Source organism: Kitasatospora sp. NPDC001175, from assembly GCF_053598215.1.
This window is the reverse complement of record NZ_JBSFJU010000016.1, coordinates 1-56,720: the sequence shown is the minus strand read 5'-3', so window position 1 is coordinate 56,720 and position 56,720 is coordinate 1. Positions and strand designations below refer to the sequence as shown.

General features: G+C 69.0%; 51 protein-coding genes (1 of these 51 running past the window's edge). 34 read left to right on the top strand and 17 right to left on the bottom strand.

The features are described from left to right. Positions 1-2,667, bottom strand: partial view of an AfsR/SARP family transcriptional regulator gene (locus ACWDAK_RS14570; RefSeq protein WP_449806466.1) — the 5' portion only. 303 nt of this gene lie to the left of the window's left edge; only the first 2,667 of its 2,970 coding nucleotides appear in the window; it begins with the start codon at positions 2,665-2,667; the stop codon falls past the left edge of the window. 214 nt (positions 2,668-2,881) lie between these two features. On the opposite strand from ACWDAK_RS14570, the gene ACWDAK_RS14565 reads away from it, so the two are divergent. Then, complete coding sequence (locus ACWDAK_RS14565) at positions 2,882-3,112, top strand: hypothetical protein (RefSeq protein WP_427393570.1); 231 nt, start codon at positions 2,882-2,884, stop codon at positions 3,110-3,112. Between the two features lie 146 nt (positions 3,113-3,258). On the opposite strand, the gene ACWDAK_RS14560 is transcribed toward ACWDAK_RS14565, so the two are convergent. Next, complete coding sequence (locus ACWDAK_RS14560) at positions 3,259-4,926, bottom strand: fumarate hydratase (RefSeq protein WP_344638673.1); 1,668 nt, start codon at positions 4,924-4,926, stop codon at positions 3,259-3,261. Positions 4,927-5,188: 262 nt separating this feature from the next. Between ACWDAK_RS14560 and ACWDAK_RS14555 the strand changes: the two genes are divergently transcribed. Beyond that, complete coding sequence (locus tag ACWDAK_RS14555; protein ID WP_425557758.1) at positions 5,189-5,908, top strand: DUF1707 SHOCT-like domain-containing protein; 720 nt, start codon at positions 5,189-5,191, stop codon at positions 5,906-5,908. A 432-nt stretch (positions 5,909-6,340) separates the two neighbouring features. After that, on the top strand, positions 6,341-6,706 hold the full coding sequence (locus ACWDAK_RS14550; RefSeq protein ID WP_344638736.1) for a WhiB family transcriptional regulator: 366 nt from the start codon (positions 6,341-6,343) through the stop codon (positions 6,704-6,706). A gap of 109 nt (positions 6,707-6,815) precedes the next feature. On the opposite strand, the gene glpX is transcribed toward ACWDAK_RS14550, so the two are convergent. After that, positions 6,816-7,853: a class II fructose-bisphosphatase gene (gene glpX / locus ACWDAK_RS14545; RefSeq protein WP_344638671.1), complete on the bottom strand. Its 1,038-nt coding sequence runs from the start codon at positions 7,851-7,853 to the stop codon at positions 6,816-6,818. Between the two features lie 215 nt (positions 7,854-8,068). Between glpX and ACWDAK_RS14540 the strand changes: the two genes are divergently transcribed. Next, positions 8,069-8,590 carry a DUF4245 domain-containing protein gene (locus ACWDAK_RS14540; protein ID WP_344638670.1) on the top strand — a complete coding sequence of 174 codons (522 nt, stop codon included), beginning with the start codon at positions 8,069-8,071 and terminating at the stop codon, positions 8,588-8,590. 66 nt (positions 8,591-8,656) lie between these two features. On the opposite strand, the gene ACWDAK_RS14535 is transcribed toward ACWDAK_RS14540, so the two are convergent. The 3 genes from ACWDAK_RS14535 to xseA form a co-directional block, all read right to left on the bottom strand. Beyond that, positions 8,657-9,268, bottom strand: a complete 612-nt coding sequence (locus tag ACWDAK_RS14535) for a malonic semialdehyde reductase (protein WP_344638669.1) — start codon at positions 9,266-9,268, stop codon at positions 8,657-8,659. A 141-nt stretch (positions 9,269-9,409) separates the two neighbouring features. Next, the gene (locus tag ACWDAK_RS14530) at positions 9,410-9,661 is read right to left on the bottom strand and encodes an exodeoxyribonuclease VII small subunit (RefSeq protein ID WP_344638668.1); all 252 of its coding nucleotides are present in this window, start codon (positions 9,659-9,661) and stop codon (positions 9,410-9,412) included. Between the two features lie 99 nt (positions 9,662-9,760). Next, positions 9,761-10,978, bottom strand: a complete 1,218-nt coding sequence (gene xseA, locus ACWDAK_RS14525) for an exodeoxyribonuclease VII large subunit (protein ID WP_344638667.1) — start codon at positions 10,976-10,978, stop codon at positions 9,761-9,763. Positions 10,979-11,145: 167 nt separating this feature from the next. On the opposite strand from xseA, the gene ACWDAK_RS14520 reads away from it, so the two are divergent. Then, positions 11,146-12,129, top strand: coding sequence for a 4-hydroxy-3-methylbut-2-enyl diphosphate reductase (locus ACWDAK_RS14520; protein WP_344638666.1), 984 nt, complete (start codon positions 11,146-11,148; stop codon positions 12,127-12,129). Between the two features lie 130 nt (positions 12,130-12,259). Further along, entirely contained in the window at positions 12,260-13,003 is a 744-nt protein-coding gene (gene ppgK, locus ACWDAK_RS14515; RefSeq protein WP_427393571.1) for a polyphosphate--glucose phosphotransferase, read from the top strand. Between the two features lie 69 nt (positions 13,004-13,072). Here ppgK and ACWDAK_RS14510 read toward each other — a convergent pair whose 3' ends face one another. Next, positions 13,073-13,696, bottom strand: coding sequence for a DUF6542 domain-containing protein (locus ACWDAK_RS14510; protein ID WP_344638664.1), 624 nt, complete (start codon positions 13,694-13,696; stop codon positions 13,073-13,075). Positions 13,697-13,817: 121 nt separating this feature from the next. Between ACWDAK_RS14510 and ACWDAK_RS14505 the strand changes: the two genes are divergently transcribed. Continuing rightward, positions 13,818-14,240, top strand: coding sequence for a VOC family protein (locus ACWDAK_RS14505; protein WP_344638663.1), 423 nt, complete (start codon positions 13,818-13,820; stop codon positions 14,238-14,240). 119 nt (positions 14,241-14,359) lie between these two features. After that, on the top strand, positions 14,360-15,433 hold the full coding sequence (gene ychF / locus ACWDAK_RS14500) for a redox-regulated ATPase YchF (protein WP_344638662.1): 1,074 nt from the start codon (positions 14,360-14,362) through the stop codon (positions 15,431-15,433). 107 nt (positions 15,434-15,540) lie between these two features. Here the strand turns inward: ychF and ACWDAK_RS14495 are convergent, their stop codons facing one another. Continuing rightward, on the bottom strand, positions 15,541-16,662 hold the full coding sequence (locus tag ACWDAK_RS14495; RefSeq protein ID WP_427393572.1) for a tyrosine-type recombinase/integrase: 1,122 nt from the start codon (positions 16,660-16,662) through the stop codon (positions 15,541-15,543). 17 nt (positions 16,663-16,679) lie between these two features. Beyond that, positions 16,680-17,177 (bottom strand): helix-turn-helix domain-containing protein, encoded by a 498-nt coding sequence (locus tag ACWDAK_RS14490; RefSeq protein ID WP_427393573.1) that lies wholly within the window; start codon positions 17,175-17,177, stop codon positions 16,680-16,682. Between the two features lie 123 nt (positions 17,178-17,300). On the opposite strand from ACWDAK_RS14490, the gene ACWDAK_RS14485 reads away from it, so the two are divergent. The 6 genes from ACWDAK_RS14485 to ACWDAK_RS14460 all read left to right on the top strand — a co-directional run bounded on the left by ACWDAK_RS14485 (position 17,301) and on the right by ACWDAK_RS14460 (position 23,764). Next, positions 17,301-17,498 (top strand): helix-turn-helix transcriptional regulator, encoded by a 198-nt coding sequence (locus ACWDAK_RS14485; protein WP_427393574.1) that lies wholly within the window; start codon positions 17,301-17,303, stop codon positions 17,496-17,498. A gap of 141 nt (positions 17,499-17,639) precedes the next feature. Next, positions 17,640-18,932: a DUF3631 domain-containing protein gene (locus ACWDAK_RS14480; RefSeq protein ID WP_427393575.1), complete on the top strand. Its 1,293-nt coding sequence runs from the start codon at positions 17,640-17,642 to the stop codon at positions 18,930-18,932. Between the two features lie 430 nt (positions 18,933-19,362). Further along, positions 19,363-20,196 (top strand): DUF2637 domain-containing protein, encoded by an 834-nt coding sequence (locus ACWDAK_RS14475; RefSeq protein ID WP_427393576.1) that lies wholly within the window; start codon positions 19,363-19,365, stop codon positions 20,194-20,196. 374 nt (positions 20,197-20,570) lie between these two features. Next, positions 20,571-21,137: a MobC family plasmid mobilization relaxosome protein gene (locus tag ACWDAK_RS14470; protein WP_427393577.1), complete on the top strand. Its 567-nt coding sequence runs from the start codon at positions 20,571-20,573 to the stop codon at positions 21,135-21,137. Between the two features lie 6 nt (positions 21,138-21,143). Continuing rightward, the gene (locus ACWDAK_RS14465) at positions 21,144-22,856 is read left to right on the top strand and encodes a relaxase/mobilization nuclease domain-containing protein (protein ID WP_427393578.1); all 1,713 of its coding nucleotides are present in this window, start codon (positions 21,144-21,146) and stop codon (positions 22,854-22,856) included. Positions 22,857-23,122: 266 nt separating this feature from the next. Further along, positions 23,123-23,764 carry a hypothetical protein gene (locus ACWDAK_RS14460; protein ID WP_427393579.1) on the top strand — a complete coding sequence of 214 codons (642 nt, stop codon included), beginning with the start codon at positions 23,123-23,125 and terminating at the stop codon, positions 23,762-23,764. Between the two features lie 147 nt (positions 23,765-23,911). Here the strand turns inward: ACWDAK_RS14460 and ACWDAK_RS14455 are convergent, their stop codons facing one another. Next, positions 23,912-25,258 (bottom strand): transcriptional regulator, encoded by a 1,347-nt coding sequence (locus ACWDAK_RS14455; protein ID WP_427393580.1) that lies wholly within the window; start codon positions 25,256-25,258, stop codon positions 23,912-23,914. Positions 25,259-25,525: 267 nt separating this feature from the next. Between ACWDAK_RS14455 and ACWDAK_RS14450 the strand changes: the two genes are divergently transcribed. The 9 genes from ACWDAK_RS14450 (at position 25,526) to ACWDAK_RS14410 (ending at position 34,751) form a co-directional block, all read left to right on the top strand. Continuing rightward, on the top strand, positions 25,526-26,053 hold the full coding sequence (locus ACWDAK_RS14450; RefSeq protein WP_427393581.1) for an ATP-binding protein: 528 nt from the start codon (positions 25,526-25,528) through the stop codon (positions 26,051-26,053). Positions 26,054-26,064: 11 nt separating this feature from the next. After that, entirely contained in the window at positions 26,065-27,207 is a 1,143-nt protein-coding gene (gene amcB, locus ACWDAK_RS14445; protein WP_427393582.1) for a cyclophane-forming radical SAM peptide maturase AmcB, read from the top strand. Further along, entirely contained in the window at positions 27,204-27,374 is a 171-nt protein-coding gene (gene amcA / locus ACWDAK_RS14440) for a multiple cyclophane-containing RiPP AmcA (protein WP_427393583.1), read from the top strand. The genes amcB and amcA overlap by 4 nt, the downstream gene beginning before the upstream one ends. A 69-nt stretch (positions 27,375-27,443) precedes the next feature. Next, entirely contained in the window at positions 27,444-28,133 is a 690-nt protein-coding gene (locus ACWDAK_RS14435) for a pentapeptide repeat-containing protein (protein WP_427393584.1), read from the top strand. Between the two features lie 23 nt (positions 28,134-28,156). Then, on the top strand, positions 28,157-28,873 hold the full coding sequence (locus ACWDAK_RS14430; protein ID WP_427393585.1) for a hypothetical protein: 717 nt from the start codon (positions 28,157-28,159) through the stop codon (positions 28,871-28,873). A gap of 357 nt (positions 28,874-29,230) precedes the next feature. Then, complete coding sequence (locus tag ACWDAK_RS14425) at positions 29,231-31,360, top strand: ATP-dependent nuclease (protein ID WP_427393586.1); 2,130 nt, start codon at positions 29,231-29,233, stop codon at positions 31,358-31,360. A 41-nt stretch (positions 31,361-31,401) separates the two neighbouring features. After that, a complete protein-coding gene (locus ACWDAK_RS14420) occupies positions 31,402-33,135 on the top strand; it encodes a UvrD-helicase domain-containing protein (protein ID WP_427393587.1) in 1,734 nt (577 codons plus the stop codon). A gap of 345 nt (positions 33,136-33,480) precedes the next feature. Beyond that, positions 33,481-34,161 (top strand): DUF4241 domain-containing protein, encoded by a 681-nt coding sequence (locus ACWDAK_RS14415; RefSeq protein ID WP_427393588.1) that lies wholly within the window; start codon positions 33,481-33,483, stop codon positions 34,159-34,161. 71 nt (positions 34,162-34,232) lie between these two features. Next, on the top strand, positions 34,233-34,751 hold the full coding sequence (locus tag ACWDAK_RS14410; protein ID WP_427393589.1) for a hypothetical protein: 519 nt from the start codon (positions 34,233-34,235) through the stop codon (positions 34,749-34,751). A gap of 274 nt (positions 34,752-35,025) precedes the next feature. Here ACWDAK_RS14410 and ACWDAK_RS14405 read toward each other — a convergent pair whose 3' ends face one another. The 7 genes from ACWDAK_RS14405 to ACWDAK_RS14375 all read right to left on the bottom strand — a co-directional run bounded on the left by ACWDAK_RS14405 (position 35,026) and on the right by ACWDAK_RS14375 (position 39,830). Then, positions 35,026-35,445, bottom strand: a complete 420-nt coding sequence (locus ACWDAK_RS14405; protein WP_344638639.1) for a hypothetical protein — start codon at positions 35,443-35,445, stop codon at positions 35,026-35,028. Positions 35,446-35,521: 76 nt separating this feature from the next. Continuing rightward, complete coding sequence (gene melC2 / locus ACWDAK_RS14400) at positions 35,522-36,349, bottom strand: tyrosinase MelC2 (protein ID WP_344638638.1); 828 nt, start codon at positions 36,347-36,349, stop codon at positions 35,522-35,524. 52 nt (positions 36,350-36,401) lie between these two features. Beyond that, positions 36,402-36,845, bottom strand: coding sequence for an apotyrosinase chaperone MelC1 (gene melC1 / locus ACWDAK_RS14395; RefSeq protein ID WP_344638637.1), 444 nt, complete (start codon positions 36,843-36,845; stop codon positions 36,402-36,404). Between the two features lie 311 nt (positions 36,846-37,156). Then, the gene (locus ACWDAK_RS14390; protein ID WP_427393590.1) at positions 37,157-37,843 is read right to left on the bottom strand and encodes an ArsR/SmtB family transcription factor; all 687 of its coding nucleotides are present in this window, start codon (positions 37,841-37,843) and stop codon (positions 37,157-37,159) included. A gap of 185 nt (positions 37,844-38,028) precedes the next feature. After that, positions 38,029-38,481 (bottom strand): deaminase, encoded by a 453-nt coding sequence (locus tag ACWDAK_RS14385; RefSeq protein WP_344638635.1) that lies wholly within the window; start codon positions 38,479-38,481, stop codon positions 38,029-38,031. Continuing rightward, on the bottom strand, positions 38,478-39,164 hold the full coding sequence (locus ACWDAK_RS14380; protein WP_344638634.1) for a RibD family protein: 687 nt from the start codon (positions 39,162-39,164) through the stop codon (positions 38,478-38,480). The genes ACWDAK_RS14385 and ACWDAK_RS14380 overlap by 4 nt, the downstream gene beginning before the upstream one ends. An 81-nt stretch (positions 39,165-39,245) precedes the next feature. Then, positions 39,246-39,830, bottom strand: a complete 585-nt coding sequence (locus ACWDAK_RS14375) for a pyridoxamine 5'-phosphate oxidase family protein (protein ID WP_344638633.1) — start codon at positions 39,828-39,830, stop codon at positions 39,246-39,248. A gap of 469 nt (positions 39,831-40,299) precedes the next feature. Between ACWDAK_RS14375 and ACWDAK_RS14370 the strand changes: the two genes are divergently transcribed. The 11 genes from ACWDAK_RS14370 to ACWDAK_RS14320 form a co-directional block, all read left to right on the top strand. Further along, the gene (locus ACWDAK_RS14370) at positions 40,300-40,452 is read left to right on the top strand and encodes a hypothetical protein (protein WP_427393591.1); all 153 of its coding nucleotides are present in this window, start codon (positions 40,300-40,302) and stop codon (positions 40,450-40,452) included. Positions 40,453-40,462: 10 nt separating this feature from the next. Next, positions 40,463-40,858, top strand: coding sequence for a (deoxy)nucleoside triphosphate pyrophosphohydrolase (locus tag ACWDAK_RS14365; protein ID WP_344638631.1), 396 nt, complete (start codon positions 40,463-40,465; stop codon positions 40,856-40,858). A 336-nt stretch (positions 40,859-41,194) separates the two neighbouring features. Further along, positions 41,195-43,813, top strand: a complete 2,619-nt coding sequence (locus ACWDAK_RS14360) for a SpoIIE family protein phosphatase (protein ID WP_344638630.1) — start codon at positions 41,195-41,197, stop codon at positions 43,811-43,813. A gap of 297 nt (positions 43,814-44,110) precedes the next feature. Further along, positions 44,111-46,684 carry a SpoIIE family protein phosphatase gene (locus ACWDAK_RS14355; protein ID WP_425557755.1) on the top strand — a complete coding sequence of 858 codons (2,574 nt, stop codon included), beginning with the start codon at positions 44,111-44,113 and terminating at the stop codon, positions 46,682-46,684. A 133-nt stretch (positions 46,685-46,817) separates the two neighbouring features. Continuing rightward, positions 46,818-48,755: an ABC transporter family substrate-binding protein gene (locus tag ACWDAK_RS14350; protein WP_344638629.1), complete on the top strand. Its 1,938-nt coding sequence runs from the start codon at positions 46,818-46,820 to the stop codon at positions 48,753-48,755. A gap of 323 nt (positions 48,756-49,078) precedes the next feature. Then, positions 49,079-50,983, top strand: a complete 1,905-nt coding sequence (gene typA / locus ACWDAK_RS14345; protein WP_344638628.1) for a translational GTPase TypA — start codon at positions 49,079-49,081, stop codon at positions 50,981-50,983. Between the two features lie 428 nt (positions 50,984-51,411). Further along, on the top strand, positions 51,412-53,040 hold the full coding sequence (locus ACWDAK_RS14340) for a peptide ABC transporter substrate-binding protein (protein ID WP_344638627.1): 1,629 nt from the start codon (positions 51,412-51,414) through the stop codon (positions 53,038-53,040). A gap of 148 nt (positions 53,041-53,188) precedes the next feature. Next, on the top strand, positions 53,189-54,115 hold the full coding sequence (locus ACWDAK_RS14335) for an ABC transporter permease (RefSeq protein ID WP_344638626.1): 927 nt from the start codon (positions 53,189-53,191) through the stop codon (positions 54,113-54,115). Further along, on the top strand, positions 54,108-55,049 hold the full coding sequence (locus tag ACWDAK_RS14330) for an ABC transporter permease (protein WP_344638625.1): 942 nt from the start codon (positions 54,108-54,110) through the stop codon (positions 55,047-55,049). The genes ACWDAK_RS14335 and ACWDAK_RS14330 overlap by 8 nt, the downstream gene beginning before the upstream one ends. A 17-nt stretch (positions 55,050-55,066) precedes the next feature. Beyond that, positions 55,067-56,116 (top strand): ABC transporter ATP-binding protein, encoded by a 1,050-nt coding sequence (locus tag ACWDAK_RS14325; RefSeq protein ID WP_344638624.1) that lies wholly within the window; start codon positions 55,067-55,069, stop codon positions 56,114-56,116. Continuing rightward, positions 56,109-56,720, top strand: a 612-nt coding sequence (locus ACWDAK_RS14320) for an ATP-binding cassette domain-containing protein (RefSeq protein WP_449806465.1), incomplete at its 3' end; no start/stop codon positions are given. The genes ACWDAK_RS14325 and ACWDAK_RS14320, both read left to right, overlap by 8 nt.

Here is a 56,720-nt window from a genome sequence, read left to right as displayed (position 1 = left end):
CCAGATCCGCCGCTGATCGGACTGGTACAGCCGGTGCGCCTCCCGCAACTGCGCCGCGGCCTCCCCGGGCGACCCGGTGGACCGCAGCACCACGCCGAGCTGGTACAGCGTGTCCGCCAGGCACGGCGTGTTCCCCGACGAGCGCGCCGCCTCCACGGCGGCCTGCGCGGAGCTGACGGCTTCGTCGTGCTGACCGAGCCCGATGTGCGCCCGCGCTACGTTGCCCAGCAGCCGGGCTTCGCTGATCCTGGCGCCGAGGCTGCGGCTGATCAGCCCGGCCTCCTGGAAGAACGGGAGGGCCTCGGCCGGCTTGTCGGCAAGGTTCAGGACGACGCCGAGCAGGTTGGCGGCATTGATGCGCAGCTGGGTCTCGTCGTCGTCACCCTGGAACTCCAGGCTGCGCCGGAAGGAGATCTCCGCGTCGTGGTACTCACCGGCGACATGCTGAAGGAACCCGAGCGCAAGCTGGATTCGCGCGAGGACGGGGGCGTCCGGCTGGGACCGTGCGCTGGCCTCAGCCGTGTCCAGCGCCAGCCGGATGCGCTGTCCGTGGGTCGGGTCCTCGACCAGGCCGTTCAGCACGATGAGTATGTCGACGGCAGGCCGCAGCAGTTCCAGGGGCTCCAGAACCGCCGCTTCGACACTGCTCAGCACCAGGGCGAGTTCCGACCGGAGCCAGCTGCGCGCGTCGTCGCTGTCCGCGAGGGACAGTCCGGATGAGACCGTCTGGTGGAGCGACTCGGTCAGTATGTCGTCAGGCTCGATCGCCTGCGCCGCATTCCGCATGGTGGCAAGGAGCGCGTCCAGCAGCCGCAGCAGGGCGGCACGTTGGTCGGAGGTGTCCTCGATCTTCTCGTTCTGCCGCTGGGCGAAGAGCCGGAGCAGGTCGTGATACCGGTACCGGCCGGGTGTGAAGCACTCCAGCATGTTCGCCTCGACCAGCGCCTCTGCCAGGGCTTCCGCCTCTTCCTCGCTCGTACCGAGCAGGAATGCGGCCGCTGCGAGCGGAAGATCAGGTGAATCGACAAGGGAGAGCAGACGGAAGGCTCGAGCCTCGTCCGACTTCAGCTGCCCGTAGCCCAGACCGATGGTGGTCTCCACGGCCAGGTTCCCGAGCTGGAGCTCGCTCAGCCGCCTCCGCTGGTCCGCTAACCGACGGGCCAGATCGGAGACGCTCCATCGCGGTCTGCTGGCCAGCCGGGCAGCGGCGATTCGGACTGCCAGCGGCAGGAAGCCACAGGCCCTGACGACCGCCAGGGAGGCTTCGGGCTCGGCCATTACACGCTGTTCGCCGACAATGGCCGAGAACAGGGCCAGCGCCTCCTTCGGAGTCAGCTCCTCGACATCCACCAGGTGGGCACCGGGCAATTCGGCCAGGCGGGACCTGCTGGTCACCAGGACCGCACTACTGGACACCCCCGGGATCAGCGGCTGTAGTTGTTGGGCATCTTTGGCGTTGTCGAGCAGGATGAGCATTCGGCGGTCGGCAAGCAGTGATCGATACAGCGCCGCGCGCTGCTCGAGTGTGTCCGGGGTCTCCGAAGCCCCCAACGCATAGAGGAAGTCGCCGAGGACCACCGCGGGATCGGCAGGGGAGGCACCCGCACCGCGCAGGTCGGTGTACAACTGACCGTCCGGAAACTCGGAACGAAGCCGATGGGCTACGTGGACGGCCAGCGTGGTCTTGCCGACTCCGCCGATCCCTGCCAGCGACGTGACAACCACGGCCTGTCCGGAACCGCTGCCCAGGACGTTCTGGAGTTCATCGACCAGTTCCGCACGGCCGCTGAAGTCGGACACATCGGCGGGCAGTTGCGCAGGCGGGACGAACGTTGCTGCCTCGTCAGCGGTGCTCGCCCGGACAAAGGACAAGGGCGTGGGCATGAGACTGGGGTCGCCAGCCAGGATTCTGGCGTGTACCGACCCGAGTCCGGCTCCTGGTTCGACGCCCAGTTCCTCGATCAACAGCTTGCGCGTATCCGTGTAGACGCCGAGCGCCTCCGCTTGGCGGCCACATCGGTACAGCGCCAACATCAGGAGCTCACGGAGTCGTTCGCGCAATGGGTGCTCGGCGGCGAGCGAACTCAGTTCGGCAACCGTCTCCGAGTGGAGCCCGATCTCCAGCGCTGCCGCACAACGCTCCTCAGCTGCGGTGATCTGACGTTCTGCCAGGCGCATCCGCTGTGTTTCGGCGTACGGCCCGGGGATTCCGGCTAGCGGACGGCCACTCCACAACGACAGGGCGGAGGCGAGAAGGCGATGTGACTCACGGAAGTCGCCTTCGGCCTTCGCGGTGGCCGCCGCCGCGAATTCGCTTTCGAATGCCGCCAGATCGAGGGCCTCGGGGGGGATGCGCAGCGCATAGCCGTCACTCACCGAGACCAGCAGCTCGGCAGGGGCACGCACTTCACGATGGGGCTCGATCACTGTTCGCAGGCGTGATACATACGTGCGCAGCGCGGCCACTGCCTGCGGCGGAGGACGGTCACCCCAGAGGCCGTCTACCAGGTCCTGAGTCGTCACGGGCCGTCCGTGATTGAGCAGAAGGGCGACCAGGACGGCTTGTTGTTGCGGTGACCCGAGGGAGAGAGGCTGGTCCCCGAGCCATGCTTGGACGGGACCGAGCACCTGGAAGCACAGCGCGTGCGGCTTCCCCTGAAGCTCCATGAGATCCCCCGATGGCATTGATGTGCTTCCCGAGCATCACGCTCCACGGTCTCGCGTGAGGCGCCAGCTTATGAGGAAGCGGGCAAACGTTGGAGAAGAAGACACGCCTCGGGGTGTTTATAAGACATTTAACGAACACTACGATACTTGGCTCGCGCCTTGACTCTCCGGTCGGGCCGAAGAGACCTGATGACCCGAAAGGCGGCTTTGATCCATGGCCGACACCAACACCACCACCGCTGCTCCGGGTGAGAGCCCGGTCGTGCCCCAGCAGCCCGCGCCCGTTGAGCACACGCTCCCGGCCGCCGATGCCCAGCCGATTCTCGACGTCCTCGGCGGCCTTGCCGACGAGAACGAGGCCCAGGCCACTCCCGGAGCGGATGCGCCGCGGCCCAAGAAGGACGGTGGTTTCGAGCCGCTCGGTACGGTCATCAACCACCCGTAACGAGAAAGGTCCTTGTGCCCTGCTCCGCCCTTCGTGGTGGCGCAGGGCATTTGTGTGCGGCCGGACAGGTGCCGCCCGACCGGCAGAGCCGCCCCGCCCGCGCCGCGAACGGCCGCAGGCAGGGCGGCTCAAAAGCCGCTACACCGCTACTGCGCCGAGCGGACCCGCAGGTTGGTGATCAGCGGACCGTCCGTCACCTCGGCGAAGAAGTCGTTGCCCTTGTCGTCGACGACGATGAAGGCCGGGAAGTCCTCGACCTCGATGCGCCAGACGGCCTCCATGCCGAGCTCGGGGTACTCCAGGACCTCGACCTTCTTGATGCAGTCCTGGGCGAGGCGGGCCGCGGGTCCGCCGATCGAGCCGAGGTAGAAGCCGCCGTGCTTGGCGCAGGCCTGGGTGACCTGCTTCGAGCGGTTGCCCTTGGCGAGCATGACCATCGAGCCGCCGGCCGCCTGGAACTGGTCGACGTAGGAGTCCATCCGGCCGGCCGTGGTCGGGCCGAAGGAGCCGGAGGCGTAGCCCTCGGGGGTCTTGGCGGGGCCGGCGTAGTAGACCGGGTGGTCCTGCATGTACTGCGGCATGCCCTCGCCTCGGTCCAGGCGCTCCTTGATCTTGGCGTGCGCGATGTCGCGGGCCACGACCAGGGTGCCGCTGAGCGAAAGCCGGGTCTTGACGGGGTACTTGGACAGCTGCGACCGGATCTCGGACATCGGCCGGTTCAGGTCCACCCGCACGACCTCGTCGTCCAGGTGCTCGTCGGTGGTGTCCGGCAGGTACTTGGCCGGGTCGGTCTCCAGCTGCTCCAGGAAGACGCCCTCGGCGGTGATCTTGCCCAGCGCCTGGCGGTCGGCCGAGCAGGAGACGGCCATCGCGACGGGCAGCGAGGCGCCGTGCCTGGGCAGGCGGATCACCCGGACGTCGTGGCAGAAGTACTTGCCGCCGAACTGCGCACCGATACCGATCTTCTGGGTCAGCTCGAAGACCTTCTGCTCCAGCTCCAGGTCGCGGAAGCCGTGACCGGTCTTCGCGTCCCCACCGGTCGGCAGGTTGTCCAGGTAGTGCGCCGAGGCGTACTTGGCGGTCTTCAGCGCGAACTCGGCGCTGGTGCCGCCGACCACGATCGCCAGGTGGTACGGGGGGCACGCGGCCGTGCCCAGCGAGCGGATCTTCTGCTCCAGGAAGGAGAGCATCGACGACTCGTTGAGGATCGCCTTGGTCTCCTGGTACAGGTACGACTTGTTGGCGCTGCCGCCGCCCTTGGCCATGAAGAGGAACTTGTACGCGTCGCCGTCGGTGGCGTACAGCTCGATCTGGGCCGGCAGGTTGTTGCCGGTGTTCCTCTCGTCCCACATGGTGACCGGGGCCATCTGCGAGTAGCGCAGGTTCAGCTTGGTGTACGCGTCGTACACACCGCGCGCGATGGCGGACTCGTCCGAGCCCGCGGTCAGCACGTTCTGGCCGCGCTTGCCCATGACGATCGCGGTACCGGTGTCCTGGCACATCGGCAGGATGCCGCCGGCCGAGATGTTGACGTTCTTCAGCAGGTCCAGCGCGACGAAGCGGTCGTTGGGGCTGGCCTCGGGGTCGTCCAGGATGCGGCGCAGCTGGGCGAGGTGGGCCGGGCGCAGGTAGTGCGAGATGTCGTGCATCGCCTCGGCGGTGAGCAGCCGCAGGGCCTCCGGCTCGACCTGCAGGAAGGTTCGGCCCCCGGCCTCGAAGGTGCTGACGCCATCGGAGGTCAGCTTGCGGTAGGGGGTGGTGTCCGCACCGAGCGGCAGGAGGTCGGAGTATTCGAACTCTGGCGTGGGAGCCATGGGGGAGGTCCTTAACTGATTCGGCTGCGACGACGAAGCACCCCCAAGGGTAGGCGGCGGACCGGGTACCGGTGCGGGCAGGTGGGCCTGCGTGACGGGGGTCACGCGGATCGCGGCGGACTGGGCTGAACTGCCGTTCGGCCGGGGCCGTGATGGCTAGTCTTGGCCCGTGGACAACTCGTCGTCGCCGCAGGACAAGTCGCAGAACGGGCCGCAGGACAAGCCGTCGCCGCAGCAGGACCCGGGGCTGCCGCCCGTCTCCATGACCAAGCCCGAACGATCGCCCGCACCCGAGCGGGCGCCCGCCCCGAAGCCGGCTCCGGCCCTCATCGACACCGCGGCCGTCCCCGAGGCCGAGATGCGGGCCTCGGACGCCGACCGCGAGCGGGTCGCCGAACTGCTGCGCGACGCGTACGCGGAGGGACGGCTCACGATGGAGGAGCACGCCGACCGCATCGAGGCGGCGTACGGGGCCAGGACGCTCGGCGATCTCGTACCGCTGACCCGGGACCTGCCCGCGCACCGGCCGATCTCGATGGAGAAGCCCCCGCTGCGGCAGCCGGAGCCGGAGCCCGCACCGGCGTCCAGGCCGCCGGCCCGCCAGGAGGCGCCGACCATGGTGGCGGTCTTCGGCGGCGCGGAGCGCAAGGGGCGCTGGCGGGTCGGACCGTACCTGCGCGCGGTGGCGGTGTTCGGTGGGGTGGAGATCGACCTCACGGACGCGGTGTTCGAGTCGCCGGAGGTGGTCATCGAGGTGACCGCGATCTTCGGTGGGGTGGAGATCCGGGTGCCGGAGAACGTGAGCCTGCACGGCGGTGGCGTCGGCATCTTCGGCGGTTTCTCGGTCCGCGAGCAGACGGCGGCCGATCCCTACGCGCCGGTGGTCCGGGTGAAGGGCGCGGCGGTGTTCGGCGGCTGTGAGGCAAGGCCGCGCCGGGGCAAGAAGTTGCGCGAGTGGGCGCGCAGGCAGCTCGACCGCTGACCGCCCCCTCGCGGAAGAGCAGAACACCTGTCCGGCCGGGCAGTTGGACCGTTGCCCGGCATCCGGATCCTCAACCACCGCACCGGCCAGGACAGTTGCCTACGTCCAGGCCGGTGCCGCCGTTTCGCGGCCTGGGGGCGGACCGGGGTGAACCGTCAACAGGGCTTCCGGCACTCACCGTTGGGATGAGTGCAGTCCGTAGTCGGTCGGGTGCGTTGTGCATGAACCGGGATACCGCTGGGTAGTTCCTCCCGCACATCGTTTCTTGTACGGCTGTGACCCCGGAGACGGCAGACGCCGAAGCGGCCGAGGCCCGACGGGGTGAGCACGGGGCAGCCGGGCAGTGACGCGAGCCTTCCCCCGAGTCTCGAAACGTCGTAGGAGTAAGCCGTGCTGCATCCGATCGAGTCCAGCGTCCGTACCACCGTGTTGATGGCGGGGCGACGCAGTCCCACCGGCCTGCTTGGCGCCGGGACGCAGCAGCTCGACCGCCCCGAGGACAGTCCCTGGCACACCGGAGCGGCCTGCCGCCGCGACGAGGCCGGACTGTTCTTCGCGCCTTCGAAGGAGCCCACCGCGGCCCGGCTCTCCCGGGAGGAGCAGGCCAAGCAGGTCTGCGCCCGCTGCCCGGTGCTGCTGGAGTGCCGGGAACACGCGCTGGTCCAGCCGGAGCCGTACGGGGTGTGGGGTGGGCTGACCGCGGCCGAGCGGCGCGTGGTGCTGGCCCGGCGGCGGCGCCGCGACGGCGAGTTGCGGGAGGCCCGGCGGGTGGGCGAGCAGCGGCGGATAGCGGGGTGAAACGGCCGGTGGGCCTCGGGGAGACTCTCCCGAGGCCCACCGGTCGTTCTGCGGTCCGCTGCCGGGGGCCGCCCAGCGGCGTGCCGGTCGTCGTCGGTCGGCGCCGCCGTCAGTTGGCGCGGTCGAAGTCGATCGCGCTGTAGGCCCGCAGCTTCGAGAGCTTGTGCACCGAGTCGATCTGGCGGATCGTGCCGCTCTTGGAGCGCATCACCAGCGAGCTGGTGGTGGCGGTCTCCTGGCGGTAGTGGACGCCGCGCAGCAGCTCGCCGTCGGTGATGCCGGTGGCGACGAAGAACACGTTCTCGCCGCTGACCAGGTCGTCGGTGCTGAGCACGCGGTCCAGGTCGTGGCCCGCGTCCAGCGCCTTCTGCCGCTCGGCCTCGTCCTTCGGCCACAGCCGGCCCTGGATGACGCCGCCCATGCACTTCATCGCGCAGGCCGCGATGATGCCCTCGGGGGTGCCGCCGACGCCCATCAGCAGGTCGATGCCGGTGCCCTCGCGGGCGGCCATGATGGCGCCGGCCACGTCGCCGTCCGAGATGAACTTGATCCGGGCGCCCGCCTCGCGGATCTCCCGGACCAGGCCGTCGTGGCGCGGGCGGTCCAGCAGGACCACGGTGACGTCCTCGACCGCGCTGCCCTTGGCCTTGGCCACCCGGCGGATGTTGACGGCCGGCGGGGCGGTGATGTCGACGAAGTCGGCGGCCTCGGGGCCGGCCACCAGCTTGTCCATGTAGAAGACCGCGCTGGGGTCGAACATGGTGCCGCGGTCGGCCACGGCCAGCACCGCGACTGCGTTGTTCATGCCCTTGGCGGTCAGCGTGGTGCCGTCCACCGGGTCCACGGCGACATCGCACTCGGCGCCGGTGCCGTCGCCGACCCGCTCGCCGTTGTAGAGCATCGGGGCCTCGTCCTTCTCGCCCTCGCCGATGACGACCACGCCGTTCATCGAGACGGTGGAGACGAGGGTGCGCATGGCCTTCACGGCCGCGCCGTCGGCGCCGTTCTTGTCGCCTCGCCCGACCCAGCGGCCGGCCGCCATGGCGGCGGCCTCGGTGACCCGGACGAGTTCGAGGGCGAGGTTCCGGTCCGGAGCCTCCGGGGCGACCTCGAGGGATCGAGGGAGGTTGTGCGGGTGGGTGGTCATCGTCGTTACCTCTCTGTACGCGACGGCCAGCGAGCGCCCGACTACTGCCTGGTCGAACGCCGTGATGAGGGTGCTGCGATCGTATCTGGCTACGAGATGACTGTCTGTGGCGCCCACCGTCGCTACCTGCGATTCTGGGCGGTTTTGAGCCGTTTCCGCCTCCGACGCGGACCCCGGGTGCAGGGTGCGGGGTCCCGATGGTTCACCATGAGGGGGTGGCAGGCAACAGCAGCATGAAGGGCCGGCAGACGGTACGGGACATGGTCCTGTCGATGGCGGCTATCGGTGTCGTGGTCGCGGTGGGATACCTGTTCCTCCCGCACGGCGGTGGCGACGGCGTACACGTCGTGGACTACCGCTCCTCGCTCGCCTCGGCGAAGCGCGCCGCTCCCTACCCGCTGCTGGGGCCCGAGGGCCTCTCCGACAAGTGGCGGGCCACCTCGGTGGAGTACGGCCAGGACGCCAAGGGCAACGCCACCTGGCACCTGGGCTTCGTCACCCCGTCCGGTGACTACGCGGCCATCGAGCAGAGCAACGGCGCCCGGGACCAGGTCATCGAGAACGTCGTGGCCGGCGCCAAGCCGGACGGCAGCGCCACGGTCGGCGGCAAGCCGTGGGAGCGCTACCAGGGCAGCCAGTACCGCGGCCTGACCGTCCAGACCGGCAGCGCCACCACAGTGGTCACCGGCAGCGCCTCGTACCAGGAGCTCTCCGAGCTCGCCCAGTCGCTGAAGTGACCCGTACGGCGAAACGGCCCCCGGCTCTCGGAGCCGGGGGCCGTTCGTGTTGCGGCGGACCTGGGGTCAGACCGTGGTGACGACCTGGTCGTACTCAAGCCGCGGGCTGCGCGGGAACCAGGCGTCCTCACCCGGCATGCCGATGTTGACCACGGCAAGCACCGAGTGGTCGCCCTCGGGGAAGAACTCCTTGTTGATGGCCGCGGCGTCGAAGCCGGTCATCGGGCCGGCGGCCAGACCGGCGGCGCGGACGCCGATGATGAAGTACGCGGCCTGCAGGGCGCCGTTCAGGGCGGCGGAGGACTCGCGGGTCGAGCGCTCCGCGAAGAAGACGTCCTTGGCCTGCGGGAAGTGCGGGAAGACGGTCGGCAGTTCCTCGTGGAACTCGTTGTCCTGGGCCAGGATCGCGACCAGCGGGGCGGCCGAGGTCTTCGCCTGGTTGCCCTCGGCCATGTGCTGCACCAGGCGCTCACGGCCCTCGGGGGTGCGGACCAGGACGATGCGCAGCGGCTGCTGGTTGAACGCCGTCGGGCCGTACTTGATCAGATCGTAGATCGCCTGGACCTGCTCGTCGGTGACCGGCTCGTCGGTGAACGAGTTCGCGGTGCGGGCCTCGCGGAAGAGCAGGTCCTGGGCGGCGGCGTCGAGCACCAGGGCGTCGTTGGCTGCGATAGTCATGCTTCTACACCTTTTGCTGGAGACGAAAGCGTCGGGGCGGCACCGTCGCCGCTCGGCTGGTCCAACAGTAGGTGAAACTTAAACTATTCCGCAAGAAGGCCGTGACGCGGCTCACGTTCCCGGCCCTGTCACCGGTCGGTCCTAGGCGTCCGCGCTGTCGGCTCCCTCCTGCTCGGCCGCCAGGGTCGCGTCCAGCCGCGCCCGCGCACCGTCCAGCCAGCGCTGGCAGACCTTCGCCAGCTGCTCGCCGCGCTCCCACAGCGCCAATGACTCCTCCAGCGGGACACCGCCCGCCTCCAGCTGTCGGACCACCTCCAGCAGCGCGTCCCTGGCCTGCTCATAACCCAGGGCGTCGTCGTCGTTCCCCGGGCCTGTCACCTGCTGATCTGCCATGCCGCCCAGCCTAGGTGCCACCCCTGACAGCAGGGCGGGCCGTCGGGTCCGGGCGTGGGAAACCGGTGGAGGCGCAGGAAGCCGGCGAAGGCGCCGCCGCTACACGTTGGCTTCGCCGACCGTCACGTCGAAGGCGCCCTCGGCGACCTTGGCGTGCAGCTGTTCGCCGGCCGCGACCTGTGCCGGATCGGTCACCACGTGTCCGTCCGTCCGCTGCAGCACGGCGTACCCCCGCTCCAGCGTGGCCAGCGGCGAGAGCGCCACAACCCGCGCCAGGGTGTGCCCCAGGTCCGACTCCGCGGCGTCCAGCCGGTGGCCGAGGCAGCGCCGGGCCCGCTCGACCAGTGCGGCCACCTCGTCGGCCGGCCCGTCCACCAGCCGGTGCGGAGCGGCGAGCACCGGACGGCTCCGCACGCTCGCAAGCCCGGCCAGCTCCCGTTCGACCCGCCCGAAGACCTGCCGACGCGCCCGGTCCCGCAGCTGGTGCACCTTGGTCAGCTCCTCCCCGACATCCGGCACGACCCGCTTGGCGGCGTCCGTCGGAGTCGAGGCCCGCAGATCGGCGACCCAGTCGAGCAGCGGCTGGTCCGGTTCGTGCCCGATCGCGCTGACCACCGGCGTGCGGGCGGCGGCCACCGTCCGCACCAACTCCTCGTCGGAGAACGGCAGTAGATCCTCGACGCTGCCGCCGCCCCGGGCCACGATGATCACGTCGACCTCGGGGTGCGCGTCCAACTCCCGTACCGCGGCCGACACCTGGGCCACCGCGCTGACCCCCTGCACCGGTACGTTGCGCACCTCGAAGCGGACGGCGGGCCAGCGGCGCCGCGCGTTCTCCAGGACGTCCCGCTCGGCGGCCGAACCGCGCCCGGTCACCAGGCCGATGCAGTGCGGCAGGAAGGGCAGCGGCCGCTTCCGCTCCGCCGCGAACAGCCCCTCGGCCGCCAGCCGCCGCTTCAGGTGCTCCAGCCTGGCGAGCAGCTCGCCCAGCCCCACCAGTCGGATCTCGGAGGCCCGCAGCGAGAGCGTGCCGCGCGCCAGGTACCACTCGGGCTTGGCGAGCAGGATGATCCGCGAGCCCTCCTGGACGTCCTCGGCCACCCGGTCGAACACCGCCCGGAAGCACGTCACGGTCAGCGAGACGTCCCGCTCAGGGTCACGCAGGGTCAGGAACACCACACCGGCCCCCGGGCGCCGGCTGAGCTGGGTGATCTGCCCCTCGACCCACACCTCGCCGAGCCGGTCGATCCAGCCCCCGATCAGCGCGGAGACCTTGCCGACCGGGATGGGCGCCTCAGGTGAACTGGTGTTGGCCATGCGTACGAGGCTATCCCCGGCGACCGACAGCGGAGGCCACCCTGGACGGCCCGGCGGTGGGCACCGGGCCGTGGCTTCCGGCGCCGCCCGTCCGCTCGGCGGCGCAGGCCACGCGCGCGGGACGGTACCGCCGTCGCGGTCCGAACGGGGGAGGGTGGGCCCGTACCATGGGTGCCATGTCCAACACTGCTCAGCGCCGCGTCCTGCTCGCCGCCCCCCGGGGTTACTGCGCGGGCGTCGACCGCGCCGTGATCGCCGTGGAGAAGGCCCTTGAGCAGTACGGGGCGCCGATCTACGTCCGCAAGCAGATCGTGCACAACAAGTACGTCGTGCAGACCCTGGAGAAGAAGGGCGCGATCTTCGTAGACGAGACGGAGGAGGTGCCCGAGGGCTCGATCGTGGTCTTCTCGGCGCACGGTGTCGCCCCCTCGGTGCACGACGAGGCGAAGGCCGGCAAGCTCGCCACCGTCGACGCCACCTGCCCCTTGGTGACCAAGGTCCACAAGGAGGCCGTGCGGTTCGCGGACGAGGACTACGACATCCTGCTGGTCGGCCACGAGGGCCACGAGGAGGTCATCGGCACGATGGGCGAGGCCCCGGACCGGATCCACCTGGTGGACGGCGCCGAGGACGTGGCCAACGTGCAGGTGCGCGACGAGTCCAAGGTCGTCTGGTTGTCCCAGACCACCCTCTCGGTGGACGAGACCATGGCCACCGTCGACCAGCTGAAGCAGCGCTTCCCGCTGCTGGTCAGCCCGCCCAGCGACGACATCTGCTACGCCACCCAGAACCGCCAGGTCGCGGTCAAGAAGCTGGCCCCGGAGACCGACCTGCTGATCGTGGTCGGCTCCAAGAACTCCTCCAACTCCGTCCGCCTGGTCGAGGTCGGTCTGGAGTACGGCGCCAAGGCCGCGCATCTGGTCGACTTCGCCGACGAGATCGACGAGGCCTGGCTGGAGGGCGTCACCACGGTCGGCCTGACCAGCGGCGCCTCGGTGCCGGAGATCCTGGTCGAGGGTGTGCTGGCCTTCCTCGCCGAGCGCGGCTTCGCCGACGTGGAGATCGTCAAGACCGCCGAGGAGCACCTGACCTTCTCGCTGCCCAAGGAGCTGCGCCGCGACCTGCGTGCCGAGGCCGCCGAGAAGCTCTGAACGCCGCCGCGATGCCCGGGAGCCATGGGGCCCCGGGCATCGTCGCGTCCGGCCCCGGGTATCAGCAGGCGGGCGCCGGCCGGCGCCCGTACGTTTGTGCACAGGCTGTGGACGACGGAGGGCAGTGGCCATGACGGCGGTATTCGGCGTTGACATCGGCGGCTCGGGGATCAAGGGCGCGCCCGTCGACCTGGAACGCGGCGAGCTCACGGAGGAGCGGTACAAGATCCTCACCCCGCACCCGGCCTCGCCGGAGGCGGTGGTCAGCGCCGTCTGCGAAGTGGTCCACCACTTCGGCCACCAGGGCCCGGTCGGGCTCACCTTCCCCGGTGTGGTGGTCGACGGGCACACCCGTACGGCGGCCAACGTCTCCAAGGACTGGATCGGCCAGGATGCGCAGGGCCTCTTCCGGCAGGCCCTCGGCCTGCCCGCCACCGTGCTCAACGACGCCGACGCGGCCGGGCTCGCGGAGATCACCTTCGGCGCCGGCCGCGACCAGGGCGGGGTGGTACTCGTCCTCACCTTCGGCACCGGCATCGGCAGCGGCCTGTTCGTGGACGGCGTCCTGGTCCCCAACAGCGAGCTCGGCCACCTGGAACTGCGCGGCAAGGACGCCGAACGCCGGGCCTCCTCGGCGGCCAAGGAGCGCCACGAACTCAGCTGGTCCGAATGGGCCGTCAGGGTGGACGAGTACCTCGACCTGGTGGACCGGCTGTTCTCCCCCCGGCTGATCATCATCGGCGGCGGGGTCAGCCGCAAGCACGACAAGTTCCTGCCCCTGCTGAAGCAGCGAGGGGCGAGGATCCTGCCGGCCCGCCTGCGCAACGACGCCGGCATCGTCGGTGCCGCCATGGCCGCCGCAAAGTCCGGCTGACGCCCGGGCGCGGCACCTTCCGGGGCGCGCACCCGTCCGCGGAGGACAGTGTGCCTGCGGAGCAGGCCCTCAGCCGTTCGACCTGCTGCGCCTGAGGCGGCGCTGGGCCACGAACCGGGCCGCCACGATCACACCCGCCAGGCCGGTGCCGCCGAACAGCCACTCGGCCCGGACCGCGAGACCGGCCGCCAGCGCCACCACCTGCCCGGTCACCCCGGGCGAGGCGACCGGCTCGAAGATCACCAGCGCGGCGGCGAAGGCGATCGGCCCACTGATCGGCGCGGCGGCCAGGTCTGCGAACCGCACCCGGATCGCCAGCTGGAAGCAGACCACCAGGTAGCCGATCCCGAACAGCACCCCGATCTCGTCGAACAGCAGCCGGTCCACCGCCGCCACCAGCACGGTGCCGGCCACCGCCACGACGCCGGTGCCGACGGCGGTGAGCCGGGCCGGCCGTCCGCTGCGCGGACGCTCCCGGGCACCGAGCTGGAGCGTCAGGCGCAGGCGCGCCTTCGGCGGGGCGGGCTGCACGGCCGTGCGCCGCCTGGACGGCTGGCGGACCCGGGACTCGGGGGGCGTGGCGGGCCCCGGTACGGCGGCCTCCGCGGCGGTACCGGCTGGCGGTCGCCGTCTGGGCCCGGGCGGCTGGGTACGGATGCTCTGCTCCACCCAACCAACGTACGGTCCGATCATCGCCACAGTGTGTAATGGCTGCGTTTGGCCCTCGCCCGTGTCCCCGGCCGTGAGTAGTCTCAGGAGGCCCGTCCGGGCGGTCCCGCCCGGACGCGTTCGGACACGACCAGGGGGAGGCGGGATGTCCGTGACCGAGCCGAGTGCCGAGGCGGCCTTCGGGTTCGAGCGGCTGCACCACATCCAGCTGGACATCCCGGCGGGCAGCGAGGACGTCTGCCGGGAGTTCTGGGCCGGGGTGCTCGGGATGGCCGAGGTCGAGAAGCCGCCGGTGCTGGCGGCGCGCGGCGGCTGCTGGTTCCGGGGCGGCGGGGTCGAGGTGCACCTCGGTGTGGTGGCCGAGTTCGCCCCGTCCCGCAAGGGCCACCCGGGCATTCTGGTCCGTTCGCTGGACGACCTGGCCGCCCGGCTGGAGGCGCACGGCCACCCGGTGGTCTGGGACGGCAACCTCCCCGGCTACCGGCGCTTCCACTCCGCCGACGGGCTGGGCAACCGGCTGGAGTTCCTGGAGCCGGCCGTGGAGCCCGACGGCGCCGGGGAGGTCTGAGCCACCGGGGCCGGGCCCGTACCCCGTTCGCGCCCGTACCCCGTTCGGCTGGCCCTTAGACTGGGGGATCGGCCCCTACGGTGCCATTCCACTCCTCCAAGCCCACGGGACTGCGCTTCATGTCGCTCACGATCGGAATCGTCGGCCTGCCCAACGTCGGCAAGTCGACTCTTTTCAACGCCCTGACCAAGAACGACGTGCTGGCGGCCAACTACCCGTTCGCCACCATCGAGCCCAACGTGGGCGTCGTCGGCGTCCCGGACACCCGGCTGGCCACGCTGGCCGGAATCTTCGGCTCGCAGCGGATCCTCCCGGCGACGGTGGACTTCGTGGACATCGCGGGCATCGTGCGCGGCGCGAGCGAGGGTGAGGGCCTGGGCAACAAGTTCCTCGCCAACATCCGTGAGGCGAACGCCATCTGCCAGGTCGTCCGGGCCTTCACCGACCCGGACGTGGTGCACGTGGACGGCAAGGTATCGCCCAAGGACGACATCGAGACCATCCACACCGAGCTGATCCTCGCCGACCTGCAGACCATCGAGAAGGTGCTGCCCCGGCTGCAGAAGGAGGCCCGGCTCAAGAAGGAGACCGCGCCGGTGCTCGCCGCCGCCGAGGCGGCCCAGGCGGTCCTGGAGAGCGGCAAGACCCTCTTCGAGGCCGGCTTCGACACCACCCCGATCCGCGACCTCCACCTGCTGACCGCCAAGCCCTTCCTCTACGTCTTCAACGTGGACGAGGAGGAGCTGGTCGACGAGGACTTCAAGAACGCCCAGCGCGAGCTGGTCGCCCCGGCCGAGGCGATCTTCCTCAACGCCAAGATCGAGTCCGAGCTGATCGAGCTGGACGACGCCGAGGCCCTGGAACTCCTCCAGTCCATGGGTCAGGACGAGCCGGGCCTCGCCACCCTGGCCCGGGTCGGCTTCGACACCCTCGGCCTGCAGACCTACCTGACCGCCGGTCCCAAGGAAACCCGCGCCTGGACCATCAAGAAGGGCGCCACCGCCCCCGAGGCGGCCGGTGTGATCCACACCGACTTCCAGAAGGGCTTCATCAAGGCCGAGGTCATCTCCTTCGACGACCTGGTCGAGGCCGGCTCCATCACCGAGGCCCGCGCCAAGGGCAAGGCCCGGATCGAGGGCAAGGAGTACGTCATGCAGGACGGCGACGTGGTGGAGTTCCGCTTCAACGTCTAGTCGATCTGCGGAAAGGCCGTCTGACCTGCGACGGAGCGGGTTGGGCGGCCTTTCGGTCCGCAGGGGGTCCGCAAGCCTGCCAACTCCGGCCAACGCGACCGGTGTGGTTACGCCGCTTCGGCGGTCGGGAGATCACCCTGGTCCGCGCCGGGGGCGCCGTACGCGCGGTCCACGGCGGCGCGGGTCCGTTCCTCGGAGTCGGGCCAGAGGTGGGTGTAGATGTTGAGCGTCATGGCCGCATTGGTGTGGCCGAGCCGCTCGGAGACCGTCTTCACGGACTCGCCGTGCTTGATCAGCAGGCTGGCGTAGTGGTGCCGGAGGGCGTGTGGGCCGGTGCCCCTCGGTATGCCGGCCTTCTGGCAGGCGGGCCGCCATGAGCCGTCCATGAAGTGGGTGTAGACGACCGGGCCGCCTTCGGGGGCCGTGAAGAGCCAGCCCTCGGGGTCGTTGACGGGGAAGTCCCGCAGGTGAGCCCTCAGGGCTTGGACGGCGATCTTCGGCAGGGGCACGGTGCGGTACGACCGCGCGGTCTTCGGCGGCCCGACATACACGCCGCGCTTGGCCGTCTGCTGGATCTGCTGCTCCACCGTGACAGTGGCGTGCAGCAGGTCGACGTGCCGGAGCTGGAGTCCGAAGAGTTCGCCCGGACGGAGTCCCGTGGCAGCGCCCAGCAGGACGAGGCCTCGGTACCGGGCACGGATCTTCTCTGCCAGGCAGCGGACCTGGTCCACCGGCAGCGGTACGACCCGCTTGCGGGGCACCGAAGGCAGCTTCGCGCCCTCGCAGGGGTTGTGGGGGATCATGCGGTCGCGGACCGCCGCCCGGAAGACGGCGTTGACCGTGTTGAACACGGTCCTCGTGGTGCTCGCCGCGAGATTGTGGCTGGTCGTCAGACCAGTGACCCAGCTCTGGACATCGCCAGGCTTGATCGCGCCCAGCGCCCGCTTCTCCCAGGCCGGGTACACGTAGCAGCGCAGATGCTGGTCGACCGCCTTGGCCGTCGAGGGCCGGTGAGGCTGGCGTGCACGCCACTCCTCGGCGTACTCCTTGAAGGGCTTCTTGGCGGACCGAGGGTCCACGTACTGACCGGTGACCAGGCTGGCCGTGACCTCGTCGAGCCAGCGTTGGGCGTCGATCTTGCGGTCGAAGTGACGGGCGTGCTCCTTGCCGTCCAGGTCCCGGTACCGGGCCCGCCACTTGCCGTTGGGCCGCTTCTGAACGTTCGCCAAGTCGGTTGTCTCCTCTGTCAGTAGTAACCACCCCTCTCGATGTACTCGGTCAGGGTGCGGGCATCGCGTTCCTCCCCCATGAGGCGAAGACACTGCTCGTGGATGCCCTTTGAGCTGTCGGGGCGGGCTGCGATGTAGCTGGTGATGGCGACCACGGCGTGGTGCAGGCGGTCCTCTGCGTCGCGGGCCTCGTAGAACGCCTCGACCGCCTCCTGGACGACCCGTCTGCCTTCCATGTCGACGCCCTCGAGCGGCGGCGACATCAGCTCCTCCAGGGGCAGCTCGAAGACGCGGGCGAAGCCGAGGGCCTCATCCAGGGTGATCTTGCGGCGCGGGCTGCCGTTCTCGATGCGCCAGACCGCCGTCTGGTTCATCGGGACGCCGGCCTTGGTCATGCGGGCAGCCAGCTCGGTGGTGCTCCACCCTCTGACCTCACGTTCCAGTGCAATACGCGCCGCCGCGTTGCCTTCGCTGTAGAGCAGCGGCGCCTCGCGCCCGCCTGCCTCTTCGGACATGCCTGCCTCCATCACGTCTCGTCGCTATCCCGATTGAACCATCTCCTTTCCGGTTTGACTAACGGCTGGTCGCAAGGTACATCTATGCAACACGGAACGCAAGCTAGTCGAAAGGAAAAGATCATGGATCGCTACCTCACCACTGCGGAGGTCGCCCAGCGGTACCGCACCGCCGAGAGCACGGTTCGGTACTGGCGTCACGCCGGCTACGGCCCCCGGGGCGTGAAGGTCGGCCGCCGAGTCCTCTATGCGGAGACCGAGCTCGCCCGCTTCGACCAGGAGCTGCGTGAGCAGGGCAGCCAGTGGGTGCTGGGGGCGTGACGCGCCCGGCAGCAGCCCGCAAGAAGAGGGCCCCCGGCGCGCCAACGCCGAGGGCCTGATGAACACCCCTATGCGTACAAGCCGTTCGAGGCGGTGGAGCAGGGCCTGCCAGCCCGCTTGCTCCACCAGGAGGAGTGCACGTTGAAGCCTACGTCCCCGCACGCCAAAGGCGCATCCCCGCACGCATCATGGCCGCCTGTTGCCATACCCGGCAGGCCAGGCGAGCGCGAGGAGGCTGTGGTTGATGCCGCGTCCACAGACTGTGGACAGCCGGAGGAAGTAGCACCAGCTGAGCCTGCTGGGCCGACCGGCTTCGAGGCGATGCCGGATGCTCCGGTGACCGAGGGCGCCGAGCTCCTCGCAGAGCTGAAGGCCCTGATCGCCCGGTTCGTGGTCCTGCCCTCCGAGGAGGCGCTGGACGCGACCACGCTGTGGGTCGCCGCGTCCCACCTGCAGAGTGCGTGGCAGCACGCTCCTCGCCTGGCGGTGGTAGGCCCGGCGAAGCGGTGCGGCAAGTCCCGGCTGCTCGACGTGCTCTCCGAGACCGTCCACCGCGCGGTGCTGACGGTCAACTCGACCCCGGCGGCGGTCTTCCGCTTCATCAGCGAGGAGCCGCCGACCCTGCTGGTGGACGAGGCCGACACGATCTTCGGCAGCCCGAAGATGGCCGAGAAGAACGAGGAGATGCGCGGCCTGCTCAACGCCGGGCATCAGCGAGACCGCTACGTGCTGCGGGTCGTTGGCAACGACCATACGCCCCGCAAGTTCCATACCTTCGCCATGGCGGCCATCGCCGGGATCGGCGACCTTCCGGACACGATCATGGACCGGTCCATCGTGATCCGCATGCGGCGCCGCGCTGAGGGGGAGAGGGTCTCGCCGTACCGCACCAGGCGGGATCGCCCCGCCTTCCACGAGATCCGGGACAAGCTCGCCCAGTGGACCAAGCCGCTGGTCGACCAGGCCCTCCGCCTGGAACCCGAGATGCCGGTCGAGGACCGCGCCGCCGACACCTGGGAGCCCCTGGTCATCGTCGCCGACCTCGCCGGCGGGCCCTGGCCCCGCCTGGCCCGGCAGGCGTGTGCTCGCATGGTCGCCTCCGAGGTCCAGACCGAGGAGGACAACCCCAGCGGCGCGCGGATCCTCGCCGACATCCGGCGGATCTTCTTCGCCCGGGGCGACGTCGACAGCCTGAGTACCGACGACCTGCTGTTCGCCCTGAACGGCGACCCGGAGGCCCCATGGGCCGAGTGGGGCCGGGGCGGCCTGACGCCGCGCGGACTCGGCACGATGCTTCGCGAGTTCAGCATCTCCTCCGGCAACGTGCGGGTCGGGGAGATCCAGCGCAAGGGCTACATGCGCAACAAGTTCGCCGACGCCTGGCGGCGATACTGTCCCGCCGTCCACCCTCTCGACCCGAGAAGCGAGAGCTGACCGGACCTCACTAGATGCCGTCCCTGCCGTCCCCGCCGTAACGCCGCAGGTCACACTGCACGAGGCCAAGACGGCAACCGGCCCCAAGACGGCACACCAGCCCACTGGCCTGCCGCCGCACGACATGTGTGTCGGCGGCTGGCTGGGCCGGGACGGAAACCACATCCGTCCTGTGCCGTCCCAACCGTCCCTGCCGTAAAGGCGCAGGCCAGACCGCCTGCGGCCAGGCCAGACCGCCTGCGGCCAGGACGGATCGCCGTCCCAAGACGGAAGCACCCTCCGTTCCGGGACGGCGGAGGGCCGCGTCCAAGACGCCACAGGCCACCCGAGCCCGCCCGTGCCGTACCCGCGCTGACCTGCGGTTGCAACGGCCAAGACGGCAAAGACGGATTCCGAGACATCACCCCCGCCCCGCAAGGACCCCACCTGCATGCCCACCTCACCGGCCGCCCCGCCGGCAACCTCTATGGCTGACCCGGGCGCGTTCACCCGCACCACGATCACCACCGTGATGGCGGTCATCGCTGCCCTCGCCTTCGTCTTCTCCTTTGGCAACGTCTGGGCCCTTGCCCTGCGCCTGGGCATCCCGCGCCCGATCGCACCCCTGATCGCCCCCATGGTCGACCTGTCCGTGGTCGGCCTCCTGGTCGCCCTGCACCACCTCGCCAGCACTGGTGCCGACCCGGCCCAACTCCGCTCAGCCACCAGGCTGATGCACCTGTGCGGCCTGCTCACCCTCGCCCTGAACACCGCCGAACCGCTCCTCGCCGGGCACTACGGTCGCGCGGCCCTCGACACCGTCGCCCCCGCCCTGCTTCTCGGCTGGGGAGCCGTCGGCCCCACCCTCCTGCGACACCTCCACGCCCCAACAGCCATGGGCTCCGGCACCACAGACCGCAGCCCGTCCTCCGAGACCGACATACAGGCGGCGGAGGCTGGCGCCGAGCCGCAGATGGAGCCGGTGGGCGACGAGGGCCAGGCCCCGCTGGCGGAGCCTGCCGGCTGCCCGGGCGCGGAGCGCGAACCTGCTGCACCGCGCAAGCGCACCGGCCGCCGACCCGCCGCGACCATGGAGCAGCTGCTGGAGATTGCCCGCCCCGCCGTCGCTGAGTACGGCCTCACCACCGCGGTGGTCAGGAAGGCCCTCGTCGATGCCAAGGTGCCGATCAGCGCGAAGCGCTTCACTCAACTGACTGATCTCCTCCGCGTCGAGCAGGCCGGACCGCAGTCTGCGCAAGCCGATGAGCAGCCCGCTGCCGCCTGACCGACCAACCGCCTAGCGGAGCCGCCCGCCAACGACCTGCCGGTACCGGCGGGCGGCTCCCGCTCTATCGAGCGGTTCCTTTCCCGGAAGTCCAACGGACTGTCAGCCGACTTTCGCGAATCCGCACCATCGCCCACGCACCGCGCATTGCGGCACGACCAGCTCATCCGCCACGAACGCCCATACGGGAGAGACCCGCCGTGAACGACAACCAGACCCTTGCCGGCACACTCGGCGAGGACACGCACGGGCCGATGAAGTCCTTCACAGTGAAGGGCCTTTGGCGGTGGGCGTTCGGCAATCGAGCCCCTGGCGGAGCCAGTAGTACCGCGAGTCCGACTCGTGGCCGGACTCGCGGAGTCTCCGCCCCAGGGGTGGCGAAGACGGCCCAGCGCGAGGGCGCGCAGGGCCAGCAGGCCAGGGCCGAGGGCGGCCCCGACCCGGACAAGCTCCTCGCCGCCCAGAAGCAGATCCTCGACAGCCCCCACCCGCACGAGCCCGCCGACGACACCCCTTCCACCGACGAGAGCGACGCCGACAGCGCCGAGCTGAAGAACCGCCGCTTCACCGGCACCAAGCGCGAGGAGCGCGTCGGCCCTCTGCGCTTCGAGCCCGACGAGCATCCCCGGCTGCGTGTGGCTGCTGCCGCCAACGGCTACCGCGGCCTGTCCGGGTTCGCCGCCGACGTCGTCCTGGCCTTCATCGACGGCCGGTTCTTCATCGACCTGCCGTTGGCGGAAGAGCGCCGCCTCACGCACGAGTTCCGCGCCAAGGTCATGCGCCAGCTCAGCGGCATCGCCAACAACATCAACCAGATCGCCCGCGCCCTGAACGGCGGCTACGAGCCGCCGGTCGACATCCGCCACGCCCTCAACGAACTACGTGACCTGTTGGTCCAGATCGCCGAAGCCCTCCGCCAGCCCGCCGACCAGGAAGTCTGAAGCGCAGTGATCGCGCCCATCAAGGCCCCCGGCTCCAACACCCGCGGACTGCTCGCCTACCTCTATGGCCCCGGCCGCCACGACGAGCACCGCGACCCGCACATCGTCGCCGGCTTCGCCATGCTCGCCCTGCCCGACCCCGGCCGCGACGAGACGGCCACCCTCACCGAACTCGCCCGCTACCTGGACGAGCCCGTCCGCCTGCGTAACAGCGAGCCTGGCAAGCAGCTCACCGACCACGTCTGGCACTGCCCCGTCCGCGCCGCACCCGAGGACCGCTACCTCTCCGACACCGAGTGGGCGGAGATCGCCGAGCGCATCGTCCAGGCCGCCGGCATCGCGCCCAAGGGCGACGATCTCGCCTGCCGGTGGATCGCCGTCCGCCACGCCGACGACCACATCCACATCCTCGCCACCATCGTTCGCGAGGATGGCCGCCGCCCGAAGCTCCACGACAGCGGCCGACGGGCCGGGGCCGAGTGCCGCGAGATCGAGAGGGACTACGGTCTGCGCCAGCTCGGCACGGGCGACGGCACCGCCGAGCGCCGCCCCACCCAGGCCGAGATGCACAAGGCCAAGCGCCTCGGCTGGGAACAGACCAGCCGCGCCTGGCTGCAGGACCGCATTCGAGCCGCCGTCCCCCACGCCACCAGTGTCGAGGAACTCCTCTCCTACCTCCAGGCTGACGGCATCCAGATCAAGATCCGCCGCTTCCCCTCCGGTGACCTCCAGGGCTACTCCGTCGGCAGGCCCGGCGACACCAACGCCAAGGGTGAGCAGATCTACATCCCGGGCGGGAAGATCGCCCCGGACCTGTCCCTGCCCAAGCTCCAGGCTCTCCTCGAAGCCAGCCAGCCCGAGGAACATCCCACCGCCCGCCGCAACCGGCCTGGCACCCCTTGGGAGCGTGCCACCGACTCCCTCGACACCTTCACCACCGACAACGCCGAGACCGGTAATACCGACGATGCGCTCGTCCAGGCTCACGTCACCGCCCTCGGCGAACTGATCGAGGCCACCGCCCAGACCGCACCCGAGCACCTGCGAGCCGAACTTCGAGCGGCAGCAACGACGTTCGCCCGAGCTCAACGCTCCAAGATCCGCGCCGACCACGCGGCGGCCTCCGACCTTCGCGCCGCCGCTCGCGACCTGGTGAACGCCGGCAGCGGCAAGGACGGCAGTGCCCTCGCGGTCCTGGTCGCCGCGCTCGTCTGGGCCGCGATCCTCGCCGAACGCTGGCACACCGCCCGAGGTCACGCCCAGCAGGCCGAAGCCGCCCGCCGCACCGTCCAGCACCTTGAGACCGCCTGTGACCAAGCCGCCGCCGAACAGCTCACCGCACTCGCCCACCGTCAGCCCAGGGAACAGGCCCGCAACACCCTCGCCGCCGACGTTCGCGCGGCCGTCCCCGACCACGCCGAGCGCATCCTCGCCGATCCCAACTGGCCCGCTCTCGCCACTGTCCTCGCCGACGCCGAAGCCGGCGGCCACAAACCCCACCAACTCCTCAAAGACGCCGCCGCCCGCCGCGAACTGACCACCGCCCGACTCCCCGCCAAGGTCCTCATCAGTCGCATCCAGCACACCAGCCGCAACCCCGCAGCCGAAGCAGCCCGTAAGCGCTCCCGCGCCGCAGCGGCCCTGCCCCGGCAGCACGGCCCGCAGTCCGCGGTGGCACCCGCCGCCACCGCGATCGACCAGCAGCGCCGACGCAGGTAGAACTGCGCGAGCCCAGATGACGGCTTGATGTTGTTTCCGGTGGCCGGGAACCTAGCCCGCCACTGGAAACATTTGCCGTCGCGCCATGTCACTGACACGAGAGCCCCTTCATGCCCGAACGCCACCACGCTAACCAAATCCGGGCCATCCCTCGCACCGAACGAGCCCACCGTCTTCTGAGTAAAGATTGAATAGCGGCAACCGCAGCGGCGGTAGATCTCGGTAAGCTTGCCCCGCTAAAGGGGCGTGAGTCGAAGGAGTGAAGAGTGGCGTCGCAGCGGGATCGTTCGGACCTCCTCCAGCTACTCGAGGAGAACGTCGGCTTCTTGAAGGCGTCATCGGCGTCGTTCGATGCGGGGTTCGAAGCAGAGGCTAAGCGTCTCGCCGTCACCATGCGAGTGCTACTCCACGACACAGCGCAGAGCCAGTCGTTGCTTGGTCAGCTCGGCGTGAAGCATCAGATGTTGTTCATGGATACAGCCGAACACATCAACCCGAACAACCTGCTGCCGAGTGCTCCTGGTCTTGTCATGATGCAGATGGCCACAGGGGTGGGCGCCTCCTATATCCCGCCTCTCGACGCAGTCCCACTTGCGCCGGGCCGGATTCACCCACCGGCCGACTTTGACTCGTGGTGGGCTGACGATATCGCGCGTGACTTCAGTGGCACGCTGTGGTCCAGGAAGAAGTTCGCACTGACGATGGCGAACAAGGAGGGCGGGGCACATGTCGACCCTAGGCTAAATGCGGCATACGAGAGCCTCGCCAAGCATAATGGGCTTGGATTTGCTTCGAACGCCAGCGGCGCGATGCGACCGCTTGAGGGCAATATTGTCGCTGCCTCTGTGCGCCAGATCGCCTATGAGCTTCTGAAGACGCTTGAGGCTCACGCGAATCTTTTTGCATAGTTGTCAAGGCTGTGGCGTGGCTCCTGTTCAGAAACTGAACAGGAGCGGCTCGTTTACTCGGTGAACAGCGGAGCTGCCCACCGAGTAAACAGCTCGGGGATTCACTTGGCCAACAGGACCTGACCGACTGGTCCCCCTCAGACGAGGTCAGGCAGCCATCGCTGGAAGCGCCTTGAGCCGCTCGCGGAACTCGCCCACGGCCGGCTCCGCGTAGTGGGGCTTGAGGTAACCCTCGAACTTCTTGAGCCGGTCGACGGCCCGCACGGACTGGACGCTGCCTTCCAGTAGCGTGAGGCCGCGGTTCGCCGCGTCGAGTGCGCCGTCGAGGTTCTTGCCGGCGAGGCGGGCGGTGGCCAGGCGGCCGGACCGGACAGCCTGGTCGCGGGGAACGGCGTGGTCGATGGAGGTTGCGAGGGCGTCGGTGGCACGGTCCACCTGCCCCGAGCGGAGCATGATCTTGCCCTCGGTCGAACGGAGTTGGGCGTCCCCGTACCAGGTGAGCCAGCTTGGCATCTCGTCGTTGCCGTGGCGCTCCCACAGGTCGAACGCCCGGTTGAGCGCCGTACCGGCCGGGCCGTGCTGGCCATTGCGGGACAGGCTCTCGGCATGGTGGAGCTCCAGGTAGCTGCGGACCCCAGGCGAGGTGCTGCCCGGCGCGTTGTCCAGGGCGGTCTCGATCAGGCCGACGCGCTCGGTCGGCTTGCCCCCCTCGGAGAGGTGGACGCCCATCTCGGCGAGGAGGAAGGCCCCGAGGACGCCGTTACCGGCCGTTTGGGCGGCCCGCAGCGCCCCGACGTAGTGCTGCTGCCCGGCGGAGCGCAGGCCGGCGTCGTACGACATCCAGCCGGTGAGGTAGGAGACCTCGGCCGCGAGGTTGTAGAGACGGGCGGCTACCGCGTCGGTGTAGCGGCCGTGCTGCAGGAGGCCGGTGATGAGCGACAGGTCGGTGCGCGCCTGTTCGAGGAGCCGGGCGCCGCCCATCTGGTCGTCCAGGGTCCGCAGGGTGGCGACTCGGGCCTCGAGCGTGTCGGCCATCTGGTCGGTGACCTGGTCGCCGTTGATGCCATCGGCGAACGCGGTCGGAGCGGCGACCCAGCTCGCCGCGACGGTGGCCATGGCGGCCCCTGTGATGGTGAGAAACCCGCGACGATCCATGCGCCCACTCCCGACCAAATCTACGAGTACATCCACGGTACCCGTCGGTGTCCAGGGCGCCGTGATCCCCGTCACCTCCCATACCGGAAGCCAGCGGGGCCAACGGTTCTGCCGGATGGACCGAGGATCGACGCCCAGCATGTCAGCGAGGACCAACTGGGCATCAGGTTCCGGCTCCTGCCCCTGCTCCCACTTCCACACCAGCGTCCGGTTAGTCGCCAGCGAGATACCCATCCGCTTGCCGTGATCCTGCATCAGGCAGGCGAACTCCTTCTTGCCCCACCCTCGCAGCTGCCGCAGATAGGTGAGTGGATGGATCGCCAGAAGATCTGAATGCATGTCATCTCCCGCCTCGGTCAAGGCCCGTCGTGAGCGTACTGCTACCCGCTGTGCCGAGTGGGCGCACAGAGAGAAACCCCTGAGAAACCTTCCGGGGTGCGTGCTCGGGCCGGGAGGCTGTACGAGCCGCCCGGCCGGGACGGGAAGCAGCCCCGCTGCTCCGCCGCTCGCAACGGGCGTGCCCGCGAACGGCGGCACCGTCTACCCCCGTCGGTCCCTTCCCGGTGGGCGGTGCCGCTCTCCACACCCCCCGAGGAGAGCTCAGCCATGTCCGTGCACAGCCGCGCGTTCTTCCTGGTCCGCGATCCGGCCAACGCCGCCAAGGGACGCCGCCGGATCCGCGCCCTGATCGTCGGCTGGGGGATCCGTCTGGACGAGGAAACCCGCAACAGCCTCGATGTCGTCTCGTCGGAACTGATCACCAATGCCATCCGGCACTCGGACGGGCCGATGCTCACCGTCGGCGTGTACGCCGACCCCCAGCTCCGGCGCGCCCTGATCGAGGTCTACGACGCCTCGATGATCCTGCCGCGCGCACGCCAGGCACAGCCCGACGAGGAGGCCGGGCGCGGCATGCTCCTGGTCGAGCGCCTCGCACTCTCCCATGGCGCCGAGCACACCAGCCGGGGCAAACGGGTCTGGGCCGAGCTGGCCCTGCCCGAACAGGCCATGACCCGACACCAACTGCTCGCGCACCCACGCAGAGCCGGCAGGGGCCTTCTCCGCCGTCTGCGCAACCTCCCGCCCGCCGGCCCCTGGCGTAACCGTCCGCGTGCCGCACTTGCCGCCCAATGAGAGGTCATCTGATGAGCGAACCGCGCCGCTACGACCGCCACCTCGCCCGGCGGCCCCAGACAGTGGTCGTCCAACCGACCAGCTTCTGCAACCTTGACTGCACCTACTGCTACCTGCCGCACCGCGACCGCCGAGACCACATGACGGTGGAGGTCGCCAGCGCCGTGGCCCGCTCAGTCGCCGAGTTCGCCGACCGCGACCCGAACCACCCGCTGGAGATCGTCTGGCACGCCGGTGAACCGCTGGCCCTCGGCCTGCGCCGCTTCGGCGAACTGCTCGCCCCGTTCGAACCGCTGCGACAGGCTGGCCTGGTCCACCACCACGTGCAGACCAACGCCACGTTGATCACCCACGCCTGGTGCGAGTTCCTCACCGCACACCAGTTCCGGGTGGGCGTCAGCATCGACGGCCCGGCCGCCCTCAACGCCCAGCGCATCGACCGCAAGGGCAAGCCCGCCTTCGACCGCATCCTGAAGGGCGTCGCCCGCCTGCGTGAGGCGGGCATCGCCTACTCGGTGATCGCAGTGGTCACGGCCGAAAGCATCGGCCGACCCGAGGAACTGCTCGACTTCCTCGCCGGCCTCGGCTGCCACACCATCGGCATCAACATCGAAGAGACCGAGGGCGTTAACATCACCCGGCCGATGCCCGCCGTCGAACAGGCACGGCAGTTCTGGCGCCGCACCATCGCCTGGAGCCGCCGCAACCCCGCCCCGTCCGTGCGCGAGTTGGCCCGCCTCGGCGACTACCTCCACACCGCACGGACCAGGCGGCAGGCCGACAGGGACGCCTACCTGATCGATCCCATCCCCACCATCTCCACCACTGGCGACGTGGTCCTGCTCTCGCCCGAACTCGCGGGCATCGCGGCACCCGCCTACGACGACTTCCGGGCCGGGAACGTCCTGCAGCAGTCACTGGCGTCCATGCTCGACGGCGCCGACCGGCTGCGGTACGTGGACGAGTTCCTCACCGGCCTGGAGAAGTGCGAAGCCACCTGCCAGTTCTTCGACTTCTGCCGAGGAGCGCAGGCCGGCAATCGCTACTTCGAGAACGGCCGCCTCGACACCACCGAAACGAACTACTGCCGCGTGTCAAGGCAGGCCCTGATCACCGCCCTGTCCGATACCGTCCGAGAGGAGCAAGCAGCATGACCGTGCTCGAACTGCTGGCCACCATCGAGGCCCCTGTCATCGAGGACCTCACCGCCGGCCGCACGCACGACCCCGCGGTCGCCAAGTTCGACAACCGCCCCACCTGGAACAACAACACGCCCAAGTTCGACAACCGGCCGACCTGGGACAACTGGGCCAAGAAGTAATTCCACTTCCGGGCGGCCCGCACCCCTGCGGGCGGGCCGCCCGGTCCAACAGCGAAACGGAGCCTGACCATGGACAGCCGCACCTTCGGCCGCGTCACCGTGACCCTGCCCAACCTCAACGAGGCGGGCATCTACCTGTCCAACGTCAGCTCCCTGGAGAACAGCCGGGGCATCGTCCAGGACTTCCAGTACGCCGACGCCGACCTGCGCGACCTCGACCTCGCCGACATCCGGCTCATCACCGGCCGCATCACCGGCCTGCGCGCCGCGCGCATCCAGTTCAGCGGGATGCGCCTGGACTCCGTCGACTTCGACAGCAGCGACCTCGGCTCCGCCGACTGGAGCGACAGCAAGCTCTCCCGCGTCGCCTTCCGCAACTGCAAGCTCATGGGCGCGGCCCTCACAGGCATGACCCTCGACAACGTCCTGTTCGAGAACTGCAAACTCGACTACACGACCTTCGACGGCATCCGCGCCACCGGGCCGGTCGCCTTTTCCAAGTGCACCCTGACCGAAGCCGTCTTCACCAACTGCGACCTGAGCAAGGCCGTCCTCGACGCCTGCACCCTCCAGCTCACCGAGTTCGGACGCGGCAAGTACCAGGGCCTGGACCTGCGCGGCAACGACCTCACCGCCCTGCGCGGCGTCGCCCAGCTGGCCAAGGTCGTCATCGACCGCCCACAGCAGGCCGAGCTCACCGAGGCCCTGATGGTGGAACTGGACGTCACGTACGGGGACACGCTCGACGATGGCCGATAGACCGATCCCGAGGAGGACTCGGCATGCACCTGAGCATCGCGTTCCACGACCCCGCCGCCCTGCAGGAGCGGTGCGAGGTCAGTGGTGTCCGGATCACCCGGGCGGAGCCCGAGTACGAGAGCGGTGCCGTCGTCCCGGCCGGGCCGTGGCAGCCGATCAGCGACGCACTCGCCGCCCAGCTGAGGGCGACCGAGCAGACCGGCGACAGCCGCCTGGTTGAGGTGGTCAGGCTCCGTCACATCGACACCGCCGAGATGCTCGCCGAGCTTGCTGACCCCCTCGGTGACCCCGACGCCGGCTACCTCGGCCAGGCAGCCAGCCCGGCCAAGGCCCTCACCACCACCGACAACTACCAGGACGGTCGGCGGATCGGCCTGCACGTCGACAACTGGGACAAGCTCCCCTACGCCGAAAAGCACCAGGGCCGCCGACGCCTCTGCCTCAACCTCGGCCCCGGCAACCGGTACATCCTGCTTGGCGACATCGACATCCAAGCCATTTGCCGCACCGTCCACGACGACTACGAGAACCGCTACCCGCACACCGACGACCTCCGGCTCTACGTCGCCCGCCAGAAGCCGCTGCGTTGCTTCCGCATCCGCCTCGCCCCAGGCGAGGGCTACATCGCCCCAACCGAGCTGCTGCCACACGACGGCTCCACCGAGGAGCAGCCCGAGCCGTCCACCGCAGCCTTCTGGCTCGGCCACTGGCCCTGCGGCGTCCTGCCGAGCCTGATCTAGTTGCTGCAGCCGCGGTCTCGGGGACGCGACGTCCAGAAAGCAACCGCCAGGGGCAGAAGCCGTGGCAATACAACCGGTGCTGTGGCCGGGTATGAGGGCGGGCGTGGGTGCTGAGGCTGGCTGGCGGTCTGAGCGAGGTCAGCGACCAGGGCCGGGTTAGTGAAGGTCACGTGAACCACCACCCGGTGTCGCGCTGGCCAGCGCGGATCTCAGAAGCAGTCATCTACACGCGCCGAGCGTGACAAACTACCTCACGGGGAGCGTGGGGGTTCTCGTTTCCCTAACCCCTCATCTGTCATGAGCTGCGTCAGGTGCAACTGCTGTTCGAGCTCTGAGTGCGTCCTGTCAGGAGCGATCGTGAGTGACAGCAAGCCAGCGCAACCTCAGCAGCGGCAGAGTGCACCGCAGGTGCGCCCGCCCCGGGTCACGAAAGTGGAAGTCAAGAACTTCCGCCTCTTACGGAACGCTGTTGTCACATTCGACGAGGACGTCACTGTATGCGTAGGGCGCAATAACACAGGAAAGACCTCTCTTGCAGAGGTGCTCAGCAGGTTTCTCCGTCCTGGCGACGTTAGCCTACGCCTGGAAGACTTCTCCGCGGACTCGTACATTGAATTTGCGGACGCATATCGCAAATTTTCGACTGGAGACGAGGAAGCCGCCCGGAAATGCCTTCCGGAGATTTCAGTTACGGTCTTCATTGCGTACGACAGGGAAACTACCGAGTACGGGCCGCTGGGGCCGCTGATCGTCGACCTCGACCCGAATTGCACTGAGGCGATCGTCAGGGTTCGCTACGCACTGAAGCCTGGCGCCATGAAGGAATTCTTTCGGGATTTGTCCGGGGCTCTCGCGGAAGAGTGGGAGGAATCGATCCTTCTGGCTCTCGTCGGTCCGCGAATTCCTCACCTTTTCGAACGATCTGCCGTCGCCGTGGATCCGACTGATGAAACGAATTATCGGAACGTATCGATGGCCGAGGTGGCCAAGGCGATTAAGGTAGACTTCGTAAAGGCCCAGCGAGGCCTGGATGACGAAAAGGAGCGCCCTAAAGACCAGATTGGCAAGGTTCTAGAGTCTCTCTTTATGGTTGCGGCCAAGGCGGATGATGGCTCTTTTCTTAAGACGTTTGCCAACGATGCCGAAGCGGCCTTGGGTGAAATCGTTTCAAGCCTGAATGCCCATCTGCAGGAGATGTACAGCAAGATGGCGCCAACGGTCTCAGAATTCGGATATCCGGGACTGGGGAATCGAAACTTCTCCACCAGGACTACGCTAGACGCCAAACGACTCCTGTCGAATTTTACAAGCATTAGATATCCAGGGTCCGGTGGCGTTGAGCTGCCCGAGTCCTACAGTGGCCTGGGATCGCGCAACCTCCTGCTGATACTTCTTACCCTATTCAGCTATTATCGTGAATACTCTGCTCAGGGCAACCAACTATGCGTGCACCTGGTATTTATTGAGGAGCCGGAGGCGCACCTCCATCCCCAGATGCAAGAGACCTTCATTCATCAGTTGGGGGTCTTCAAGAAGAAGTTTCCTGGAGCGGACGGTGCACAGCAGAGCTGGAACGCGCAGTTCCTGGTGACGACTCACTCGGCTCACATCGCCAACAGGGCTGGCTTCCCCGCCATCAGGTACTTCCGCCTGTGCGACGGTGACGAGCTCGGAGACGCGACGAGCTCGGCGGTACTCAACCTCGCCGAGGCTCCTGGGATTGACAAGGAGTTTTTGCACAAGTATCTGACTCTCACCAGGGCCGACCTCTTCTTCGCCGATAAGGCAATTCTCATCGAAGGCGCAACTGAGCGCATATTCATCCCTGCTGCTATCGCAGAGTTCGACAAGCGGGGCGGAGATGAGGTTGGCGGGAGCCTCGCAAGTCAGTATGTCAGCATTATGGAAGTCGGCGGTGCGTACGCACATATCTTCTACCCATTCCTCGACTTCCTTGGACTGCAGACGCTGGTAATTACCGACATGGATCCGGCCAGGCGCAACCAAAACCATCACCTCGAATCGTGCTGCGTGCACGAGGGGACCGCGACAACTAACGAGGGAATCAAAAAGTGGTTCGGCGAAAGTGAAATATCGCCCGTCGACCTACTGAAGCGGGCCGAGATTGAACTTCCAGTAGTTGGTATGCGCGGCCTGGCCTACCAGGTTCCCGAAAACCATGACGGTCCTTGCGGGCGAACCTTCGAAGACGCGTTCATCCTTGCAAACCCGGCACTTTTTGATTTGGGTGACGAGGGGGAAAGCATTTCTGAGCGCGAGCAGAGAGCCAAAGAGCTGGCGAAGGGGTACAAGAAGAGTGACTTCGCGCTGGAGTTCGCCGTTAGCCAGGAGAACTGGAAAATCCCACGATATATCAGGCGTGGCCTCGACTGGCTCCTCGATCGGGTGCCGGCAGAGAAGGAAGACAGCTTGGCCGGATCGGGCGATGAGGATATGACTTCGAGTGGCCAGGCGGCAGTCGGATGATGGATGTTAGTCAGGGCACAACAACCGCTGAACAGGAGAGCGTGCGCGCGCTGCACGGCATCCTGAAGGCGCTAGACAGCCGCCGCAATTTCAAGCTTGAAGCAGGAGCGGGAGCGGGGAAGACTCACTCGCTCATCGACACGCTGCAGCACATCTTGAAAAACCGACTGAGATATCTACCGCGGGACGGCCAGCGGGTAGCTTGTGTCACCTATACGAATGTCGCGCGCAACGAAATTATCCGCCGCACGGACGCCAGTCCTCATGTTTTCGCCGGCACGATACATGGATTTCTCTGGGAGATCATTGCTACTTTTAGAAAGTCAGTCCTTCAGGAGATTCCAACCCTTCGCGGCTGGGACCGAGTGCTGGACGGCCGCACTTCCCTGCAAGGATGCTCGGTCAACTACGACCTAGGATTTCGCGGCATCGACGGCAATAAGGTGCACCTTGCACACGAGGATGTTCCCGCGCTTGCTGCCCGATTGTTCGCCAGCCAGAAGTTTCGATCCCTCACAGCTGATAGATTCCCGATCATCTTCGTCGATGAGTACCAGGACACCCCTTCAGGCTTGGCGGAGGCCATGCTGGGCAATCTCTCGGCTACGCCCACTGAATCTACTTACGGTTTCTTCGGAGATCACTGGCAGCAGATCTATGATAGAACCTGCGGATCAATCGATCATCTCCCGGTTGTGCCAATCGAAAAACGAGCGAACTGGCGGTCCGGGGCGGCCGTGGTAAGCCTCCTTAATGGCATGCGCCCAGAATTGCCTCAGGCCCCAGTGTCTGGCGCTGAGTACGGATCGGTGACCGTATATCACACAAATAACTGGATCGGCCCGAGGGGGACGCATTCATCAAAGGGGCAACTCCCAGATGAGGCTCTTAAGAAGACGCTGAGATGGGTCATTAATGACGCTCAGAAACAGCACTGGGATGAGGCAAGTGTGCCCCCTAAGATTTTGATGCTCACTCACTCCTCTATCGCGAGAGAGCTCGGCTTTGGGAGTATCGACCGCACATTTAAGTATAACGATGACTATGTGCGGAAGAGTGACGAAGTCGTGGCATTCCTGCTGGATGTCCTTGAGCCTTGTTGTGACTATTTCGGCAGCAAGCAGTACGGTCTCATGTTTGATCTACTCAAGCGATCTCGGCCTCGCATGATGAGGCGGGCTGATAAAATCGGCTGGACGGATCTATTTGATCGGATCAATGTGGCGCGCAATGCGGGTACCGTCGGTGACGTCCTAGATATTGTGTTGGAGCAGACTTACTTCGCGCCACCCCGGACTGTTGTGGGTCGCCAGCGAAAGTGGGAGCTCGCCCAGGGTGAGTTGGAGCACGGGCAGGAACTTTCCGAGCCACGGCGCCTGGTGGAGTACGGGAAGTTTAGGAACGTCAACTATCGTGAGGTGGTCGCGCTACGCGAGTACGTGCAAGAGAGTACGCCCTTTTCGACACAGCACGGCGTTAAGGGCGAGGAATATCCAAGTGTGGTGGCGGTATTTGGTGGCTGGTCTCGGTATAATTTTCCGATGATGCTGGCAGACTTTCCGAGCAGCGCAACTTTTACCGATGACGATCGCAAGCGATTCGAAAGGTCTCGCAACCTCTTCTATGTCGCATGCTCGCGAGCTCGGAAGAACCTTGTCCTTCTGTTTACGACGGAACTTTCCGATGGCGCTATTCAGACCCTCGAACATTGGATAGGGCATTCTCGTATCACTGGTGTGTGTTACTCACCAGAGGGTGACCCTGTGAGTCCGTAATTGCGATCTGGTCAGATGCTCCGTCTGCGGCCGGGGCGCCCGCGCGAGGTTGGGCGCTGGCGGGCACTGGCGACGCAGTTCGAGGGAGCGGTGCCAGCCACAGGATGCTCGACTACGACCAGCGCAAGCCATCGGTGGTCAACGGACAGCTGCAGGAGCAGTTTTGGCGGCCGATGCCCACGGGCTGACAAGGACCTGGGATTCCATAGTGTTCTGGGCTCGATGTATTGGTGGTGGTGTGTCGGCGCTGGGCGCTAGCGTCTGGGCTACACGGTTGGCGTCCTGGAGAACAGCCTGGATAGCGGTGGCCGTTGCCCAGTCGACTACTGCGAGAGTGAGCCCCCTATGCCGCTTCCTGCCCCTGACGTGACGTGCCTGTTCACGGCTGGAAGTTCGTACGACTGTGGCCGCGGAATGACGGCCACTGTGACCGCGCTGCCTGAGGCCGCATTGTCTCTGCCCTCGGGCCAGGTCGCGGCCTGCGACCCGTTCATCGAGTTGGGCCGGGATGTGGAGCCGTTCACCGCCGAGGTGGACCCGGGCACCTACCCGGTCGCGCTCGCGGTGGTCGAGGTGACCCGCGCTGATACTCCCGAGTTCAGGGATGAGCGGGTCGCCGCGGCGTGGCTGCGGGTCAGCGACCAGCCGACGGTGGAATGGACCCTCGCACTGAGCGGTGGTCAGGCCGCCGAAGACCTCGACGACACCGAGTTCTTCGGATACGGCGTCGACGCCGGAACGGGCTGCTTCGTCGATGCCGCGGTCACCATCCCGCTCGGCGACCTGCTCGGCGAGGACGGTGACCTGCTAGTTGAAGCCCTGTTTGGTGACGCCAATTCCATGACGCTCACCCCAGTCGTCCTCGCTGATCCCGAGACCAGCCACAACTTCGTCGCGTTCCCGTCGGGTTGGGGCGATGGGTGCTACCCGACCTGGGTCGGTCGGAGCGCCGGCGGTGAGGTCACTGGCTTCGTGACGGAGTTCTTTGTGGTGCCGCAGCCGGGCCGTGGGGCGGCTGACAGTTAGGTGCTGTCCGGCCGGTCCCGAGGTCAGGACGGCCGGAGCCTGGCAGGACGACCCGGCATAAGCTGCGCTTCATGAGCTTGTGGGACGTCTTGCTGGACAGTGACCGACAACAGTGGACCCTCGATCCGTTCGTGAGCGTGGGGCCGCTGCGGTTCGGGATGAGTCCTGGCGAGGCGTCTGCTGCACTTGGCGGCGTCCGCGCAGGCATGCGCCAGCCTCACCCGCGTTGGGACGTGGCGTGCCACACCCACTCTGAGGTGGGCCTGAAGCTCTACTACGCCGCTGAGCGCTTGTGCGGCGTCTCGGTCGACGCGCGTCGGGGGCCGCAGGTCGTCGTGGACGGGGCGGCGTTGGTCGGCCAGGTTCCCTCCGAACTGGAGCAGTGGCTGTTCGAACGTGCCGAGAGCCGAGAGCCCTACACCGAGCTCTTCTACCTGCCCGGAGCGGAGGCCGGATCCCTGACTCTCGGGGTGGTGCTGTGTGTGCAACGGGCCGGCGATCGCTTGCTGACGCGACCGGTCTTCCTGCCCGCCGATGCCATGGACGACGTCTATCACCAACTGCCGGCGGAAGCGTGGGCCATCTTCTGATCACGGACGGCTCCGCGTGGGGCGATGCCCACGTCCGCGCTGGTCGCAGTGGGAGAGGCACCCAGTCCGCAGACAGTCCGCAGGACACCCGATCGCGACCGTCGCGGGTCATCGCTGGCCAACCAAGAAGTCCCTGGTCAGAGCCGTGATCGGCGTTCCGCCGCAGGTCAGGATCAGCCTTCAATCGTTCCGCTTCAACGTCTGATCCGGCACGGTCGAACGCCGAGGGGGCCCGGTCCGCACGGACCGGCCCCCCTCGGGCTTCCGGTGCGCGTCAGCGCACGTGGACGACCTTGACGTCCGTGGTGCGGTCGACGAACGGGTGGCCGCCCTTCGCGCCGTCGTATCCGTAGAGAACCCCGCGGAGCTGGATGGTTGCACGGTGGCGGGCCTTGATCTTCACGTCGACCGTGGCGTCGTGCAACGGAAGCACGGTCATGGGGCCGCACTTGACGGTGCGCCAGGCGCCCGACTTGCCGGAGCGCTCCTGCACGCAGAGCCTGGCGTCCGTGGCGCCGTCGTCGGTGGCCCGCCCCTTGATGTGGATGGCCTGGCCGACGCTCACCCTGCTGGGCGCGCTGAGCTCCGCGGCGCCCTTGGCGAGTGCGGGTGTGGCCGCAGCCGCGATCACGGCAGCGCCCATCACACCGGCCGCGGCGAGGCGTGCCGCGCTCCGCTTCAGACCGTTCTTCATCGAGCATTCCCCCTGATGGTCCGGCTGTTCGAACGATGAGCGAGCCACAGTGTCGGCCGCCCCGGCAAACCGCGTGCTAGAAGCCGGTGTCGTAGGTGTAGAACTTGGTGTGGTCGAGCATGTCGGCTGGAGAGACGTTGTTCCACGGCTTCATGGTTTCGTTGAGATCGACCACATTGGCGGTGTTGCCGGTCGGCAGGTAGCTCTGGTCGCGGTGGCGGGTCTGCCACTCCGCCCACAGCTTGTCGATGAAACAGTGGTGCAGCCAGAAGGCCGGGTCGTTGGGGGACATGCCGGTGGCCATGTGGCCGCCGATCCAGACGTGCACCCGGTTGTGCAGGTTGACGCCGCGCCAGCCTTCCAGGTGGTTGCGGAAACCGTCGGAGGAGCTGTTCCACGGGGCCATGTCGTAGGTGGACATGGCGAGCACGGACTCCGCCTCGGCCTTGGTCGGCAGCGCGGCGACGGCCGAACCCAGGCTGCGGCGAAGGTAGTTGCGGCTGTCCGGGCGGACCGCCAGCGTCCACTTGCCGCCGCTGTAGGCGAACGGGCCGGTGGTCACCTGGCCGTCGCTGCTGCGGCCGTTGCCGCCGAGGAAGTCCGGGCCCCAGATCGAGGAGGTGGTGGTGCGGTCGGCCGTCCAGTCCCAGTAGGGCAGGGTGACGGCCGGGTTGATGCTCTGCAGGTCCTGCTCGAACTGCAGCAGGAACCTGCGGTGCCAGGGCAGGAAGGACGGCGAGCGGTGCCCGACCCGTTCGCCGTTGTCGCTGTCGCTGATGATGAAGGTGTTGTGGGTGCTGACGTAGGAGTCGTAGCGCCCAAGGCGCTTGAGCTCCAGGACGGCGTCGACGAAGTCGCGCTTCTCCTTGGCCGTCAGGGTCGCCTGGTTCTTGCGGACTGCCATGAGGGTTCCTCTTGGGTGGGTGCGGTCAGGGGCTGGTCGGTCGCTCGACCGCTCAGCTGAGCGGGAGCAACTCGGCGCCCTGGAGGTCGATCACGGCGGCGCGGGCGAGCGAACGCGGGGTGGCGTGGGTCTGGTAGTGGTTCACCACGCTGATCCAGGTGCCGTCGGCGTTCTGCATGACGTGCAGTTCCTCACCGTCGATCAGGACCTGGTAGCCGCTGCCGTGGTGGCCGCCGTGACCGCTGTCGTGGCCCCCGTCGAGCCGCCGGCCCTGGAGCCGGCGGCCCTGGTACACCTCGTCGAACTCGTCCCCGGCACCCGGGTCGGCGGCCACGGCGGACTGCCTGGAGGGCCCGGTGAACCCGATCACGGCGGTGCCGGCGGCCGCGGCGAGCGCGACACCCGCGCCCTGCAGCATCCGGCGCCGGGTCAGGTCGGATGAGTGGCGGCCCTCGGGCGAGGAGCCGTTCGAGGGTATGACGCTGTTTTCGGACATGGCTGAGTAACCCCCCTGGGTTGTGTGCCTGGATGACGGATCGACAGCCTGACGGGTGGGTCGAAGGCGATTTCCAAGGTCGATCCGCAGGCTCATGCTTACAGCCGGAGGTGGAGCGCCGGAACGGCCGATCGGCGGGGGTCGGGCGGTTGTCCATATTTCCGGACATGCCTCGCCGAAAGTTCCATTCTGTACCAGTCAAGGACTTCTCTGTACGCACCGGTCGGAGGAGCGTTTTGATGAAGATCCTTCACAGGATCTACCAGTTGGCAGAAGATCCTTCATCAACTATGCGCGTCCTGTGACCGACCTTACGGCTCCAGGATGGCGTGATGCCGTAGGTCCAGATGATTCGAAATGGCGTCCCGGCCTTCGGGAGTGAGGCTCACGGCACGGGTCGTACCGATGCGTACGATCCAGCCGGCATCGAAGGCGTGGCGGGAGAGCGCGGCCCCGACCGTCCCGGCGAGGTGCGGCCGGCGTTCGGTGAAGTCGAGGCAGGGGCGGACGGCTGGCCGCTCGGAGTTCTCGGGCAGGGCGATGCCGAGGGCGTCCAGCCACTCGGCGCCCGCGGCGGTCAGGGCCGGACCGCGACGCCAGTCCAGCAGGCCCCGCTCGGCCATGGTCTCGGTGATGGTGACCCCGAGCAGTCCGGCCAGGTGGTCGTAGCAGGTGCGGGCCCGTGCCATGGCGCTGCGCCGGGTGGCGGCGGAGAGCGTCCGGGGCGGTGTCGCGAGCCGGCCGGGTGCCAGCGCCGAGAGGTGCTCGACCAGTTCGGCGGCCTCCGGCCCCGCCAGCCGCACGTACCGGTGACGGCCCTGGCGCTCCTCGACGAGCAGGCCGCCCTCGGTCAGGAGGTTGAGATGGGCGGTCGCGGTGGAGGCGGCGATTCCGGCGTGGCGGGCGAGCTCGGTGGCCGTCCATGCCCGGCCGTCCAGCAGTGCCAGGCGGAACACGGCGCTGGTGGCATCCGCCAGCAGCCCGGCCAGTGCGGCCACCGCCCGCCCCCGGCCCGCACCTCGTCGGCCGCCACCCCGCGCTCCCGCAAATTCCGCGTCACGCCCCAAGGGTGCACCCGCGACGCTTCGGTAGGCATCGAAACGTCCGGCGCCCACGTTCGCCGCCATGGCTCCCTCACCCACCGGCACTGCGCTCGTCCGGGCGCCGTTGCGTGGACGGCCCGTCAGTCGATCAGATGGGCGTTGGCCGCGCGCGCCGCCTCGGCCAGTTCCGGCAGCTCCTCGACCGCCACTCCCGCACTGGTGAGCAGCGCCGTCCCCTGGCAGGCGGTGACGAAGAGGTCGGGCTCGCGCCAGGCGACCACGACCCGGGGGACGCCCGCCGCGATGATCAGCTGGGCACAGGTACGCGGCCGGGAGGCACGCTGCCCGCAGGGCTCCAGCGAGCTGTAGATGGTGGCCGTGCGCAGCCGGGGGTCCCCGGCGGGCAGCTTGGAGAGCGCCGCCTCCTCGGCGTGGTTGTGGGAGTCGAGCTCACGGCTGTAGCCCTCGCTGAGGACCTCGCCGTCGGCGCCCACGATCACCGCGCCGACCGAGAACGCGGTCCGGGACGGCGGGCAGAGCCGGGAGAGCTCGACGGCGCGGCCGAGCCACCGCAGATCCTCGGACGTGGTCACGGGCTGGTCTCCTTGGGGGCGTACCGGAGCAGGACGACATCGCCAACCGTACGCGCCTCGATCAGCCGCATCCGCCGGGTGGGTCCGCCGGGGTAGTCGGCCGGACCGGCGAAGCGGGGTGCGCCGGCCTGGCCGACCAGCAACGGGGCGATGGCGAGCTGCAGTTCGTCAGCGAGTCCTTGGGCGAGGAACTGGGTGTGCACGCTGCCGCCGCCCTCGACCATCAGCCGCTCGACGCCGCGCGTCCCCAGGTCGTCCAGTACGGCGCCGAGGTCCACCCCCGTGCCGAGGTCGACCACCTCGGCCAGCGGGGCGAGCCGGGCACGCAGCCCGGGCGCCGCCGCGCTCGTGGTGTACGCGAGCTTGGCGCCGCCGGTGTGCCAGAACGCGAGGCTGGCGTCGAGCGTCCCGCTCGCGCTGAGGGTGACCTTGAGCGGGTGCTCGGGCTTGCCCACCGCGACCCGGGACGCCCGCCGGGCGGCCGAGTTGACCAGCAACCGGGGGTTGTCACGGCGCAGGGTGTTGCCGCCGACCAGGATGGCGTCGCAGCCGGCCCGCTCCTCGTCCACCCGGTCGAAGTCGGCCGGGTTGGAGAGCAGCAGGCGGTCGGGCGAGGCGTCGTCGAGGAAGCCGTCGACGGACATCGCGGCGCTCAGCAGGACGTACGGGCGGCGTGCGGCCACGGGCGGTCCGTTTCTCTCCGGGGGTGTTCAAGGGGAAACGGTACGGCCGAAGCGCCGCCTCGCGCCCGCGTCCCGCGGACCCTACGCCGCCCTGGGCGGGAGGGGCAGGGGGAGGGCGGGCAGGCCGTCGATGCTGGTGCCGACGTACTCCTTGCTCTCGCAGTACGCGCGGAACTCCTCGTCCTCCCGGCGCTCGAAGTGCTGCGCGTGCAGATCGCGGTCGCCCAGGTACTCCATCAGCGGCACCGCGAAGCCGCAGGAGTCGCTCACCCGCTCGGCGCGCACCAGCACGATCGCGCGCAGCCCGGCCCCGTCCGCGGACGGATCGAAGTGCGCCAGTAGCTCCCCGAAGCGCGGGTCGTCGCGGAAGACGGCCTCGCCGCGCCCGTGCACCCGCACCACCGTGGGCGGCCCGGCGAAGGCGCACCACATCAGGGTGATCCGCCCGTTCTCCCGCAGGTGGGCGATGGTCTCGGCGTGGCTGCCGCCGAAGTCCAGGTAGGCCAGGGTCAGTTCGTCCAGCACGGCGAGCGTGCCGGAACGACCCTTGGGCGAGAGGTTGACGTGTCCGACCCCGGCCAGCGGGGCGGTGGCGGTGAAGAAGACCGGCTGACTCTCGATGAATGTCCGCAGGCGGCCCTCGATGCGCTCATAGGTCTTTCCCATGACTCGATTGTGGGAGGGCGTCCCGGCCGAGTGAAGTCGTCCGGTCAATCATCTTGAAGGCCGAGACCGGACTTCTTGCTTCGCGAGACATGGATGCCCTCGTCGGCATTGTCGGCGCGGGGGACAAGTGGCTCGCGCGTTGCCCGAACTGATGCCTGGTCACGCCCTGTTCGAGTCGGCTGCGGGTCCGCCGGATACCTCGGTCGAGTTCACCCGCGCTGCTGCCCGGTACGGCTTTCGGGTGGCCCGGGCCGCGCCCCTGGGTCGGGCGAGCGCGGGCACCCGCGGCCCGATGTGGCGGCGTGCGGCGTCCCGCACGCTCCCCGGCGGCTGCCGATTGCCTTACCTGGTGTTAACCGGGCCCGTACCCGTCGGTAGCAGTGCCCCCGTAGCGTCCGTGACCGCACCACGCCCGGCCCGTCCCCCACCGGGCCGGGCCCCGTGCGGCCGGACGGGCTGGCGTGCGGGCATGGGGACGTACCGGGTGATGCGGCAGGACGACAACGGCAACCGCTTCGTGGTCGCCGAGGGCCTCGAGCGGGCGGAGACCGAGGCGCTGGCGGCGGAGTTCGAGGCCCGCGGTCACAAGCAGCTGTACTGGACCGAGCCCGAGCCCGCATAGGGTCTGGGACATGGAGAACCGGATCGTCGTCGGCGGAGCCCTCATCCACCAGGGCCGGGTGCTGGCCGCCCGGCGCAGCGCGCCGCCCGAGGTGGCGGGTTACTGGGAGTTCCCGGGCGGCAAGGCCGAGCCGGGGGAGAGCCCGGCGCAGGCGCTGGAGCGCGAACTGCACGAGGAGCTCGGCGTGCGCGCCCGCGCGCTGCGCCAGCTGCCGGGCTGCTGGCCGATCCGGCCCGGGCTGGAACTGCGGATCTGGGCCGCCGAGTTGCTCTCCGGCGACCCGCAGCCGCTGGAGGACCACTCCGAGCTGCGCTGGCTCGGCCCGGGCGAGCTCGCCGAGGTGGACTGGCTGGAACACGACCGCGAAGTCCTCCCGCACGTCGCCCGGCTGCTCGGCCAGGCCTGACCTCGCCGGACGGGGCAGGCCCGGTGCGTCGATCGGGAAGCGCACCCGACGGCCCGGGATACGCTGGCAACGTGGCGGGTGTGTCACCGTTCGGCAGCATTCGTCACCACAGGTGAGGTGAAATCCAGCCAACCCGTACCCGGTGGTCCGCCGAGGTGCGCAGCCCGAGAGCCGGAGGGCCCGTCCGTGTCGAGTACGGCCAGCGGCGGGGGAGCACGGCAAGGCCAGGGGCTCCCCCGGCGCACTCCGGTGCGCTCGGCGAGTCCGGTGACGGGGAGCGCGGGTACGGGCCGCGGGCTCGGAAGCGCCGCCGCGCGCGCCAGGCTTCGCCGGCGGATGCCGTCGGTCGCACCACAGGTGTACTCGCCGACGGCTCCGGGGGCGGCGCTCCGCTGGGCGGCCGCTCCGGGGGCGCCGGTCTCGCGCGGCATTCCCGCCGCGCCGTTCCCGGGCTCCGGCGTCGGGCCGGTCAAGACCGGCCGGCACACCCAGGGCAGCCTGTTCGACGTGGTGAAGGTGGCCGTCGCGATCCTGGACACCTCGGGCCGGGTGGTGCTGTGGAGCCCGGCTGCAGAGGAACTGCTCGGCTGGCCGAGCGAACTGCTGGTGGGCCGCCGGATCGACGACCTGGTCGGCGGCGAGCGCGCGGTCGAGCGCACCCGCGAGGCGATCCGGGACACCCTGCAGAACGGCAGCTGGCACGGGCTGACCGAGCTGCGCCAGCGGCAGGGCGGTCTGGTCGCGGTCGAGGCCCGGATCTCGCTGCTGGTGGACGGGGACGGTACGCCGTTCCTGCAGGCGGCGCTCACGGACGCCGCGACGCTCCAGGCCGTCGAGCGCGATCTGGCGGTACGGGACGCGCTGTTCGAACAGTCCCCGCTCGGCATCGCCGTCCTCGACACCGACCTGCGTTACACCGCCGTCAACCGGACCCTCGCCGAGATGAACGGCGTCGCCGCCGAGGACCACGTGGGCCGCACCACCGGCGAGACCCTGCCCGAGCGCGCCGCCGACGAGATCACCATCATCCAGCGGCAGGTGCTGGCCACCGGCGAACCGGTGGTCGACGTCACCCTGGCCGCGCCGGGCCCCGCCCGGGCGGGCTACCGGTCGATCTCCTACAGCCGGATGACGGACCGCTCCGGCCGGGTGCTCGGCATCTCGGGCACGGTGATGGACGTGACCGAGCGCTACCGGGCGGTCTCCAAGGTCGAGCACGCCCGGCGCAGGCTCTCGCTGCTCAACGAGTTCGGCTCCAGGGTCGGCGACCTGCTGGACGCGTCGAGGATCGCCCAGGAACTGGCCGGCGCGGTGGTGCCCAGGCTGGCCGACTACTCCGCGGTGATCCTTCTCCAGGCGGTGGCGCACGGCGACGACCTGCCCCGGCACGGCCACGACCGGCGGACCTCGCTGCTCCAGCTCGGCACCGCCTCGGTCCAGGACGGCCCAGAGGTCGAGACGATGCTCCGCCGGGGCGCCCGGATCACCTTCGCCGAGGACTCCGCCTTCGGCCGGGTGCTGCGCAGCGGCGTTCCCGAACTGCTCTCCGGACCGGACGAGCTGAGCGACCTCACCTACCCCAACGACCCCAAGATGCAGGCGGCGCACGACCTCGGCGTGCACTCGTGCCTGGTGGTACCGCTGCGCGCCCGGGGCATCGTGATCGGCCTGCTGGTGGTCAGCCGCGCGGGCTACCGGGAGGGCTTCGACCGGGACGACCTGGCCTTCACCGTCGAACTCGCCGACCGGGCGGGCAGCTCGTTGGACAACGCCCGCCTCTACGCACGCGAGCGCACCGCCGCACTCACCCTCCAGCGCACCCTGCTGCCCCAGCAGGTCCCGCAGCCCGCGGGGATCGAGGTCGCCTACCGGTACGTGCCGGGCAGCAGCGGCACCGAGGTGGGCGGCGACTGGTTCGACGTCATCCCGCTGCCGGGCGAGCGCACGGCACTGGTGGTCGGCGACGTGATGGGCCACGGCCTGCGGGCCGCGGCCACGATGGGCCGGCTGCGCACCGCGGTACGGACCCTGGCCGGGCTCGACCTGCCGCCCGAGGTGCTGCTGCGGCACGTCAACGAGCTGGCCGACGACCTGGCCCAGGGCCCGGACGAGGCACTGCTGGCCACCTGCGTGTACGCGGTCTTCGACCCGGCGACCGGGCGGCTGATCGCCACCAAGGCGGGCCACATCCCGCCGGTCCTGGTCGTGCCCGGGGAAGGGGCCGAGAACGGCAGCCGGAGCGGCAGTCCGCTGCCGGGCGGTGCCGGGCAGGTGGTGGACCTGCCGTCCGGTGCGCCGCTCGGGGTGGGCGGCGTCCCGTTCGAGTCGATCGAGCTGGAGATCCCCGAGGGCAGTCTGCTGGCGCTGTGCACGGACGGTCTGGTGGAGTCCAGGGACAAGGACCTGGACGTCGGCCTCGGCCGGCTGATCAGCGTACTGGAACAGCCCTACCCGTCGATCCATCAGGCGTGCGAGGCGGTGCTGGCCACCATGGAGCACGGCCAGGAGCCGGACGACGTCGCGCTGCTGCTGGCCCGGCTCGGCCGGGGCCGGGCCGGTACGCCGACGGCCGGCTGGACGCTGCCCGCGGAGCCGACCGCGGTCTCCCGGGCCCGCCGCCTGGTGCGCGGCACACTGGCCGACTGGTCCGTGGAGGAACTCACGGACACCGCCGAACTGCTGGTCAGCGAACTGGTGACCAACTCCGTCCGGTACGCCAGCGCCCCGATCGGGGTCCGGCTGACCCTGGGCGACACCCTGCTGGTGGAGATCTCCGACCCACTGCCCGATCCGCCGCGCGAGCGCCACGCGGCCGAGGCCGACGAGGGTGGCCGGGGTCTCGAACTGGTGGGCCGCCTTGCGTTGCGCTGGGGTACCCGGGCCGAGGGGATGGGAAAAGTGGTCTGGTTCGAGCTGGCAACGGACGGTTCCGATCAGGAGCGGACATTCGGATAGTCGGATGTTCGCTGCGGCCATTGGGCGTTCATCAATGCGGTGCTTCCCATCGCAACTCGACATGGTCTCGTCAGATCTGACCGTCATTCAGGTCCGATAAGCTCAATGCGCTTGACCCCGGTGTGCCGATTCGGCCGAGCCGTCGTCCGGTTCGAACAGTCGGTGCCGGGTATGGAGCCGGAGCGGGGCCGGCCTTGATTCGATGTTGTGATGTCCAGGGCGTGTGCGCTCGCCCCCGGATGATGAATACTCGGTTTCTCGACATCCGGATGGCCACGGGTTGGAGGGGTCGGTCCGTTGAACAGCATCCCGGCGCCGAACGCGCCGAGCAGCGGCAGCAGTCTTGCCGTGCCCGGACAGCTCGGTGTCTCGATTGACCGGGGTAGGGACCGCAGCGCGCCCGGCAGCTGGGGGCACACCCAGCCGGGCTCCATCTACGACTTCGTCAGAGTCGCCACCTTCGCGATCGGCCCGGACGGGCGGATCAGCCAGTGGAGCGGCCGGGCCGCCGAGTTCTTCGGCGTCCCCGCAGCCGAGGCGGTGGGCGCCGACCCGATCACCACCTTCGTCCCCCGCGAGCACTGGCAGCGCGGCCGCGCCCGGCTGGAGCGCATCCTGGGCGGCGAGGAGTGGGTGGGCACCGCGCCCTACCGGGACGCCGACGGCACCGAGGGCCTGGCCGAGGTCTACGCGATGCCCGACGCCGTGCCGGACACGGCGCCCGGCGCCGGCACTCCCAGCACCCCCGGTGCCACCTGCCTCGCAGTGGACCTCGGACGGCTGCGCCGGCTCGAGACCGACCTGGCCGCCTCCGAGGCCGTCTTCGGGCAGACCCCCACCGGCTTCTTCCTCTTCGACAACGACCTGCGCCTCCAGCGGGTCAACGACGCCTTCGCCGCCGGTGTCGGCCTGTCGCCCGCCGAACTCCAGGGCCTCACCCCCTACGACCTCTTCCTGCCGGGGGAGGCCGAGCGGCTGCTGGTCGCGCTGCGTAAGGTGCTCGACGGCGGCGGCCCGATCGTCGACCTGCGCATCACCGGAGCCGTCCCGCGCACCGCAAGCGCCCCCGCGCCCGGCCGCCGCGACGGCGGTCGCCGCTGGGCGATCTCGCTCTACCGCCTCACCGGCACGGCCGGACACCCGATGGGCGTGGCCGGCCAGGTGATGGACGTCACCAGCCGCCACGTCGCCGAACGCGAGGCCGCCGGGGTCCGCCGCAGCCTCGCCCTGCTGAACGAGGCCAGCAGCCACATCGGCTCCACCCTCGACCTGGAGACCACCGCCAAGGAACTGCTCGACGTGATCGTCCCGCAGTTCTGCGACCTGGCCACCGTCGACCTCTACACCGCGCTGCTCACCGGCGACTCCGGACCGATCTCCGGCCGGTCCGGGCTCTCCGACGGATGCGGCGAACTGCGCCGGGTCGCCGTCTCCAGCGTGGTCGGCGGGGCCTCCAGCGTGCTGGGCGCCGAAGGGACGGTTCCGGTCGCCGAGGCCGGCGGCACCCTCTGCTACCCCCGCCGCTCCCCGCACGCCCGCGCGCTGCGCACCGGCCGCAGCGTCGTCCCCCAGCCGGGTCCCGACCCGCTGCTGCGCTCCACCCTGGTGGTCCCGCTGGTCGCCCGCGACCAGGTGCTCGGCCTGGTCCAGCTCTCCCGCGCGATCGGCAGCGAGCCCTTCGACGCCCGCGACGTCGCCATCGCCGAGGAACTGGTCGCCCGCGCCGCCGTCTGCGTCGACAACGCCCGGCTCTACCGCCGCGAGCACGAACGCGCCCTGCTGCTCCAGCGCAGCCTGCTGCCCCCCGGGAACCCGGCCGCCACCGGCCTGGAGATCGCCCGCCGCTACCTGCCCAGCAACAACAACACCGAGGTCGGCGGCGACTGGTTCGACGTCATCCCGCTGCCCGGCAGCCGTACCGCCCTGGTGATCGGCGACGTGATGGGCCGCGGCCTGCAGGCCGCCGTCGCGATGGGCCAGCTCCGGACGGCGGTGCGCACCCTCGCCATGCTCGACCTCGACCCCGCCGAGGTGCTCAGCGCACTGGACGAGATCGCCCGCGGCCTCGGCGGCGACAGCGACCGACCGGGGGAGGAGTCCACCGAGCTCTACCTCGCCACCTGTGTGTACGCCGTGTACGACGCGGTCAAGCAGCGCTGTACCTTCGCCAACGCCGGCCATCTGCCGCCCGTCCTGCTCAGCCCGGGAGAGCCGGCCAGGATGCTGGACGTCCCGCCCGGCCTGCCGCTCGGCGTCGGCGGCGAGCCCTTCGAGGAGGTCTGGGTCGACCTGCCGGACGGCGCGGTGCTCGGCCTCTACACCGACGGCTTGGTGGAGTCCCGCAAACACCAGCTGGACGAGGGTCTGCGGGCCTTCCGCACCGCGCTGACGGGCGGCTCCAAGGAGCTGGAGAAACTCTGCGACGAGGTGCTGGACGAGCTGATCCCGCACCACGGCGAGGACGACATCGCGCTGCTGATGGCCAAGGTGCAGAGCCTGCCGGAGGACGCGGTGGGCGACTGGAAGCTGCCGGCCGAGCTGACCAGCGTCGGCAAGGCCCGGGACCTCGCCTGCGGCTGGCTGCTCACCCGGGGCCTGGACGAACTGGTGGACACCACCGAGCTGCTGGTCAGCGAGCTGGTCACCAACGCGCTGCGGCACGGCCGGGGAGAGATCCGGCTGCGGCTGCTCCGGGACCGCACGGTGGTCTGCGAGGTCTGGGACGACGGCTACGCACAGCCGCGGCAGCGGCGGGCCCAGGAGACCGACGAGGGCGGCCGCGGGCTGCAGCTGGTCAGCCTGCTGGCCGAGCGATGGGGGAGCCGCCGGACACCCAACGGCAAGATCGTCTGGTTCGAGCTGGCGCTGTAGGGGCGCCGGGTAGGCCGGGAGGGTGCTTTCGTGTGGCGGGCCGCCGTGTCGGACGGTGCGGGGTGGGCCGGTGGCCTTCAGTGGTGGTCGGCCCTGAATCCTCGGATCAACTGACCATCCGCCGGAGAAGTGCATGCGCGTCCCCCAGGTCACCGCCGCCGCCCTCGCCCTGATGATGAGCACCGCACTGGCCGGCTGCTCCGAGGACAGCGCCCCGCCACCGCCCACCGCTGCCGACCTCGCCCGGGTGGACCGGGCCGCCCTCCGCGAGGGCGGCACCCTGCGCTGGGCCGTGGACTCCGTCCCCGCGACCCTGAACGTCTTCCAGCCCGAGGCGACCGCCGACTCACAGCTGATCGCCCGGGCCCTGCTGCCCAGCCTGTTCCGGCTGGACGAGCACGCCCGTCCCGCCGCCGACCCCGACTACCTGGTCTCCGCGCAGTCCACCAAGGCCGGGCAGACTCCGCAGGTCGTCACCTACCGGCTCAACCCCAAGGCGGTCTGGAGCGACGGCACCCCGATCTCGGCGGCCGACTTCACCGCCCAGTGGCGCGCCCTCTCCGGCGCCGACCCGGCCTTCCACAGCGACCACCCGGACGGGTACGCCGCGATCGAGTCCATCGCACAGGGCACGGACGCCCACGAGGTCAAGGTCACCTTCAAGCAGCCGTACGGTGCCTGGCGCGCCCTGTTCAGCCCGCTCTACCCGGCCGCGTCGACCAGCTCCGCGGACGTCTTCAACCGGCCGCTCACCACCGAGGCGCTGCGGGTCTCGGCCGGGCCGTTCACGGTGCGCTCGTACGACCGGCAGGCCGGGAAGGCGGCACTGATCCGCAACCCCCGGTGGTGGGGCAACGCCGCGAAGGCCGAGGAGATCGACTTCCTGGCCACCCCGGCCGAGGCCCGCCTGGACGCCCTCGACCAGGGCAGGCTGGACATCGCCCCGCTCACCTCCGCCATCGACTACGCACTGACCGACCGGTCCGCCGCCGGTCCGCCGGCGGCCTCGGCCAGTGGGTCGGCGGCCGACGCCTCCGTCTCCGGGAAGCCCTCCGCCTCGGCGGCGTCCTCGCGCAGTTCCAGCCCCTCCGCCTCCGGCAGCCCCTCCGCCTCCGGTGACGGCACCACCAGCGCCTCCGCGTCCCCGCCCGCGTCGCCCACGAAGCAGAGCCCGGCCGCGCCGCCGGCCGCCGCGGCCCTGGTCGACGCCTCCGACCAGGCGCTGCGCCGGGCCGAGTCGCTGCCCGGGCTGACCCTGCACCGGGCCGCCTCGCCCGCGTTCACCCAGCTCACCCTGAACGCCGCCAGGGCTCCGCTCGGCGACACCACCGTCCGGCAGGCGGTCGCCCTGGCGGTGGACCGGCAGCGGATCGCCAAGGCGGCGCTCGGCCCGCTCGGGCTGCCGGCCACCCCGCTAGGCAACCATCTGCTGATGGCCGACCAGGACGGGTACCAGGACAACAGCGCCGCGGCCGGGGACGAGGACACCACCGCGGCCAAGCTCCTGGACAAGGCGGGCTGGAAGCAGGCCGCGACCGGCCGTGCCAAGGACGGCAAGCAGCTGCTCCTCACCCTGCTGATCCCGGACGGCTCCGCCACCGCCCGGCGGACCGCCGACGCGCTCACCGCCAACCTGGCGGAGGCGGGGATCACCCTGCGCACCCAGGCGGTGCCCGCCTCGGAGTTCGTCAAGGAGCACCTGGCCACCGGCGACTACGACCTGGCGCTCTTCTCCTGGCCCGTCACCGGCTTCCCCGGCGCCGAGGAGCACGCGCTCTACGCCAAGCCCCGGCCGGGCGCCGACGGCATCCCGGTGATCGGGCGCAACTACGCCAGGATCGGCACCGAGGAGATCGACCGGCTGTTCGACCGGGCCACCCGCGAGGTCGACCTCGGTGCGCAGCGCAAGCTGCTCCAGCAGGCCGACGCCCGGATCTGGCAGCTCGCCCACTCCGTCCCGCTCTACCAGCGGCCCGACCTGGTCGCGGTCCGTGACACCGTGGCCAACGCCGGCGCGTACGGCTTCGCCGGCCCCCGCTTCCAGGACCTGGGCTTCCGCAGCGCCGGTTGAGCGGCACCGCCCCGCACGGCGCTCCCTGCGCACGAGCCGCCCGTACCCGGTACGGGCGGCTCCACGCTGCGGACCGGGCGGCCCCGGCCGTGCACGGCCGGTTCTGATCATCTTCCGGCGCCCGTTTCGGATTCGTTGGGTGGTTCCCCGTACGATAGGAGGAAGCCGTGGCATGTCATCGTGCCCGGCGGGTGGACCGGTAGTAGCAGGCGGACCGGGCGGCGGCGATCAAGAGGGATCGCGGTCGTCCACGGCGAAGACGCTGATCGACGCTGTACGCAGCCGGGCGCCGTAACCCACGATTCCGGGAGAATCCGCTAGGCATGCCCACGCGCAACGACATCCGTAACGTCGCCATCGTCGCTCACGTCGACCACGGCAAGACCACCCTGGTCGACGCCATGCTGAAGCAGGCCGGCGCTTTCGCCGCCCACCAGCAGCTCGACGACCGGATGATGGACTCGAACGACCTGGAGCGCGAGAAGGGCATCACCATTCTCGCGAAGAACACCGCGGTCAAGTACCACCCCAAGGACGGTGGCGCACCGATCACCATCAACATCATCGACACCCCGGGCCACGCCGACTTCGGTGGCGAGGTCGAGCGCGGTCTGTCGATGGTGGACGCGGTGGTGCTGCTGGTGGACGCCTCCGAGGGCCCGCTGCCGCAGACCCGCTTCGTGCTCCGCAAGGCCCTGAACGCCAAGCTGCCGGTCATCCTGTGCATCAACAAGACCGACCGTCCGGACTCCCGGATCGACGAGGTCATCAACGAGACCTACGACCTGTTCCTGGACCTGGACGCGGACGAGGACCAGATCGAGTTCCCGATCGTCTACGCCTGCGCCCGTGACGGCGTGGCCTCGCTGACCAAGCCGGAGAACGGCACCGTCCCGGCAGACAGCGACAACCTGGAGCCGTTCTTCTCCACCATCCTGGAGACCGTCCCGGCCCCGACCTACGACGAGGACGCCCCGCTCCAGGCGCACGTCACCAACCTGGACGCCGACAACTTCCTCGGCCGCATCGCGCTGCTCCGCGTCGAGCAGGGCTACCTGAAGAAGGGGCAGACCGTCGCCTGGATCAAGCGCGACGGCTCGGTCCAGAACGTCCGCATCTCCGAGCTGCTGATGACCGAGGCGCTCACCCGCAAGCCCGCCGAGCAGGCCGGGCCCGGCGACATCTGCGCCGTCGCCGGCATCTCGGACATCATGATCGGCGAGACCCTGGCCGACCCGGAGAACCCGGTCGCGCTGCCGCTGATCACGGTGGACGAGCCGGCCATCTCGATGACCATCGGCACCAACACCTCGCCGCTGGTCGGCAAGGGCGGCTCCGGCAAGGGCGCCGACGCCAAGTCCGGCGGCAAGGTCGACCGCAAGGTCACCGCCCGCCAGGTGAAGGACCGGCTGGACCGCGAGCTGATCGGTAACGTGTCGCTGCGCGTCCTGGACACCGAGCGCCCGGACGCCTGGGAGGTGCAGGGCCGTGGTGAGCTGGCGCTGGCCATCCTGATCGAGACCATGCGCCGCGAGGGCTTCGAGCTGACCGTCGGCAAGCCGCAGGTGGTCACCCGGGAGATCAACGGCAAGACCCACGAGCCGGTCGAGCGCCTCACCGTGGACGTGCCCGAGGAGCACATGGGTGCCGTCACCCAGCTCATGGGCATCCGCAAGGGCCGGATGGACAACATGTCCAACCACGGCTCGGGCTGGGTCCGGATGGAGTTCGTCGTGCCGTCCCGCGGCCTGATCGGATTCCGTACGGAGTTCCTCACCAACACCCGCGGCACCGGCATCGCGCACTCGATCCACGAGGGCTACGAGCCGTGGTTCGGCACCCTGACGACCCGCAACAACGGCTCCCTGGTCGCCGACCGGGCCGGTGTGGTCACCGCCTTCGCGATGACCAACCTGCAGGAGCGCGGCGTGCTGTTCACCGACCCCGGCACCGAGGTGTACGAGGGCATGATCGTCGGCGAGAACTCCCGCTCCGACGACATGGACGTGAACATCACCAAGGAGAAGAAGCTCACCAACATGCGGTCCTCGACCGCCGATGTGGCCGAGTCGATCGTCCCGCCGCGCAAGCTCTCGCTGGAGCAGTCGCTGGAGTTCTGCCGCGAGGACGAGTGCATCGAGGTGACCCCGGAGACCGTGCGGATTCGCAAGGTGGTGCTGGACCAGAAGGAGCGTGGCCGTACCGCCTCGCGTGCCAAGAAGGGCTGACACGCTTCGGTAGTACCCGAAGGGCCGGTTGGTCTCCCCCCTCCGCGGAGGGGGGAGACCAACCGGCCCTTTTCACTCTCCGCAGTCGACGCGGATGGCCGGATGATCATCTAGATGTCCGGTTATCGTATGTAACCGACCGTTATTCAAAGCAACTGTCCGTTTCATACCTGTCTGAGTATGTCTCAAATGTCCGTTTTTTAAAATCAATGCAACTTTCATGTGACCAAATTGAAATGCGTAACGGTCACTTAAGTATCCGAGCGTGGTCGATAGTGGGTGCAGTCGAGCTCGGGTCAAGGGTTACGCGCAGGGGTGCGCGCCGAAACCTCGGGCGAGGAAGCATTGCCGGGGTGTGGTCGGACCTCTGGTTCGCCGGCTCCCGCGATGCTCTCCACGTTTGGATCACGGATACAGGAGGCACACCCATGCGCGGTGCCAGCCAGGCCAAGTGGGTCGTCACGGCTGTCGCGGTCGCCCTTGCCGCTACCGCTTGCGGCAGCAGTGGCGGTTCGTCGAGCAGCGGCGAGGCCGACAGCAGCGGCATGTTCAGCTACCAGAGCAGCGAGCCGCAGCACCCGCTCCAGCCGGCGAATGCCATGGAGGTCGGCGGCGGCCGCATCGTCAAGAACCTGTTCCGCGGGCTGGTCGACTACGACCCGGCCAACGGCAAGCTGCGCAACCAGGTCGCCGACAAGATCGAGACCACCGACTCGCAGCACTGGACCGTGACCCTGAAGTCGGGTTGGACCTTCCACGACGGCACCCCGGTGACCTCGCAGTCCTTCGTGGACTCCTGGAACTGGTCCGCCAACACCAAGAACAACCAGACCAACAGCAACTGGTTCTCCGACATCGCCGGTTACGCGGACGTCCACCCGGACAAGGACAAGGGCGCCCCGACCTCGGACAAGATGTCCGGCCTGAAGGTCGTGGACGACACCCACTTCACCATCGACCTGACCGCCCCGGTCTCGTACTTCGAGTACAAGCTGGGCTACACCGCCTTCTCGCCGCTGCCGAAGGTGTTCTTCACCAACCCGGACAAGTACGGCGAGTCCCCGATCGGTGACGGCCCCTACAAGTTCGTCTCGTGGGAGCACAACAAGGCCGTCACCCTGGCCGCCTACGACAAGTACCAGGGTGTGGACAAGCCGAAGAACGGCGGCATCGTCTTCAAGAACTACACCCAGGCCGAGGCCGCCTACAAGGACCTGGTCTCGGACAACCTGGACGTGCTGGACCAGGTCGACCCGACCGACCTGGCCTCGTACAAGAACGACCTGGGCGACCGCGCCGTCGACCAGCCGATGGGTGGCATCACCTCCATCGCCTTCGCGATGTACCAGGACGCCTGGAAGAGCCCCGAGAAGGCGCAGGTCCGCCAGGGCCTGTCCATGGCGATCGACCGGGACACCATCACCAAGACGGTGCTGCAGGGCTCGCGCATGCCGGCCGACAGCTGGGTCGCCCCGGGCGTCGCCGGCTACAAGAAGGGCGCCTGCGGTGAGGCCTGCACCTTCAACCCGGCCAAGGCCAAGGAGCTGATCGCGGCCGGCGGCGGTGTCCCGAACAACAAGGTGACGATCCTCTACAACGCCGACGGCGGTCACAAGGAGTGGGTCGACGCGGTCTGCAACTCGATCCGTCAGAACACCGGCGTGGAGTGCGTCGGCGACCCGAAGCCGGACTTCAAGACCGCCCGTGACCTGATCGACGGTCACAAGGTCGACAGCATCATGCGCTCGGCCTGGCAGCAGGACTACCCGCTGAACGCCAACTTCCTGCGCGACATCTACGGCACCGGCGCCTCCGCCAACGACTCGCTGTACTCCAGCCCGGAGTTCGACCAGCTGTCGAAGGCGGCCGACGCCGCGACCTCGATCGACAAGACCACCGACCTGTACAGCCAGGCCGAGGCCGTTCTGGCCAAGGACATGCCGTCCATCCCGCTGTGGTACTACAAGACGAACTCCGGTTACTCGAACAAGGTTCAGAACGTCAAGTTCGACTCCTTCGGTGACCCGGTGTTCACCGACGTCGAGATCAAGAAGTAAGCAGGCCGGTACCACCAGGCCCGCCAGGGCTGCCATCGGCGCAGCCCGGGACCAGCAGCAGGCGTAACGGGCCGGTGTCGACCCCTCCCCCAAGAAGGGCGGGGGTCGGCACCGGCCGCTTCCGCGCCGACCACGCAATGGAGGCATGATGGGGCGCTTTGTCGCGAGGCGACTGCTCCAGATGATCCCGGTGTTCATAGGTACGACCGCACTGATCTTCTTCATGGTGCATGTCCTACCGGGTGACCAGGTCCGGGCGATGTGGGGAGACAAGCAGCCGGATCCGGCTCAGCTGGCCTCACTCAAGCACAAGTTCCACCTGGACCTGCCGCTCTGGCAGCAGTACGTGGACTACATGAAGGGCCTCTTCACCGGGGACTTCGGTGAGACCCTGTCAGGCCGGAAGGTCACTGACGTGATCTCCGAAGCGATGCCGGTGACCGTCCGCCTGGCCCTGATGGCCTTCGTCATCGAGCTCGTCTTCGGTGTCGCGATCGGCCTGCTGTCCGGGCTCAAGCGCGGCAAGTTCGCGGACAAGAGCACCCTGGTGGTCACCCTGATCCTGATCTCCATTCCGGTGCCGGTGCTCGGCTTCGTCTTCCAGACGCTCTTCGGCATCGACCTGAAGTGGGTCAAGCCGACCGTCCAGGACTCCATGGACCTGCAGCAGCTGCTGCTGCCGGCCATCGTGCTGGGCTCGCTCTCGCTGGCCTACGTGGCGCGGCTGACCCGTACCTCCATCGTGGAGAACATCCGTGCCGACTACATCCGCACCGCGGTGGCCAAGGGCCTGCCGCGCCGGAAGGTGATCGGCACCCACCTGCTGCGCAACTCGATGATCCCCGTCATCACCTTCCTCGGTACCGACCTCGGTGCCCTGATGGGCGGCGCGATCGTCACCGAGGGCATCTTCAACGTCAAGGGTGTCGGCAACGCGCTCTACCACGCGATCAACCAGAAGGAGGGCGCGACGGTCACCGGGTTCGTGGTCGTCCTCGTGCTCGTCTACCTCGCCGCCAGCCTGATCGTGGACCTGCTGTACGCGGTCCTGGACCCGAGGATCCGGTATGCCTGACCTGACCGACAAGAAGTCCCCCACCGAGCAGGCCGAGGGCGCCGCCGTCGCGGCGGCCGCCAAGCCGGAGAAGGCCCGCAGCCTCGGCTCGGACGCCTGGGAGGACCTGCGCCGCCGTCCGATCTTCCTCATCTCCGCGGTACTGATCCTGGTGCTGATCGTGATGAGCATCGCCCCGGGCCTGTTCACCTCGGTGGACCCGCGGGCCGGCGACCTGACGCACGACTACCTGAGGGCGCCGAACTACAGCCACCTCTTCCAGGGCGACTGGTTCGGCTACGACATCCAGGGCCGCTCCATCTACGCCCGGGTGGTCTACGGCGCCCGCGCCTCGATCGTGGTCGGCATCTGCGTCACCGCGGCCGTGACCATCGTCGGTGGTCTGATCGGCATGCTGGCGGGCTACTTCGGCGGCTGGGTGGACACCCTGCTCTCCCGCCTGACCGACGTCTTCTTCGGCATCCCGCTGCTGCTCGGCTGCCTGGTCGTGCTGAACGCCTTCACCGAGCGCACGGTGTGGAGCGTGGTCTTCGCGCTGACCTCGATCGGCTGGACCCAGATGGCCCGCGTGATGCGCGGATCGGTGATCACCGTCAAGCAGGCCGACTACGTCACCGCCGCCAAGGCGCTCGGCGCCGGCACCGGACGGATCCTGTTCAAGCACGTGCTGCCGAACGCGATCGCTCCGGTGATCGTGGTGGCCACCATCGCACTCGGCGGTTACATCGCGACCGAGGCGACGCTGAGCTTCCTCGGCATCGGCCTCCAGGACCCGACGATCTCGTGGGGCATCGACATCGACTCGGCCCAGAAGGCGATCCGGCAGGCGCCGTTCGCGCTGTTCTTCCCGGCCGGCATGCTCAGCCTCACCGTGCTGGCGTTCATCATGCTCGGTGACGCGGTCCGCGACGCCCTCGACCCGAAGCTGCGCTGAGAGAGGCGGAACGCACCATGACCACTGTCATTGAGACGACCGACGGCCAGGAGCGCCTGGTCCCCGGCACCCCGTTGCTCGAAGTCCGCGACCTGCACGTGGAGTTCGTGACCCGGGACGGCATCGCCAAGGCCGTCAACGGCGTCAACTACTCCGTCGCGGCCGGCGAGACGCTGGCCGTGCTCGGTGAGTCCGGCTCGGGCAAGTCGGTGACCGCGCAGACCATCATGGGCATCCTGGACATGCCCCCGGGCCGGGTCACCGCCGGTGAGATCCTCTTCCGGGGCCAGGACATGCTCAAGATGTCCAAGGAGGAGCAGCGCAGGCTGCGCGGCCGGAAGATCGCGATGATCTTCCAGGACGCGCTCTCCGCGCTCAACCCCGTACTGAGCGTGGGCTACCAGCTCGGCGAGATGTTCCGGGTGCACCAGGGCGCCTCCCGCAAGGAGGCCAAGGCCAAGGCCATCGAGCTGATGGACAAGGTCCGCATCCCGGCCGCCGCCCAGCGGGTGAACGACTACCCGCACCAGTTCTCGGGCGGCATGCGTCAGCGCATCATGATCGCCATGGCGCTGGCCCTGGAGCCGGACCTGATCATCGCCGACGAGCCCACCACCGCCCTGGACGTCACCGTCCAGGCCCAGGTGATGGACCTGCTGGCGGAGCTCCAGGCCGAGTACCACATGGGTCTGATCCTGATCACCCACGACCTCGGCGTGGTCGCCGACGTCGCCGACAAGATCGCGGTGATGTACGCGGGCCGGATCGTGGAGACCGCCCCCGTGCACGAGCTGTACGCGCGCCCGGCGCACCCGTACACCAAGGGTCTGCTGAAGTCGATCCCGCGCCTGGACCAGAAGGGCCAGGAGCTGTACGCGATCAAGGGCCTGCCGCCGAACCTGCTCAAGGTCCCGGCCGGATGCGCGTTCAACCCGCGCTGTGAGGCGGCCACCGACCTCTGCCGTACCGAGATCCCGGCGCTGCACCCGGTCACCGACAAGGACGGCGCCGAGCTGGCCGGCCGCCGCAGCGCCTGCCACTTCTGGAAGGAGACCCTCCATGGCTGAGCCGATCCTGGAGGTCAAGAACCTGGTCAAGCACTACCCGCTGAGCCAGGGCGTCCTCTTCAAGAAGCAGATCGGTGCGGTCAAGGCCGTCGACGGCATCTCCTTCGAGCTGCACAAGGGCGAGACCCTGGGCATCGTCGGTGAGTCCGGCTGCGGGAAGTCGACGCTGGCCAAGGTGCTGATGAACCTCGAGCGGGCGACCTCCGGTGAGGTGCTGTACAAGGGCGAGGACATCTCCAAGCTCTCCGGTGCCGCCCTCAAGGCGGTGCGGCGGAACATCCAGATGGTGTTCCAGGACCCGTACACGTCGTTGAACCCGCGGATGACGGTGGGCGACATCATCGGGGAGCCGTTCGAGATCCATCCGGAGGTGGCGCCGAAGGGCGACCGGCGCAAGGCGGTTCAGGACCTGCTGGACGTGGTGGGTCTCAACCCGGAGTACATCAACCGGTATCCGCACCAGTTCTCGGGCGGTCAGCGCCAGCGCATCGGTATCGCGCGCGGGTTGGCGCTGAAGCCGGAGATCATCATCTGTGACGAGCCGGTCTCCGCGCTGGACGTGTCGGTGCAGGCGCAGGTGATCAACCTGCTGGAGAAGCTGCAG

What these genes read in the sequence shown, in the direction of transcription:
- ACWDAK_RS14565 (WP_427393570.1), top strand. Translation starts at nt 2,882, where the DNA reads ATGGCCGACACCAACACCACCACCGCTGCTCCGGGTGAGAGCCCGGTC.
- ACWDAK_RS14560 (WP_344638673.1), bottom strand. Translation starts at nt 4,926, where the DNA reads ATGGCTCCCACGCCAGAGTTCGAATACTCCGACCTCCTGCCGCTCGGT.
- ACWDAK_RS14555 (WP_425557758.1), top strand. Translation starts at nt 5,189, where the DNA reads ATGACCAAGCCCGAACGATCGCCCGCACCCGAGCGGGCGCCCGCCCCG.
- ACWDAK_RS14550 (WP_344638736.1), top strand. Translation starts at nt 6,341, where the DNA reads ATGGCGGGGCGACGCAGTCCCACCGGCCTGCTTGGCGCCGGGACGCAG.
- glpX (WP_344638671.1), bottom strand. Translation starts at nt 7,853, where the DNA reads ATGACCACCCACCCGCACAACCTCCCTCGATCCCTCGAGGTCGCCCCG.
- ACWDAK_RS14535 (WP_344638669.1), bottom strand. Translation starts at nt 9,268, where the DNA reads ATGACTATCGCAGCCAACGACGCCCTGGTGCTCGACGCCGCCGCCCAG.
- ACWDAK_RS14530 (WP_344638668.1), bottom strand. Translation starts at nt 9,661, where the DNA reads ATGGCAGATCAGCAGGTGACAGGCCCGGGGAACGACGACGACGCCCTG.
- xseA (WP_344638667.1), bottom strand. Translation starts at nt 10,978, where the DNA reads ATGGCCAACACCAGTTCACCTGAGGCGCCCATCCCGGTCGGCAAGGTC.
- ACWDAK_RS14520 (WP_344638666.1), top strand. Translation starts at nt 11,146, where the DNA reads ATGGGTGCCATGTCCAACACTGCTCAGCGCCGCGTCCTGCTCGCCGCC.
- ppgK (WP_427393571.1), top strand. Translation starts at nt 12,260, where the DNA reads ATGACGGCGGTATTCGGCGTTGACATCGGCGGCTCGGGGATCAAGGGC.
- ACWDAK_RS14510 (WP_344638664.1), bottom strand. Translation starts at nt 13,696, where the DNA reads ATGATCGGACCGTACGTTGGTTGGGTGGAGCAGAGCATCCGTACCCAG.
- ACWDAK_RS14505 (WP_344638663.1), top strand. Translation starts at nt 13,818, where the DNA reads ATGTCCGTGACCGAGCCGAGTGCCGAGGCGGCCTTCGGGTTCGAGCGG.
- ychF (WP_344638662.1), top strand. Translation starts at nt 14,360, where the DNA reads ATGTCGCTCACGATCGGAATCGTCGGCCTGCCCAACGTCGGCAAGTCG.
- ACWDAK_RS14490 (WP_427393573.1), bottom strand. Translation starts at nt 17,177, where the DNA reads ATGTCCGAAGAGGCAGGCGGGCGCGAGGCGCCGCTGCTCTACAGCGAA.
- ACWDAK_RS14485 (WP_427393574.1), top strand. Translation starts at nt 17,301, where the DNA reads ATGGATCGCTACCTCACCACTGCGGAGGTCGCCCAGCGGTACCGCACC.
- ACWDAK_RS14475 (WP_427393576.1), top strand. Translation starts at nt 19,363, where the DNA reads ATGCCCACCTCACCGGCCGCCCCGCCGGCAACCTCTATGGCTGACCCG.
- ACWDAK_RS14455 (WP_427393580.1), bottom strand. Translation starts at nt 25,258, where the DNA reads ATGCATTCAGATCTTCTGGCGATCCATCCACTCACCTATCTGCGGCAG.
- ACWDAK_RS14450 (WP_427393581.1), top strand. Translation starts at nt 25,526, where the DNA reads ATGTCCGTGCACAGCCGCGCGTTCTTCCTGGTCCGCGATCCGGCCAAC.
- amcB (WP_427393582.1), top strand. Translation starts at nt 26,065, where the DNA reads ATGAGCGAACCGCGCCGCTACGACCGCCACCTCGCCCGGCGGCCCCAG.
- amcA (WP_427393583.1), top strand. Translation starts at nt 27,204, where the DNA reads ATGACCGTGCTCGAACTGCTGGCCACCATCGAGGCCCCTGTCATCGAG.
- ACWDAK_RS14435 (WP_427393584.1), top strand. Translation starts at nt 27,444, where the DNA reads ATGGACAGCCGCACCTTCGGCCGCGTCACCGTGACCCTGCCCAACCTC.
- ACWDAK_RS14430 (WP_427393585.1), top strand. Translation starts at nt 28,157, where the DNA reads ATGCACCTGAGCATCGCGTTCCACGACCCCGCCGCCCTGCAGGAGCGG.
- ACWDAK_RS14415 (WP_427393588.1), top strand. Translation starts at nt 33,481, where the DNA reads ATGCCGCTTCCTGCCCCTGACGTGACGTGCCTGTTCACGGCTGGAAGT.
- ACWDAK_RS14410 (WP_427393589.1), top strand. Translation starts at nt 34,233, where the DNA reads ATGAGCTTGTGGGACGTCTTGCTGGACAGTGACCGACAACAGTGGACC.
- ACWDAK_RS14405 (WP_344638639.1), bottom strand. Translation starts at nt 35,445, where the DNA reads ATGAAGAACGGTCTGAAGCGGAGCGCGGCACGCCTCGCCGCGGCCGGT.
- melC2 (WP_344638638.1), bottom strand. Translation starts at nt 36,349, where the DNA reads ATGGCAGTCCGCAAGAACCAGGCGACCCTGACGGCCAAGGAGAAGCGC.
- melC1 (WP_344638637.1), bottom strand. Translation starts at nt 36,845, where the DNA reads ATGTCCGAAAACAGCGTCATACCCTCGAACGGCTCCTCGCCCGAGGGC.
- ACWDAK_RS14375 (WP_344638633.1), bottom strand. Translation starts at nt 39,830, where the DNA reads ATGGGAAAGACCTATGAGCGCATCGAGGGCCGCCTGCGGACATTCATC.
- ACWDAK_RS14370 (WP_427393591.1), top strand. Translation starts at nt 40,300, where the DNA reads ATGGGGACGTACCGGGTGATGCGGCAGGACGACAACGGCAACCGCTTC.
- ACWDAK_RS14365 (WP_344638631.1), top strand. Translation starts at nt 40,463, where the DNA reads ATGGAGAACCGGATCGTCGTCGGCGGAGCCCTCATCCACCAGGGCCGG.
- ACWDAK_RS14360 (WP_344638630.1), top strand. Translation starts at nt 41,195, where the DNA reads ATGCCGTCGGTCGCACCACAGGTGTACTCGCCGACGGCTCCGGGGGCG.
- ACWDAK_RS14350 (WP_344638629.1), top strand. Translation starts at nt 46,818, where the DNA reads ATGCGCGTCCCCCAGGTCACCGCCGCCGCCCTCGCCCTGATGATGAGC.
- typA (WP_344638628.1), top strand. Translation starts at nt 49,079, where the DNA reads ATGCCCACGCGCAACGACATCCGTAACGTCGCCATCGTCGCTCACGTC.
- ACWDAK_RS14340 (WP_344638627.1), top strand. Translation starts at nt 51,412, where the DNA reads ATGCGCGGTGCCAGCCAGGCCAAGTGGGTCGTCACGGCTGTCGCGGTC.
- ACWDAK_RS14335 (WP_344638626.1), top strand. Translation starts at nt 53,189, where the DNA reads ATGGGGCGCTTTGTCGCGAGGCGACTGCTCCAGATGATCCCGGTGTTC.
- ACWDAK_RS14330 (WP_344638625.1), top strand. Translation starts at nt 54,108, where the DNA reads ATGCCTGACCTGACCGACAAGAAGTCCCCCACCGAGCAGGCCGAGGGC.
- ACWDAK_RS14325 (WP_344638624.1), top strand. Translation starts at nt 55,067, where the DNA reads ATGACCACTGTCATTGAGACGACCGACGGCCAGGAGCGCCTGGTCCCC.